The 57,671-nt window shown below is 40.4% G+C and carries 42 protein-coding genes and 1 pseudogene (1 of these 43 only partly in view); 14 read left to right on the forward strand and 29 right to left on the reverse strand.

Translation table 11 applies throughout. The features are described 5' to 3' along the window. Positions 1–961: the 5' end (the start) of an NAD-dependent epimerase/dehydratase family protein gene (locus QT711_RS07755; RefSeq protein ID WP_317943182.1), read on the reverse strand. Its footprint begins 1,214 nt before the window's first position; the window shows 961 of its 2,175 coding nt (coding positions 1–961); its start codon is at positions 959–961; its stop codon lies off the left edge, out of view. A 589-nt stretch (positions 962–1,550) separates the two neighbouring features. On the opposite strand from QT711_RS07755, the pseudogene QT711_RS07760 reads away from it, so the two are divergent. Continuing rightward, positions 1,551–1,757, forward strand: a pseudogene (locus tag QT711_RS07760) (IS5/IS1182 family transposase); the annotation flags it as partial. Between the two features lie 20 nt (positions 1,758–1,777). Here the strand turns inward: QT711_RS07760 and QT711_RS07765 are convergent. The 10 genes from QT711_RS07765 to QT711_RS07810 all read right to left on the reverse strand — a co-directional run bounded on the left by QT711_RS07765 (position 1,778) and on the right by QT711_RS07810 (position 16,724). Beyond that, a complete protein-coding gene (locus QT711_RS07765; protein ID WP_317943184.1) occupies positions 1,778–3,940 on the reverse strand; it encodes a right-handed parallel beta-helix repeat-containing protein in 2,163 nt (720 codons plus the stop codon). A gap of 236 nt (positions 3,941–4,176) precedes the next feature. Continuing rightward, positions 4,177–5,163 carry a DMT family transporter gene (locus QT711_RS07770; RefSeq protein WP_317943186.1) on the reverse strand — a complete coding sequence of 329 codons (987 nt, stop codon included), beginning with the start codon at positions 5,161–5,163 and terminating at the stop codon, positions 4,177–4,179. 166 nt (positions 5,164–5,329) lie between these two features. Continuing rightward, positions 5,330–6,913 (reverse strand): aminomethyl-transferring glycine dehydrogenase subunit GcvPB, encoded by a 1,584-nt coding sequence (gcvPB, locus tag QT711_RS07775; RefSeq protein ID WP_317943188.1) that lies wholly within the window; start codon positions 6,911–6,913, stop codon positions 5,330–5,332. 17 nt (positions 6,914–6,930) lie between these two features. Further along, positions 6,931–8,316: an aminomethyl-transferring glycine dehydrogenase subunit GcvPA gene (gcvPA, locus tag QT711_RS07780; RefSeq protein ID WP_317943190.1), complete on the reverse strand. Its 1,386-nt coding sequence runs from the start codon at positions 8,314–8,316 to the stop codon at positions 6,931–6,933. Positions 8,317–8,349: 33 nt separating this feature from the next. Then, a complete protein-coding gene (locus QT711_RS07785; RefSeq protein ID WP_317943192.1) occupies positions 8,350–9,135 on the reverse strand; it encodes an SDR family NAD(P)-dependent oxidoreductase in 786 nt (261 codons plus the stop codon). Between the two features lie 39 nt (positions 9,136–9,174). Beyond that, positions 9,175–10,002 carry a carbohydrate ABC transporter permease gene (locus QT711_RS07790; RefSeq protein ID WP_317943194.1) on the reverse strand — a complete coding sequence of 276 codons (828 nt, stop codon included), beginning with the start codon at positions 10,000–10,002 and terminating at the stop codon, positions 9,175–9,177. Next, a complete protein-coding gene (locus QT711_RS07795) occupies positions 10,002–10,889 on the reverse strand; it encodes a carbohydrate ABC transporter permease (RefSeq protein ID WP_398295783.1) in 888 nt (295 codons plus the stop codon). Before QT711_RS07795 ends, QT711_RS07790 begins: the two co-directional genes overlap by 1 nt. A gap of 64 nt (positions 10,890–10,953) precedes the next feature. Continuing rightward, positions 10,954–12,246, reverse strand: coding sequence for an ABC transporter substrate-binding protein (locus tag QT711_RS07800; RefSeq protein WP_317943197.1), 1,293 nt, complete (start codon positions 12,244–12,246; stop codon positions 10,954–10,956). A gap of 23 nt (positions 12,247–12,269) precedes the next feature. Continuing rightward, positions 12,270–15,347 carry a beta-galactosidase subunit alpha gene (gene ebgA / locus QT711_RS07805; protein WP_317943200.1) on the reverse strand — a complete coding sequence of 1,026 codons (3,078 nt, stop codon included), beginning with the start codon at positions 15,345–15,347 and terminating at the stop codon, positions 12,270–12,272. A 183-nt stretch (positions 15,348–15,530) separates the two neighbouring features. After that, positions 15,531–16,724, reverse strand: coding sequence for an ROK family transcriptional regulator (locus tag QT711_RS07810; RefSeq protein ID WP_317943202.1), 1,194 nt, complete (start codon positions 16,722–16,724; stop codon positions 15,531–15,533). 206 nt (positions 16,725–16,930) lie between these two features. Between QT711_RS07810 and QT711_RS07815 the strand changes: the two genes are divergently transcribed. The 5 genes from QT711_RS07815 to dgoD are packed head-to-tail and all read left to right on the forward strand — an operon-like array spanning position 16,931 to position 21,370. After that, entirely contained in the window at positions 16,931–17,713 is a 783-nt protein-coding gene (locus QT711_RS07815; RefSeq protein ID WP_317943204.1) for an SDR family NAD(P)-dependent oxidoreductase, read from the forward strand. Between the two features lie 16 nt (positions 17,714–17,729). Further along, the gene (locus QT711_RS07820; protein WP_317943206.1) at positions 17,730–18,680 is read left to right on the forward strand and encodes a sugar kinase; all 951 of its coding nucleotides are present in this window, start codon (positions 17,730–17,732) and stop codon (positions 18,678–18,680) included. A gap of 9 nt (positions 18,681–18,689) precedes the next feature. Then, a complete protein-coding gene (locus QT711_RS07825; RefSeq protein WP_317943207.1) occupies positions 18,690–19,337 on the forward strand; it encodes a bifunctional 4-hydroxy-2-oxoglutarate aldolase/2-dehydro-3-deoxy-phosphogluconate aldolase in 648 nt (215 codons plus the stop codon). Beyond that, positions 19,330–20,241 carry an SMP-30/gluconolactonase/LRE family protein gene (locus QT711_RS07830; protein WP_317943209.1) on the forward strand — a complete coding sequence of 304 codons (912 nt, stop codon included), beginning with the start codon at positions 19,330–19,332 and terminating at the stop codon, positions 20,239–20,241. Before QT711_RS07825 ends, QT711_RS07830 begins: the two co-directional genes overlap by 8 nt. Further along, on the forward strand, positions 20,222–21,370 hold the full coding sequence (dgoD, locus tag QT711_RS07835) for a galactonate dehydratase (protein ID WP_317943211.1): 1,149 nt from the start codon (positions 20,222–20,224) through the stop codon (positions 21,368–21,370). The genes QT711_RS07830 and dgoD overlap by 20 nt, the downstream gene beginning before the upstream one ends. A gap of 217 nt (positions 21,371–21,587) precedes the next feature. Here dgoD and QT711_RS07840 read toward each other — a convergent pair whose 3' ends face one another. The 4 genes from QT711_RS07840 to QT711_RS07855 form a co-directional block, all read right to left on the reverse strand. Further along, positions 21,588–22,787: an iron-containing alcohol dehydrogenase gene (locus QT711_RS07840; protein WP_317943213.1), complete on the reverse strand. Its 1,200-nt coding sequence runs from the start codon at positions 22,785–22,787 to the stop codon at positions 21,588–21,590. A 154-nt stretch (positions 22,788–22,941) separates the two neighbouring features. Beyond that, entirely contained in the window at positions 22,942–24,033 is a 1,092-nt protein-coding gene (locus QT711_RS07845; protein WP_317943214.1) for a type I restriction enzyme HsdR N-terminal domain-containing protein, read from the reverse strand. After that, a complete protein-coding gene (locus tag QT711_RS07850; RefSeq protein ID WP_317943216.1) occupies positions 24,030–25,115 on the reverse strand; it encodes a hypothetical protein in 1,086 nt (361 codons plus the stop codon). Before QT711_RS07850 ends, QT711_RS07845 begins: the two co-directional genes overlap by 4 nt. A gap of 266 nt (positions 25,116–25,381) precedes the next feature. After that, positions 25,382–26,002, reverse strand: coding sequence for a hypothetical protein (locus QT711_RS07855; protein ID WP_317943218.1), 621 nt, complete (start codon positions 26,000–26,002; stop codon positions 25,382–25,384). Positions 26,003–26,620: 618 nt separating this feature from the next. Between QT711_RS07855 and QT711_RS07860 the strand changes: the two genes are divergently transcribed. From QT711_RS07860 to QT711_RS07870, 3 genes are all read left to right on the forward strand, one after another. After that, a complete protein-coding gene (locus tag QT711_RS07860; RefSeq protein ID WP_317943220.1) occupies positions 26,621–27,142 on the forward strand; it encodes a hypothetical protein in 522 nt (173 codons plus the stop codon). 511 nt (positions 27,143–27,653) lie between these two features. After that, on the forward strand, positions 27,654–29,066 hold the full coding sequence (locus QT711_RS07865; RefSeq protein WP_317943222.1) for a purine-cytosine permease family protein: 1,413 nt from the start codon (positions 27,654–27,656) through the stop codon (positions 29,064–29,066). A 15-nt stretch (positions 29,067–29,081) separates the two neighbouring features. Beyond that, positions 29,082–29,831 (forward strand): creatininase family protein, encoded by a 750-nt coding sequence (locus QT711_RS07870; protein ID WP_317943224.1) that lies wholly within the window; start codon positions 29,082–29,084, stop codon positions 29,829–29,831. A 202-nt stretch (positions 29,832–30,033) separates the two neighbouring features. Here QT711_RS07870 and QT711_RS07875 read toward each other — a convergent pair whose 3' ends face one another. The 4 genes from QT711_RS07875 to QT711_RS07890 form a co-directional block, all read right to left on the reverse strand. Continuing rightward, positions 30,034–31,212 (reverse strand): metal-dependent hydrolase family protein, encoded by a 1,179-nt coding sequence (locus QT711_RS07875; protein ID WP_317943226.1) that lies wholly within the window; start codon positions 31,210–31,212, stop codon positions 30,034–30,036. 17 nt (positions 31,213–31,229) lie between these two features. Continuing rightward, a complete protein-coding gene (locus QT711_RS07880; RefSeq protein WP_317943228.1) occupies positions 31,230–32,441 on the reverse strand; it encodes a metal-dependent hydrolase family protein in 1,212 nt (403 codons plus the stop codon). An 11-nt stretch (positions 32,442–32,452) separates the two neighbouring features. Beyond that, on the reverse strand, positions 32,453–33,904 hold the full coding sequence (locus tag QT711_RS07885) for a sodium:solute symporter family protein (RefSeq protein WP_317943229.1): 1,452 nt from the start codon (positions 33,902–33,904) through the stop codon (positions 32,453–32,455). Positions 33,905–34,030: 126 nt separating this feature from the next. Then, complete coding sequence (locus QT711_RS07890) at positions 34,031–35,584, reverse strand: helix-turn-helix domain-containing protein (protein ID WP_317943230.1); 1,554 nt, start codon at positions 35,582–35,584, stop codon at positions 34,031–34,033. A 429-nt stretch (positions 35,585–36,013) separates the two neighbouring features. Between QT711_RS07890 and QT711_RS07895 the strand changes: the two genes are divergently transcribed. Next, positions 36,014–36,931, forward strand: a complete 918-nt coding sequence (locus tag QT711_RS07895; protein WP_317943232.1) for an LCP family glycopolymer transferase — start codon at positions 36,014–36,016, stop codon at positions 36,929–36,931. Between the two features lie 784 nt (positions 36,932–37,715). On the opposite strand, the gene QT711_RS07900 is transcribed toward QT711_RS07895, so the two are convergent. The 3 genes from QT711_RS07900 to QT711_RS07910 form a co-directional block, all read right to left on the reverse strand. Continuing rightward, positions 37,716–38,822, reverse strand: a complete 1,107-nt coding sequence (locus tag QT711_RS07900) for an NAD/NADP octopine/nopaline dehydrogenase family protein (RefSeq protein WP_317943233.1) — start codon at positions 38,820–38,822, stop codon at positions 37,716–37,718. Between the two features lie 81 nt (positions 38,823–38,903). Beyond that, on the reverse strand, positions 38,904–40,304 hold the full coding sequence (locus QT711_RS07905) for a YfcC family protein (protein ID WP_317943235.1): 1,401 nt from the start codon (positions 40,302–40,304) through the stop codon (positions 38,904–38,906). Between the two features lie 132 nt (positions 40,305–40,436). Beyond that, positions 40,437–41,159: a GntR family transcriptional regulator gene (locus QT711_RS07910; protein WP_317943237.1), complete on the reverse strand. Its 723-nt coding sequence runs from the start codon at positions 41,157–41,159 to the stop codon at positions 40,437–40,439. A gap of 298 nt (positions 41,160–41,457) precedes the next feature. Between QT711_RS07910 and QT711_RS07915 the strand changes: the two genes are divergently transcribed. Both QT711_RS07915 and QT711_RS07920 read left to right on the forward strand, forming a co-directional pair. Continuing rightward, positions 41,458–42,219 (forward strand): DNA-binding protein, encoded by a 762-nt coding sequence (locus QT711_RS07915; protein WP_317943239.1) that lies wholly within the window; start codon positions 41,458–41,460, stop codon positions 42,217–42,219. Beyond that, positions 42,191–42,697 (forward strand): DUF6516 family protein, encoded by a 507-nt coding sequence (locus tag QT711_RS07920; RefSeq protein ID WP_317943240.1) that lies wholly within the window; start codon positions 42,191–42,193, stop codon positions 42,695–42,697. The genes QT711_RS07915 and QT711_RS07920 overlap by 29 nt, the downstream gene beginning before the upstream one ends. A 1,395-nt stretch (positions 42,698–44,092) precedes the next feature. On the opposite strand, the gene QT711_RS07925 is transcribed toward QT711_RS07920, so the two are convergent. From QT711_RS07925 to QT711_RS07950, 6 genes are all read right to left on the reverse strand, one after another. Next, positions 44,093–45,340 carry a Zn-dependent hydrolase gene (locus tag QT711_RS07925; protein WP_317943242.1) on the reverse strand — a complete coding sequence of 416 codons (1,248 nt, stop codon included), beginning with the start codon at positions 45,338–45,340 and terminating at the stop codon, positions 44,093–44,095. Positions 45,341–45,406: 66 nt separating this feature from the next. Further along, entirely contained in the window at positions 45,407–46,444 is a 1,038-nt protein-coding gene (locus QT711_RS07930) for a C45 family peptidase (protein ID WP_317943244.1), read from the reverse strand. Next, positions 46,441–48,060: an amidohydrolase gene (locus QT711_RS07935; RefSeq protein WP_317943246.1), complete on the reverse strand. Its 1,620-nt coding sequence runs from the start codon at positions 48,058–48,060 to the stop codon at positions 46,441–46,443. The genes QT711_RS07930 and QT711_RS07935 overlap by 4 nt, the downstream gene beginning before the upstream one ends. A 25-nt stretch (positions 48,061–48,085) precedes the next feature. Continuing rightward, positions 48,086–49,591 (reverse strand): sodium:solute symporter family protein, encoded by a 1,506-nt coding sequence (locus tag QT711_RS07940; RefSeq protein ID WP_317943247.1) that lies wholly within the window; start codon positions 49,589–49,591, stop codon positions 48,086–48,088. Further along, positions 49,591–49,809, reverse strand: coding sequence for a hypothetical protein (locus QT711_RS07945; RefSeq protein WP_317943249.1), 219 nt, complete (start codon positions 49,807–49,809; stop codon positions 49,591–49,593). The genes QT711_RS07940 and QT711_RS07945 overlap by 1 nt, the downstream gene beginning before the upstream one ends. Before the next feature lie 379 nt (positions 49,810–50,188). After that, positions 50,189–52,195, reverse strand: a complete 2,007-nt coding sequence (locus QT711_RS07950; protein WP_317943251.1) for an acyltransferase family protein — start codon at positions 52,193–52,195, stop codon at positions 50,189–50,191. A gap of 748 nt (positions 52,196–52,943) precedes the next feature. Here QT711_RS07950 and QT711_RS07955 point away from each other — a divergent pair. Then, complete coding sequence (locus tag QT711_RS07955) at positions 52,944–53,756, forward strand: N-acetylmuramoyl-L-alanine amidase family protein (protein WP_317943253.1); 813 nt, start codon at positions 52,944–52,946, stop codon at positions 53,754–53,756. Between the two features lie 54 nt (positions 53,757–53,810). Here the strand turns inward: QT711_RS07955 and QT711_RS07960 are convergent, their stop codons facing one another. Further along, a complete protein-coding gene (locus QT711_RS07960) occupies positions 53,811–54,341 on the reverse strand; it encodes a hypothetical protein (RefSeq protein ID WP_317943255.1) in 531 nt (176 codons plus the stop codon). A 366-nt stretch (positions 54,342–54,707) separates the two neighbouring features. Between QT711_RS07960 and QT711_RS07965 the strand changes: the two genes are divergently transcribed. Next, a complete protein-coding gene (locus QT711_RS07965; protein WP_317943293.1) occupies positions 54,708–56,564 on the forward strand; it encodes a rhomboid family intramembrane serine protease in 1,857 nt (618 codons plus the stop codon). Positions 56,565–57,671: the final 1,107 nt, after the last annotated feature.

Genomic DNA, 57,671 nt, shown 5'->3' on the forward strand with positions numbered 1-57,671 from the left:
TTACGCGGGCTGGTGAAGGCGCACGTTTTTCAGCTTTCAGCGGTTTTTTAGACTCTTTTTTAAAATGGGCTACTGTTTTCGCAAGACCTTCCTCAATTGTATATAACGGCGACCAATCTAAATCTCGCATTACTTTTCGATTATCCAGCACGGAATGCTCAATATCCCCAGCCCTTTTTTCCTTATGAATGATTTCAGGAACTGGCTGGATTTCGTTGAGCACTTCGATAATCCGATTGACGGACGTTTGTTCATTGACCGACAAGTTATAAATGCCTGTTTGCGGGCTATTCGCTCCCCGATAAATTGCAAAAGCAACATCTTCAACATAGATGAAATCCCGCGTCTGGTCACCGTCTCCATGGAGTATAAGCGGTTGCTCCGTCAACAATCGGTTTGTGAAAATCGAAATGACGCCACCTTCTCCTATCGCGTCTTGACGTGGTCCATAAACATTTGAGAAACGAAAACCGAGCGTTTGCAGACCATATAATCGCTCCCACTTCTCACAATACATTTCACCACTCAGTTTGCTCATCCCGTACGGTGAAATGGGTGTACATTCCATCTCTTCGGTAATCGGAAGTTCCTTTTGGATGCCGTACACAGCCGCAGATGACGCATAGATAAATTTCTTAACACCATATGTAGTAGCGAGATTCAACATATTGACAAGTCCAACGATATTAGAGCCAGCATCCGCGATTGGATTAGAAACAGAATTGGCGACACTTACTTGTGCAGCAAGATGCACAACCACTTCAATTTTGTGCGACTTGAACACTTCTACACATTTCGGATCTTCAATGGATAATTGATAACTTTTGTGCTTAATCGTAACGTTCTCTTTCTTGCCCGTCGTCAAGTTATCGATAATGATTACGTCATAACCTTCTTGGTGAAAACGTTCTGCCACGTGCGAGCCGATAAAGCCATAGCCACCTGTAATTAAAACCTTCACTTGTATCTCACCTTCCTTTTCAACTCACAAACTGCTGAGACAGTAGTCATCTATAAAAGAGCTTTCATTTAATTAAAAGAGTCAGTAAATGTAAAAAGTAGTATAGACCATTATACTAATGGATTCTTAAAAAACTCTTACATTGGAATTTTCACTATACAATTAGTATATTATCTATCTATTATCATACTTTTGGCGCGTGTTAAATATGCTAGATGACAAAATAAAAGTCGCTAGGACAAATTGCTAAATAGACTGTCCCTCTGCACTCCACTCATGAAAATAAAAAAATGCAGTTGGCGAATTTGGAGTTCACTGAAAAATCCCACTTAAAGGAACTTATGCTAGAATTGTTGATTTACGTTCCGAGCGGACGCTTTCCGTGGGGCGGGCGGTGAGCCTCCTCGTCGCTTCGCTCCTGCGGGGTCTCACCTGTCCCGCTAATCCCACAGGAGTCGCCGCTCTCCACTCCAATCAACGGAACTCCCGTTAAATAAAAATATAAAAACAGCGATTCAGCCCTTTCATCAAGGAATGGATCGCTGTCTTTATTGCATAATTAACTTGTTAAATCCAGGTGGTGTTCCCTATGATCTCTAATATCAAGAAACCCTATATCTCAGTCCATATATGGCAATTTACGATATCGTCGTCAAGAGATGATATGTTACGTCAAATAAACGAACTTGTTGAATTCAGCTTCATTCTCGAAGATTTAAAGAGTAAATATTGCTTAGAAAACGGCCGTAAAGCTGTGCCGCCAATTCGCATGTTTAAGTATTTTCTGTTGAAATCTTTTATCCCAGTCTTCCTACCTTATTCAGTTGTAGTCTTGTTTACGTCAATCGTGACCATCTTACTTGTCATCGGTAGTTTATCGCTCGGTGAATCGTTCCACACATAACCAATTAAAACGGTTTGGTGGACACCGATTAAATCCGCTAGCGGGATCGCATATTCTACTGCCGTTGCACTGAAGGCATAGCGGTTCGTCTTCCGATAAGTTGTCACTTTCGACCAATTCCAGTTCGTACCACCCGTGCCGTTGTATTGATAAAGCGTTCCATTTTCGATTAGGAAACTTGATTGATTGGAAGACCAGTAAGGCGCTTCGAACGCTTTTACTCCGTTACCAATATCGATGAACAACTGGCCTTTCTCCGTCAGCCGATGACCTTCCACAAGTACATACAACGTATCCAACGTCCTAAACGCTTTAAGACTTCTTACATTCGATTCACTTGTGTGAAGAGCAGGGAACGATGACCAATCATTACCGATTCCATCAATTGTTACGTCCACTAGCTTGGCTCCTATTTCACCCTTTGACGGTTTCCCTTGTTCTGGTTGTAGTTCATCCGGCCACGGCTCCCCTTGTCCAGTCGGCGGATTGCTTGGGGCGTATACTGGTTTGTTCGGAATGTGACCATCACGATATTCCGCGGCTCCAACATCAATTCGCCCACCTTCAACGCGTGGCTTGTTGTAAAAATCATTTCGCATCGATCCGATCACATCCAGCGAGCCACGGTTGACCGCAGGCGATTGAGCAGACAAGTAAGGACCATATCGGTCTATTTCCATAAATAGTGGATCTGCGAAAAGAGAATGTTGGTCAAAACCAGTCGCATTTTTAAAAGCAGTCCATGTTTGATAGCGAATCCCGTTGTACCGCCAACTTTTCCCATCCACTCCGTCAGTCCGATAATAAACGTTATAGTCAATTAAATTTCCCTTGCCATTCGTTCCACTCATTTTAATGAAGCGCTTATTTGGGAACGTATAAATGATGTTGTTCAAGAATGCATTGTCCACATTGTAATTCTGCAACGTAATTTCTGCATATCCTTGTTGCATCGTATCGTTCATATAGAGCGTATTGTTAACGACGTGATTCTGACGAGCCCCGCCATTCGTGGAACTTGATCCGCCCATAATCATCCCTGCGCCATCGTTATGGTGCAAATAGTTATTGCGCACTGTCACATGGCTTGTGTCTTTTCCTGGAATTTCACTCGCCAGTTCGATGCCAAAATTACTGTTGTACACTTCGTTATTTTCGACAATGACATTTGTTCCCCCATCGATGTAAATACCGGCAGCAGCACGCACGCCTGTATTGCCATAGGCAGGATTCTGTGAAGTGTCTATATGATGAACGAGATTATTGGCAACAATACCGTTTCGCGCCTGGTCCACACAAGGAGCAGAACACGTTTGATAATGGCCGATAATATCAATGCCAATGTTGTTGTTATGATGTACGTGGTTAAAGGAAATGACAAAGTCTTTCACATTTCCGTCAAGCGTTAAGGATTCACTCGACCCGGAAGTTAAATGATGAATCTCATTCCCAGTTATCGTAATAGACGAAATCGGTGTCAATGAATCGCCGTAGACGAGTAAGCCATGGGCATTTCCCTTCGTCGCCAAGTTCGAAATGCTATGGATATCATTATTCGTAATAACAATATGCGATCCGCCTCCACTCACCTTCAAACCCGCCAAATAATCGTGCGGGCTGTCCGACGTGAGTCCGCGTATTTCAAACCCTTCAATTACTACATAACTCGCTTTGTGAATAAAAAATTGGGATTGGTTGCGACTTGTTGGCGTCAAGTTCTTCCCTTCAAGGATCGGCTGCTCTCCTGGATACGCTTGAAATGTAATATAACCGTCTTTCGCAGAACCCGACCGATGAATCCGAACGAACTCTTCGTAAACGCCTCCCCGCACGAATACCGCCTCACCCGCAATGAGCGTATCCGCCGCCTTCTGAATCGTACGCCAAGGCTCCTCGAACGTACCCGGATTATCGTCATTCCCATTGACCGACACGTAATAAGCATCTTTGGACGGCGCGTCACTTGAATAGACAGAAGGAGACAAATAGACAATCCCGATCATTACTGACAGAAGTGCCGTGAAACTTATTCTGGAGTACCTCAAGAAGCGTTCATCCATTCGGTTAAAGTCCATACGACGCACAACTCCCTTCTGCCCTTATTTGCCATTAACTTTAACATGAATATTTTGTAATTGACAAGGGGCTTGTGGGACAGGTAGGGTCGGGGATACGGGGTGATCGCTTAGGCCGAGGGGCTGCTGGGATAGAATTGTTTCAGCAGTCCCTCTATGCGACAAGAAAGCAGAGGTACGCCATGAAGCAGGTACGATAATCTTTTTAGAACATTATAGTAGTGCAAAATGAGCAGTTAGTAGTCCTCTGGATTAAGTAACTGAGCTTCGTCCTCAATTTCAGCGTCGGAAGCTTTTCGTCTTTTAATTTCCCAACGCTGGTGTAGGTTATTAAGTACAATCATTAAACAGACGATGGCAACTCCAATTAGCTCGAAATGAGAGATGGCGTGACCTTGAATAGCTTGAATAATAATTGTTGTGATAGGCGCAACGTTAATAAAGAGGATTGTATTAATGGGCTTTAAAAATACAACAGCTTGATTCCACAAGAGAATGGATAAAAGGCCTGGTATCAAAATCATATAAATAATATGGAATCTAATGTCATAGATTGCTTCTAATTTTGGTATAGGCACAAGTCCCATTGCGCTAATAACTAAAATGACGAGTGTTGAAATGATTGTCCCGTAAATCACACTTAATGTAGAGTAGCGCAGTACGGACCAGTCAGGAAATCGACTCCCCCCAATCGTGTAAAAAGCCCAGCCGCCTGCCGCAATTAGCAGAATGAGTAACGGGATCAGTCGATTAAAGGCAAGCAAAGAAGACATCTCCCCTTTTGTAATTACTAATAAGACACCAATAAAAGCACCTATTATTACGACTATGGTGAATTTATGTACTTTTTGACGATACACAATCCATATTACTAAAATCGATATAACAGGAGATAAGGACTCCATAACAGAAGCCAAAATGACACCTTCTCCACCTAGTAAGTGCTGCCCCCAAAATATAAACAAGTTATATACTGTGAAACCCATTATCCCAAAAAATATAATATGTACGAAATTTCCTTCAGAACGAAAAGCGGCTTTCCCTTCTACGATGAAGAGTACGACGCTAAAAATTATTGCAATCGGGATGTACCTTACTAATGCAAAATAAAAAGGATCTATATGTACTAAAGCAGATTCAGCAATCGGGTACATAGAACCCCAGGAAGCACTTGCTAGAATCGCAAGGATGGCCCCAATGATTAGTTTGCCTTTCATTTTCATTTAGCGACTCAACTCCATTTTGAAAATTAAAACTCTGTTTCGATTTTGACTTCAGCAATACAAAGACAAAAGACAGACGCCATCCATTTGGTTTCATGAGCTCTCGCCAGTCCGCCAAATGGTGTATCTGCCTAATGCCAATTCCTTTCATTATCAACAAGTCTTCTTATTCTTTATAAAATACTTCTATACCACCATGTTTCTTTTGCAACGCCCTCCAAGTGTTTGCCCATTTGCTTGGATTCTCAAAGTAATCTTCATCGATTATACGATGTATTGCGGCGTGATAAGGTGCATTCTTTACTTTTTCAGGGTTTTCATATGCTTCTTTTGCAATATAACGCAAAGAATTAATATACTCATCCAAATCCGCTTTAGAATAGGATTCTGTCGGCTCTAGCGTGAAAGGTTCCGGAACAACGTACGGATGATGACTTGTCCAGTATTGATGACCAAAGTCGGCCATCCTTCTCGAGATATCGTCTGTTGTCACACCCGTTTCTTCGGTCAGTTTCTCCCAACTATAACGCACTTGCTCAAGCCTCTTGCCTTCAATATACGGAGCACTGGCACCTGGTATTTCTAGTATCTTTTTGTATAAATAGTTGTTATTCAGTACTGCAATTTCCGCGACCGCCTTTATTCCTTCAGCTCCGAGTGCACGAATCCAAGCATATGCTCTTAATATGTTTTGAGGCACACCATGATAGGAACGGACCTTGCCGATTGAATGCTCAATGTGATTATTCAATACGTATTGATCCCCAACTTTCTCTACCAAAGGCGCTGGTAAATAAGCTGCTAATTTATCCGTTACCCCTAAAGCGCCTGCTGCAGGCCCACCAGATGCATGAGGTGTTGAGAATGTCTTGTGCAAGTTAAAGAAGCACATGTCAAAACCGGCTTCTTTCGCGCGTGTAATGCCTAATAATCCGTTTGCATTCGCTTGATCGTAATAACAAATCCCACCGGCATCATGTACAATCTGTGTGAATTCTTTAATTTTATCATTAAAGATTCCCGTGTCTTCTGGATTAGCGACTACAAAACCAGCGGTCCTATCAGAAACTACCTTTTTTAATTCTTCAATATCCGGGTAGCCATCCTTGTCAGGGTATAATGTAATAATTTTATACCCCTTTACAGCTGCTGTAGAAGCCTGTGATGGATGAGAGAAAATTGTTGTAATGATTTCATCTCGTTGGTCACCTTCTCCTCTGGATTCGTGATACGCCCGCACCATAGATGCCATGGCAAATAGCGCTTGTGTACCAGAACCAGACTGAAATGAAAACTTATCCATGCCTGAAATTTCTCGCATGTAAAGATCTAATTTATGCGTGACTTCCAAAATACCTTGTATTGTATCTACGTCTTGCTTCGGATGCAAAGCAGTCATTTTTGAATGTGCAGCAAATTCCTCATTCACTATGGGAGAATATTTCATTGTACAAGTTCCCTGACCCATTTCAACATTCATTGCCGCGCCAATAACTTCTTGCGATAAACGTAAATAATGTCTAAGAACACGATTTTGAGTAATTTCAGGTAACTCTTCAATTTTGCCACGTCGCAATTCAGCAGGTATTTCAGCCAGTGCATCTCCTGTTACCTCTTGAATTGCAGGATTTACTTTTGGCAATTGTACGCCTCTTTGCCCCGCTGTGTGTAGCTCAAATAGTAGCGGTTCATCCCATTTAGCTTGTTGAAATGCCCGCACTTCGCGGTTATCCAGTTTTTGTGGTTTCAACTTCATTCCTCCCTCTCTTATTCAACAATTTCCTTTAAAGCTGTAACTAATGTATCGATGTCCTCTTTGGAGTGAATTTCTGTTACGCAGAATAACGCACATTCTCCAAATCCCTCAAATTCTTTTGATAAGTCAATTCCACCAAAGATTCCTTTGTCCTTTAAGGCACGTGAAATTTCTTCCACTGTCTTACCTGTTGCATTAAAATCAACTACAAATTCCTTGAAATTCAAGCTTCCAAATTTCGAAGGATTAACACCTTTCACTTCTTTTAATTTCTCAATGGCATACCGTGAATTATGCATAATGAGTTCACCCACTTCTGCCATTCCGTGCGGTCCCATTAGTGCTAAATAGACACCTGCTGTCAAAGCCCACATGGATGTCTGAGTGCCAACCGACTCCTTTCCTTTTTCACGCTTTGCAAAGGAAGTACGATCGTATAAAATATCACCAAATCCGTATTCCCCTTTTTCAATGGTAGGTGCAATACCAAATAAGCGAGAAGGAAACTCCTGAACATATTCAATTTCATCCCGGGTGGAAATGAACCCCGATAAACCTCCGCCAAAACTCATATGAATGCCTAAAGACTGAAGTTCTCCACAAATAATATCAGCTCCATACTTGCTTGGTGTTTCAAGAATACCTAATGAAATCGGATCTACCCCGACAATCGACTCTGCTCCAACACTTCGTGCCAGACTAGTGATTGTTTTACCTTCTGTCTCGATAAAACCAAGATAGCTCGGATTTTCAAAGTACACCGCAGCAACAGCGTCATTGAGTTTGCTTTGTAGATGATCAATACGCATTCTTCCAGTAACTTTGTCATATTCAACCAATTCTATTGTGATAGCTGGTGAACAATAGTTTTTAACGACTTGGAGCCGTTCAGGAGAGATCGTTTCGGATACGAGAGCAATCGATCTTCCTGTCTTACGTGCCGCCATACGAATAGAAGTTGCGATGGCCTGCGCCCAGTCAAATGTAGGTATGTTGACGACATCCATCTCCAGCAAAGCTCCCATTAAACTTTGATATTCAAAAAGTGCTTGATAGCGACCATGATCTTCAAATTCATCTCCAGCATATGCAGTCAAAAATTCAGCACGGGAGTTTATTTCATCACACACAGCAGGAATGTAATGTTCCCAACATCCGCCTCCTAGAAAGCTAATTACATCTTGTGTGCTCGTATTATTAGTAATTGTCCCTATAACCTTTTTACGTAATTCCAGTTCAGATAGCCCTTCAGGTATGTTCAATTTCCCCTTGAATAGCAGATCGTCCGGAATCGAGTCAAATAGATCTTCAACACTGTCTACACCAATTTCTTTGAGCATTTGTTCCTTAATTTTCGGTTCCGTATTCGGTATATAAGGATGTGCAAATTTAGTCAATGTTAACGCCTCCTGTTTTATATGATGTAATTCTTAGGCCAATCCTCCACCATCGACCACTAGCGAACTGCCTGTCATCCATTCGGCTAAATCACTAGCTAAAAAGAGTACAGATTTAGCAATATCATCAGGTGTACCGATCCGTGCCAATGGCCGATCAACACCTGAAGACTTTAAAAATGCTTCTTCATCCACATTTAATTGCTTCGCTTCTCCACGCAATAAAGGCGTATCCGTGTCTCCTGGATTTATGCTATTTACTCGGATTTTTGAAGGCCCATGGTCAATTGCCATTGCACGTGTTAAGTTGACAACCCCTGCTTTGGCGGCACAATAGCTCGCTGAATGATCCCCGCCTTTAAGACCCCAGCCTGATCCTGTGTTAATAATGCTGCCGCCACCTGATTTTTCAATTACAGGAATCACATACTTGGACAATAGGAAAACCCCTTTCAAAGATACATTAATAACTCGGTCCCATTCTTCAGAAGTGTGATCCACTACTGTTTTGCGTGTGATAATTCCTGCATTATTAAACAGAACGTCAATGCGACCAAATCTGTCCACGATTTCAGAAGTGACCTTTTTGCAGTCTTCTTCACTAGTCACGTCACACTTATATCCAGCAACAGAATCACCGCCATTGCTTAACTCTTCAGCCTTTTCATATACAAGTGACTCATTAATATCTAGAATGGCAACTTTCATTCCGACTTTGGCAAACAACCTTGCTGTTGCCAGTCCGATTCCTGATGCACCACCTGTAATTACAGCCACCTTTCCTTGTACATTCAACAAATCATCCACAAAGTTTTTCATCTTGCAACAATCCCCCTCTAATTTCTATCATTTTGCGATTTACTCTTTAATCGAACCACCCATAATGCCAGAAACGAAGTTTTTCTGGAACACTAAGAAAAAGATTAATATGGGAATTATCGATAATGTAGTGCCAAGCATGACCTGGCCATAATCAATGCGTGCCAATCCTACCAAGCTGGAAAGCGCGACAGGTAATGTTGACATCTCGGTTGTCTTTAGTGTGATTAGCGGCCAAAGTAAACTGTTCCATTGAGACATGAAAAGAAAGATGGAAACGGCTGCAATCGCTGGACGCATTGTCGGCAACACCACTTTGAAGAATATTTTGAATTCTCCAGCCCCATCAATGCGTGCCGCTTCGATCATAGAGTCCGGTACAGAGCTCAAATTTTGTTTCATTAAAAAGATTGCAAATGGAGAAGCCAATGAAGGCAATATGATCGCCTGGTATGTATTCAACCAATTCAGATTCACCATGATTTCAAACAGCGGAATTAATGTGACTTGAAAAGGAATCATTAGCGTACATAAAATAATGAAAAAACTTATTGATTTCCCTTTGAATTGAAATTTCGAGAACGCATAGCCTGCCATCGAAGCTATGAGTACACTGAGAAACGTCGAAGTAAATGATACAAAGATTGAATTCCATACGACTCTTCCAAAATGCATGGACTCGTTTAATGACTTCAAATTCTCAAATAGATGATTACCAGGTAGTAACGAAGGTGGAATGCTCAAAATCTCTCCAGATGTTTTCGTAGCTCCTATGGCCATCCAGTAGAAAGGAAAGAGAGAAATCGCGACACCAATCAAGAGAAAGCTATACATTGCTATTTTTGGAAACATCACTGATTGTTTCATTATTTTTCATCTCCAATCAGTTTGATCTGCAGCCAAGATATAACAGCGATAATAAGAACCAAAACATAGGCCATCGCTGAAGCATAACCGAAATTAAAATACTTGAATCCAGTTTCATATAAATACAAAGTGATCGTCATCGTCGCATTATTCGGTCCGCCTCCCGTCAAAATATAGACCTCGTCAAACAATTGAAGGGTTCCGATGGTGGAGGTGACAATTGTAAAAATAAATACTGGTTTAAGCAGGGGCAACGTAATCGTAAAGAACTTTTTTAAAGGACCTGCTCCATCCATTTCTGCTGCTTCGTATAGTTCATCAGGTATGGTTTGTAATCCAGCTAAAAAAATTACCATGTTATATCCAACCCATCTCCATGTCATAACCGAAACAATTGCTACCTTTGACCAAAACGGATGACTTAACCAGCAAATTGGTTCCACTCCAAACAAGCCCAAGAAATAGTTTGCTAACCCATAGTTTTCATCCAAAATAATCATAAAAACGAGAGAAGCTGCTACCAAAGCTGTAATTGCTGGCAAAAAGAATGCGGTACGAAACAATCCCTTAAACCGTAAAGCGGCTGAATTTAGTAAAACCGCTATCACCACTGACAAAGAAATCATTATTGGCACTTGTATGAGCAATAACTGAAATGTATTGCCGAGTGACTTATAAAAGATCGGATCCTGGAAGAGCTTAGCGTAATTGGCCAAACCAACGAAATTTGTTATTCCGCCCTTGGTGCTTTGAAAACTTAAAATCAAGGATGAAAAGACAGGATATACCGTAAAGAGGAGCAGCAAAATTACAGAAGGGGCCAAGAAATAATATGGTGCTGTTTTTGGCGAAATCTGAAGTAGACTATTTTTCTTTTTGTTAATCAACACATTCACCCCAAATGTCCGAAGAGGAATGGGATCATTCCTCTTCAGGAACTTTTCTTGAAATTTATTTCATTTCATTTTCCAACTGTTTTTTTGCTTGTTCCAATGCTTCTTTAATCGGCTTCTTATCTAATAAAATTGTCGCTTGTGTATTTGCCATGATTTTACCAGCTTGAGCGGTATATTCAGTTACTGTTACTTTAGGGACTTCACTTACGATATCTGCAAACTTCTTGAAAATAGGGCTGTTATTAAAGTACTCACTTTCTGACGTGAAAATTGGAGCATCGTAAGTAGTCTTTAATGATGGAAATAACCCATACTTTTCAAAGCCTAATAATTGAATCTCTTTATTGGTCGTAAAATATTCGACAAATGCATAGGCTGCATCTTTGTTATTTGAGTACTCTGAAATCGTTATTGCTGATCCACCCACGTTTGCATATCTTGTACTGCCTTCCTTGAATTCAGGTAAATAGAACATATCCCATTTCCCTGAAAGGTCAGGAGCTTGATCCATGATAGTACCTGTATACCAGGCACCATATGGAATTGTGGCCACATCACCATTGACCGTAGCTGTGACAATGCCATTCCAGCCACTATTATTCAACACAATCCCTGCATCATAAAATTTCTGAACCATTTCCATGGATCGAATTGCTTCCTCTGATGTGATGTCGATATTGCCATCCTCATCAAAGTAAGATTTGCCTTGTTGCTGCATCATCATTTCAAAGACCCCAGCGTAATTCGCTATATCGATCGGCAGCATTTTAATTCCGGTTTTTTCTTTCAACTGAATGCCAGCTTCTAAAAAGTCATCCCAAGTTTTAATTTCATCAGCTTGGATTCCGGCTTCTTCAAAAAGATCTACCCGATAGAAGACACCTGCTGGTCCAATATCCCATGGCGCCGCACTCAGCTTTCCTTCAACAGTGACACTTTCTAATTTTGATTCGCTGAACAATTCCAGATGCTTGTCATAACCCATCGTAGACAAGTCTACAAAGCCATTAGGAAACTGTGTTAGATAGCCAGGTATTCGCTCGTCTTCCATTAGGATAACGTCCGGTAATCCTGCACCTTTTGAAACCAAACCTACTGTCAACTTCTCATACAAATCTCCACTGCTGAAGTCTTCAACCTTAACTTTGACATCCGGGTATTCCTCATTGAATTTCTCAATTGACGCCTTAAACGTTTCAGCAGCTACATCCCAACCCCAGACAGTTAGTTCCCCATCAATCTTGCCGTCGTCTCCAGCAGCATCTACCTCACTGCCAGAGTCACTATTAGAACACGCAGCCATCAAAAGCAAAACTCCCATTATTAACATAAAGAACGCTTTTCTCATCATACAACCCCTCAGCTTCCCTTTTAATTTATTTTTTCAAGGTAAATCAACTTCTCTTCTCTTTCTTTTTTCGAAAACAAGGAAATCTTTACTTCTAAACGAAACTCCTCAAATTTACAACGATACTTTTCCAGCTGGCTTTGGCCACAGGAATTCGAACCGAGCCCATTTTGTTTATAATCTACATGTAGAACAATGTAGTCTCTTTTTCTAAGGTCAATTGTATGCTTCGCCTGTTCCAGATCCACCTCTTCAAAATACGATGCACTAAAGTCAAAATCTGAATTTCTCTTTGTTACCATCATTCCTAGGCCATTGTAATCTGTAGCACTCATCCATCTCGTTTCTGTTCGGTTTCCATTCGCTTGTGGATGTACATAATTGGTAAATAGATCATCGACACTCTTTTCGTAATACCCGACAAGCTGCGCCTCTTTCGAATCAGAATAAGACTCTCCCGGCCCTTTCCCGAGCCATGCAATGTTGTTCATCGATTGAGCAATATTCATTTCAATACCAATCCGAGGGATCATCAAAGGAGCTTGGTCCAACTCTCCCGCCGGACGTCCAGCTACTTCATATAGAATGTCCCCATTCGGATAGATCTCGTATCGTTGCTGGCACTGGTAAAACCATGAGGCATTTGTCGTTCCATTTACAGTTTCTATGGAAATGACCACTTTGTTTTCTTCCTGTGTATAATGAAAATGCTCAACTCTTTCATGCCACAAGTGCATGAAATATTTTTCTTTATAATCTTTTACTAGATACATATCATTATCTATCGGAGCTCTCCAGAACTGTAATTTAGGTCCTGCCTCAATGAGCTTGACGTTATCCCTAGTCCCGTTAACCAACTGGCCCGTAATTTTGTCAAAAATCAACTCGAATTTCTCTGAATAGACCTTAAGCATCCATTGTGACTCTTCGACAAAAACCGATCCTTTAGGGACTAATTTAATTTCTTCTTTCTTCACCGGTATTTCAAACTGTGCCGTTGCTAGTACATGTCCTGCTGAACACCAGTTTGTAGAACTTTTAGTTGAATAATAGATTGTTAAAAAAACGTCTCCAAAATAGGCCTTTTCAAAATCAAACTGTAAGGGTAGTTCAATTTCTTTAGAAGAACGTGCTGGAATAAACGGCAACTGGAATTCGTTACTTTCAAGCACTTGGTCATTCAATTTAATTTCATAATGAAGCGTCAAATGCTCCAACGAGATGAAGTCATATTTATTTTCGATTTCCAGTTGACCCTTCTTCAAATCAATGGAGTATGTGTGAACGGGTTCAATAACCTTTTTGTATTCAATTAAAGCTGGTGACGGTGTACGATCGGGCATAAGCAGTCCGTCAATACAAAAGTTTCCATTGGTTGGATCATCGCCAAAATCACCACCATAACGATAATAGACCTCACCATTATCCCCAATCGTTTCGATCCCATGATCAAACCATTCCCATATGAAGCCACCTTGCAAATGCTCATGTGCGTATATTAGCTCTTGATATTCCTTCAAACCGCCAGGGCCATTCCCCATTGCATGGCCATATTCGCAATGAACATGCGGTTTTTCGCTCGTTTCAATAATATCGTTCATCGTCTTCCGGCCCTTTGGCTGATTTTCAATCCATGTATACATTGTTGAATAGACATCAGTGACTTCTGCTGTGGAGTCACCTTCATAGTGAATTAAGCGCGTAGAATCAATTTGTCTTGCTGCTTCTGCCATCTGTTTAAAGCAATGACCAAAACCTGATTCGTTGCCCAATGACCACATAATGATGGAAGGATGGTTTTTGTCTCGATGAACCATTCGCACCAATCGATCCACCATAACTTTCTCCCAATCAGCGCCATCCGCAATCCGGTGATAATTAGCAGTCAATTCAAAGCCATGTGTTTCGACATCCGCTTCATCAATTACATACATTCCATACTCATCACATAAGTCATAAAGAAATGGCGAGTTAGGATAATGCGCTGTTCGAATGGCGTTAATATTATGCTGTTTCATTAATTTAATATCCCGAATAACATCCTCTTTTGAAACGACTCTACCAGTCTTTGGATTGTAGTCATGACGATTCACACCTTTGAACTTAATCGCAACTCCGTTCACCGTAAACGTTTTGCCTTTTAGCTCGATCATTCTAAACCCAACGTTTTGTTTAACGACTTCTTGGACTTCATTCTCCCATTTAACAGTCATGAATAATTGATATAAATATGGGTTTTCTGCACTCCACAGGTTTGGTGCTTCTACTCGCTTTTCAAAATTCACCTCGTCATCGTCAATTGTTTTCTCTTCTTTAAAGACTTCCTTACCCCGTGCATCTAATAACTCGTATTGAATCGAAACTCCCTTTTTCACATTGCGAAAAGAGGATTTCACACTTAATACAGCGCTTTCATAACTTTCGTCTAAAATGGTTTCCACTTTATAATCTTGAATTCCTGTTGTTTTCTGCGTAAACAACTCAACATCTCTGAATATACCGCTCAACCACCACATGTCCTGATCTTCCAAATACGTTCCATCAGACCATTGATACACCCGAACCGTAATATCATTCGAACCTTCCTTGATGAAAGAAGTAATATCAAATTCCGTTGTCAAACGTGCTCCTTTCCCATAACCGACTTCCTTGCCATTAATCCAAACATGAAACGCAGAATCGACTCCATGAAATCGAAGAATTGTTTGTTCTTGTAACCATTCAGCAGAAATGAAAAACTCTCTCTTGTAAATTCCTGTTGGATTCTTTGTTGGCACATAGGGTGGATTAATCGGGAAGTTGTACCACAAATCCGAGTAATGCATGCTACCATATCCTTTTAATTGCCAGTTACTCGGCACTTCAATACTGTCCCAAGAAGATGTGTCAAAATGCGGTTTCTCAAATTCACTCGGTGAGTATTCCGGAGCATCCAAAAATAGAAACTTCCAATTTCCATTCAATAACTTGTAAGCAGTATCAGCAGACAAATGTTCATTCTCTGCGTTTTTTCTTGAATTGAAGGAATTGAAAAACGCCCGACTCTTCATAACGTTCTTACCTGTGATCGTATAATCTTCCCACACTTTATAATTTGCCATGATAATCCCCTCTCGAATTCCTAACATACTGTGTCACTAAAAATTTTCATGACATTCGAATTTATAAAACTAGATTGTGTTATTAGTTAATTAAATTAATTAACTTAGATTCTAGCATCACGAAATACCCTCTGTCAATTGTTTTTTAAAAGTTATAAATAATACTGCATTTCACAGAGATACTCAGTTATTGGTCGGATGAAACACTGAATCCAGAACGATTGCAATCGCTCCTTTAACTGTACTATCAGACCCTAGTTTAGCTAACACAACTTCTGTATCTTTTACTTGCTGCGTCAATCCTCTATCCTGAATCGACTTTTTAATACTCGGCATAATAAATTCACTCGCCATAGATACCCCGCCACCGATGACAATTCGATCGGGATTAAGAAGATGGATTAAGTTGATAATACCGATGCCTATAATCGTTCCGGTTCTTTCCAATACTTTAATTGCGATTTCATTGCCCTCTTTCGCCAATTTATAGACCGTCTCACCCGAAAGGGGCTCTTTCAATTGATTGATCATTTCAAGTGTCATCTCTTTTTTTGCTTGCCTAGCAATGGCATCTCCTGTTGCAAGGGTTTGTAAGCAACCTACATTCCCGCATTCGCACAATTCTCCATATAAATCGATTGTCATATGACCGATTTCTCCAGCTACACTTTGTGCTCCATAAAACAATTTCCCATTTAAAATGATTCCCGATCCAACCCCACTGCCAATATTCAGAGCAACCAGTGTCTCAAGCTCACCATGCTCATCGAACCAGTACTCTCCCATCGCCATAGCTCTTGCATCATTATCGACTTTTACCTCTATATCGAATTCTTTCTCTAAATGCTGCTTGATTTGCAAATTCCTAAAACCTAAGTTGGGTGCGAATAAGCTTGTCCCAGTTATCGCATCAACAGCTCCATGCATTGCAACCCCTATTCCGATTACTTTCTCCTTCGGTATATCTGCATGAAGAAGATAGGCAACGCCTTGTTTCATTTCCTGCAAGAACTGTTCTTCTGAAATTCCCTTTACAGATGGACTTATGTACTCTTTTTTCGTTTGTCCTTCTAAATTTGTCAGAATGCACTTAATGTACCCTGGCCCAGCATCTACTCCTATTACAAAAAGATGATTACTATTTAACATAAGGAGGGTTGGTTTACGGCCTCCCTGGGACTCTCCTAATTGAGTCTCTCTAATTATTTCTTTTTCGAGTAAGCTTTTTACAATATTGCTGACGGTCGGTGGTGTAAGTCCAGTTTCACTAGCAATCTGAGCTCTCGATATTGGTGCATTTTTACGTATTTTGTTTAAGACGATTGTACGATTTATAGACTTCATCCATTTAAATGTGCCATGTCCCACTTTTTTCATCCTTCCTACAATTAACTACTTTTAATATCGTTTCAATCTCATTATACATAGGATGCTAGTTGAATAACTATTATAACGATTGCCACATTAAGAAATATCATGTACAATTTTCTTATTCGAATTTATTTTTAGATTGTTATTAGGTTTACTTTGATAATTAATTTAATTAAGTAAGATACTTCTTAAACTTTAAAGTGGGTGATGATATGAACGTAGCAAACAAAGTCGTGATTGTCACAGGATCCGGGAAAGGCATTGGCCGGGCAATCGCTGAAGAATACGGAAAACGAAAAGCAATCGTAATTGTAGCGGAAATCGATGCGTCAGCAGGTCAGGAAGTTGAAGATACGATCCGCCATCATGGAGGTCAGGCACTCTTTATCCGAACGGATGTAACCAACGAAGACAGCATAAAACAAATGATTAAGAAGACAACAGAAACATACGGACCAGTCGATACACTTGTGAATAATGCAGGAATAACGATTTTCAAACCTATTGAGGATTGTACGCTGCAAGATTGGGAGCTTGTGATGAATACCGACTTAAGAAGCGTTTTCTTAACAAGTAAATATATCACCGGCATCATGAAGGAAAACGGTGGCGGATCAATTATTAATATCGCCTCCAATCATGTGCATGCTACGCTTCCAGATACTGAAATGTATGCTGCAGCTAAATCTGGCGTTGTCGGTTTTACGAAGAGCTTGGCGTTAAGCCTAGGGAAACACGGGATTCGTGTGAATGCTGTTTGTCCTGGCTTCATGGATACGTATCATTACCAAAACTGGCTTTCTAATTTTGACGATCAGGCGTTTATCCAAAAAGAGGTCGATGAATTACATGCCACGCAAAAGATGGGCAATCCACAAGAAGTTGCAAACGTATGCATTTTCCTCTCTTCAAATTTAGTAGATCAAATGACCGGTTCGTGTATTACGTTGGACGGTGGTTTAAGCACAAGACTTTATCATTCAAAATACGCCTAAACAAAGGATGATGATGATGGATGTTTTAACAATTGGAGAGAGCATGGTTGTTCTCTCACCTAAAAATCCAGGAGCCATGCGGTATAGTACAGATTTCACCCGTTTTTTTGCTGGAGCTGAATCGAATGTCGCAATAGCCCTTACCCGTCTCGGCCATTCTGTAAAGTGGGTTAGCCAGGTTGGTAATGACGAGTTTGGTACTGCCCTTCTATCCTTTATCCGTGGCGAAGGGGTGGATACATCACTTGTAAAAGTTAGTGATTCAGGACCTACCGGATTGCTCTTCAAGGAGATTAGGCATTCTAATGATATCCGCGTTCATTATTATCGTGATGGCTCTGCTGCCTCTCATATGCAGCCGGATAGTTTAAAAGAAGATCAGGTTACTGGATTAAAGGTATTTCACGTGACAGGGATTACACCTGGACTTAGCGACTCGGCATACCAACTCATTCTTCAAGTACTGGAATGGTGTAAAAAGCATGCTGTCACCGTAATTTTCGATCCTAATATACGTGCAAAATTTCTAAAGCAGCCTACTTATTTGGAAAAATTACAACGGATTCTTCATTACACTGACGTGTTTATCCCTAATACACAAGAAGCCGTACAATTACTGAATGTCCATGATATGAAGGAACAGGTAGATGCCGCTTTTTCGTACGGAATAGGTACCGTCATTATTAAAGACGGTCAAACAGGGGCTTATTATTTCACTGATGCACAAGAAGGTTTTGTACCTCATTTTGATGTGGAAATTGTCGATTCGGTCGGTGCTGGAGATGCTTTTGCAGCGGGGATTATTTCAGGAATACTCGATGACCTTTCATGGGATGAAATCGTACGACGTGCAAATGCTTTAGGAGCTTTGGCGATTACAGCTGTCGGAGATATTACAAACCTTCCAAATCGTAATGAACTCGACGAATTCATGAAAGGAAATCGTGCAGACAATGTACGAAGATGAGGTGACTGTATGAATCAAACACTAAAAAAAATTACGGACAATAAAATTATCGCAATTCTAAGACGTCTAAATGAAAAAGACATTTATAAAATCGTGGATGCACTGGTAGAAGGGGACATCCAAGTTATCGAGATTACGGCAGATACAGAAAATATATTACCTATTATTGAAAACCTCAAAAAGAAGTATGCGACACAATTAACAATAGGTGTAGGTACAGTACTCCATCCAGATCGAATCGCATCTTTTATTCAAGCGGGTGCAAGTTTTATCTTATCGCCCAATGTGAACGAAGCGGTTATTCAGCATACAAAAAAATTAGGAGCCATTTCAATACCCGGGGCATTTACACCTTCCGAGATTGTCTGCGCCTACGAATACGGAGCGGATATTGTAAAAGTATTTCCCGCTAATCGATTTGGTCCATCCTATATAAAGGATTTACAAGCTCCCCTGCCCCATATTCCACTCCTTCCAACCGGCGGGATTGATGAAACGAATATCGGACAATATTTACAGATGGATTGTGCAGGATTTGGAGTGAGCAGCGGCCTTCATACGAATTGTATGGATCCAAATTCCGATCAGTTAAAAACGATTACAGAAACAGCAAAGAAATTAGTTGAACAGGCTCAGGGAGTGAGAAGAAATGCGTGAAGCGGAATTGTTTTGTGAAATGCAAGCTGCACTCGGAGAAGGTCCTGTCTTTCATACCGAATCCAATAGTTTATATTGGACCGATATACTTAAGAAACAATTGCATTCCTTTTCTTTACATGAAAAGCGGTTAACAACGATTCAAACAGATAAGCACATTGGCGCATTTTCCTTCGTCGATGAAAAAACGTTAGTCGTTGCTGCGGATAATGGGTTCTCTTTCTTTGATCTGGAAGATGCAACATTTACATTTATTACAGATCCTGAAGAAGCGCTTCCCCAGAATCGTTTTAATGATGGAAAATGTGATGCCCGGGGACGTTTTTGGGCTGGCACAATGGAATTCAAGCCAACCTCTCCAAATGGTAGTTTGTATAGGTTAGATACTACTAGAAACGCTCTGAAGCTAGAATCTTCAATTATTATTTCAAACGGACTCGCTTGGAATAAAGATCATACGATAATGTATCATGTGGATAGTGGCCGAAATGCAATTTATGAATACAACTATGATCTAGAAACAGGAACCATTCATAACCGTAAGCTGCTCTATACATTTGAAAACGACTACGGAACGCCTGATGGTATTGCAATCGATTCCAATGATTGCCTTTATATTGCATTATGGGGTGGCGCAAAAGTCATCTATTTTAATCCTACAACTTGTGAAATCCTTGAAGAAATCGTTATTCCAGCTCCTCACGTAACATCTGTTACTTTCGGAGAAAAGGATTTTAAGACACTATACATTACAACGGCAAGAGATGGATTAAGCAGTGAGCAACTCGAGCAATATCCACTATCAGGCAGTGTCTTTAAAGTGGACGTTCCTGTTGCAGGCATTCCATTGCATCCATACCAATCATGTAAAGGAGTGATTCAAAGTGAAAATTGTAAGCTATGAACTTTTCAAAGTGCCGCCACGCTGGCTATTTTTAAAAATAACAACATCCGAAGGCATAGTAGGTTGGGGAGAGCCTGTTATTGAAGGAAAAGCAGATACTGTAAAAGCAGCAGTTATTGAAATGATGGAACAGCTTATTGGAAAAAATCCATTTCATATTGAAGACCATTGGAATATGATGTACCGCAGTGGATTTTATCGTGGCGGTCCTATACTAATGAGTGCAATTGCAGGTATCGATCAAGCCTTATGGGATATTAAAGGGAAGTATTACAATGCACCCATCTATGAATTAATGGGAGGCGCTTGCCGCGATAAGATTAAGACCTATGCATGGGTTGGCGGAGACCGCCCTTCAGACTTAATTGCCTCTACACAGGCAGTAATAAATACGGGATTCGATACCGTAAAGATGAACGCGTCAGAAGAACTGCAAATCATTGATTCGCATAAAAAAGTCGATGCGGTAATCGAACGCGTTGGTACATTGCGCGATCATTTTGGTGATTCCATCGACTTCGGAATTGACTTTCATGGCCGTGTTCATAAACCGATGGCCAAGGTGTTAATAAAAGAACTAGAACAATTCAGGCCACTGTTCATCGAAGAACCTATACTACCCGAACAGAATGATGCGTTAAAGGTATTGAGCCAGCTAAGCTCAACGCCGATTGCTATCGGTGAAAGAATGTTCTCTCGCTGGGACTTTAAAACCGCCCTGTCAGACGGGTATGTAGACATTATCCAACCAGATCTATCGCATGCAGGCGGAATTACAGAAGTGAAGAAAATCGCCTCGATGGCAGAAGCCTATGATGTCGGCCTTGCTCCACATTGTCCATTAGGTCCAATCGCCTTAGCCGCTTGTTTACAAGTTGATGCGACAAGCTATAATGCCTTTATTCAAGAGCAAAGCTTAGGAATTCACTACAATGAGCGAAACGACATGTTGGATTATGTGTCAGCAGACAAGTCTTTCACCTATGAAAATGGATTTCTACATATTCCAAAACTACCTGGCCTAGGTATTGAAATCAATGAAGCGTATGTCCAAGAAATGAGCAAAATTGGCCATCAATGGAAAAATCCAATTTGGCGCCATCCAGATGGCTCCATTGCCGAGTGGTAATTAATACACCATACATGAATCCCATGTTGAAAAGTTGGACGTGATTGCAGACTGTGAGAAAACTCCGGAAGATATTGAGTTTTCTTTCAGTCTTTTTTAACAGACTTGATTTCATTAACTTTGCACTTGTTTTATAGAACGTTTTGGCAAGAGACGACCGGATTTCGTCGCAGAAAACTCCTTTTCATTCAGGTAATTCTTGAACAGTAGCATCCTCCTACCTAACAATTCGCCGAATAATCCCCTCCATATCCTTCTTTCCAAATATCTTCGGTACCGGATAGAGTGGATTTGCTTCTTGGAGGGCACGTTTGACCATCATGGGGATATCACGCTCTACGATGCAGTCGATCGTTGAAGGGATGGCCATCTTCTCATTCAATGTTTTGATGGATTGGATGAAGGCCACTGCTTTTTGTTCGGTTGTGTCGAATGCATTTGAAACGCCTGCGGCATCGGCTAGATTTGCTAATGGTTCGTGGATTGCTTTTCCGTAATGCTCTAGGACATGCGGCATGATGACTGCGTTTGCGAGTCCGTGCGGTACGTTGTAAAATCCGCTGAGTGTATGCGCGATTGCATGAATATTGCCGACGTAGGCGCGGGTGAATGCCATACCAGCTAAGTAAGCGGCTTTTTGCATATTGTCTCTTGCCCGTAAATTATCGCCGTTTAAATAAGCTTCGTAAAGATTCTCATAAATGAGTTTCACCGCTTCAATGCTCCACTGCCTTGTCTGCTTCGTCGCACTTTTTCCGATGTATGCCTCAACTGCATGAGTGAGCGCGTCCATTCCGGTCGTTGCGGTAATATGCTTGGGCAGATTGACGGTAAGGACTGGATCGAGGACCGCCACATGCGGAATGAGTACCGGGTCCATCATTGCATATTTTTCATGCGTTTTGCTGTTGGATACGACGCAAGCCAGTGTCGCTTCACTTCCCGTGCCTGAGGTCGTTGGAACGGCGAACAGGGGAGGCATCTGTCCCCTCACTTTCAAAATCCCTTTCATATTAGGAATACTTTTTGTCGGTCTTGCTACGCGGGCTCCAACCCCTTTTGCACAATCAATCGGCGAACCCCCGCCGAACGCGATTATCCCACTGGCACCACTCTCATGATACAGCTGCAATGCCTCCTCAATCTGGTCGATTGTCGGATTCGGAACTGTCCGATCGTAAATCGCATAGCGGATTTTCTCACGTTGCAACCCTTCAAGTAACCCTTCCATAAGCCCCGTTGCAATAATACCTTGATCCGTAATGATTAAAACGGTGTCAATCCCGCGCTTGGCAATCAATCCTGGTAAGTCAGCGACACTATTTTCACCGGTTATCAGTTCCGGAACTCGCCATGGCAAAAAAGCAGCCGACACTTTCATCACTTGTTGGAAGCTGCGGCAATACAATTTGTACATACAAATCCTCCCATCTGAAGCCTAGCAGTCACATTCCATTTGTTGAATAACACTTCTTATCCGGTGTTCCAGGAAAATAAAAAAGCAACACACATTATCTATTGATCAGGTTCATTTGATTTCTGCTACACATGTTTATTCGACCAAATACAAACTACTTTACTCGATCCCTCGTCGCTGAATATACAATTAGATTTTCTATAAATATTGAAAATTCCTCTGTAGAAATGCGTCGATTTGTAGGTAACGTCCCTAGACATATACAGTTATCAGCAAAAAGGCTAGGCGCATAGTTTTCAACTTCTTTTATTACTTTCTCTTTCTTTGTCCTACTTTTTACTCCAGAATGCCAAATTTTATAAGTATCGTCGTTTTGGTCAACTGTAAATTTATCTAGATTCATCTGAAGGTTGTATGTACTATCTACTTTCTTTTGCATGGCAACATTTAAATAAGTTCCACCATTCCTATTTCCAAATACCGCATCGTTTTTCATAGTACCACTTGCCATTATCGTCACACGAAATGTAAAAGTTCCTTTGTGTTTCACTTTTACTCGAAAATTTCGATGCATGCCATTCCAACAGCCATTTGCAGCATTTTTGTATGCTACATAGCTTGTTCCAAAGTCACCTTCGATATCAATAGGTAATATCCGTTTTGTCGGAATGTATTGTTCCGTAAGGATTGCATTTTGCAGTTCCGAAAACCATCGCTTTTGGGCTTGTTCAGAGTGTTCACTAAGATAACTAGTATCTACTAGGTGATTAATATATCGTTCATAAGTCGTGAGATGGTACTCCAAGCGACGCATTGGAGTAAGTGTTGTATAGTTAATGCATTTATGTTCAAGAAACCCGATGATGTCGTTTTCGTCTAGCAAGCGAGGATTTCCATTGACCACATGATATATTCTCGTCACACGGCTATTATGAATAGCTACAAATGGAGACTTTAATGTTTCCCAATAACGCATAACTTGATTTAGAGTTAAATCATTGATTATTTCAGTGGCAGCTTTTAGTTCAATTGTTAAGAATGGTACGTGATTTTCATCATAAATAACTAAATCTGCCCGTCCGTCCATCGTATTGACTTCTACCAGAATAAATCTCTTTAGTCCTTCATTGAATTCAATTAGTTTCTGTAATAGCCTCTGTCTAACACGTTCTTCAGGATAGTTCAATACTGAATACTGTCTAATTGGACACCATACTTTTTTCGTAGAACGTACAAAATACGTCATACAGCTCCCTCCAGCAACCAAAACTTCATTGGAAATCTCTCTATATTTCCTAAGGAGATATGCTCGATATAACCTTCTTCCACCATATATTCTTTCACATCAATTGTAGAGCCTATATCATATTCAAGATCTTCCAAAAAGAGGACATGATCACTTTCATCATATCCAACATTGCATAATATTGTTGTTTCTTCATAAAGATCAGCAAATAATTGTCCGCTACGTGCCCAACGTATTGCATCTGAATAGGTTATTCGATCTATTCCTAAGTAATTCTGCCCATCAATAATGCGTTTACTTTCAAGAGGTATTGGCATTAATTCCATGCCTTTAATTTTCTCAATATGGTATATTATTTTATCATCTGCATTTCGTGCCGCACGTTTACGTGCAGCGTATTCTATCTTTCGAACGCTATACATTGCTTCAGCTGGAAGTTGCTCAATCGAGACATCATTCTCTCGAAGGATTTTGTTGAGCGTAACTTCAGAAGAGTAAAGATCTAAGTCTATTAATGAAGTACCCGTATTTTGATAACCTCTGATTTCAAATTTATAATAGCCAAAAGAACCTTCTATGTATTGGATATTTGTCCCCAATTCTTTTACATACGGATTCTTGTCTACATCATCTGTGTTCGGAATAAACTCTTTTGCAGCACCAGTTTGATAGTTTAAGGTTAGTGGTAATACTACTTTGTTAACTTTAGCGATGCCTATGATTAACTCCATTTTTATATCTTGGCTGACCACACAAAAACAATCGCTATTGCTTGGTCTCGCCCAGTCACTCCAGATCATTTTGTACGGATGACTATGATAAGAAGCAACTGCATTAGAAGTTGCAACAATTTTTCTAGCATTCCTTATAAGTGAACTGATTTCTGGATTCTCCGTAACACTTGTTTGAATGCGTCTTGTTACATTTCCAACTGGAAAAGTATACTCAGCAATACTGTTATTGTCTTCTTCAGTTCCTAGCAAAAGTCCGTAAGCCTCTTTAGCGTGCTCGTAATTAGGAAAATATTGAATTGCATCTAATAAAATGGTAGATAAAGCTTGATTTGTGAGCTCAATATACATTCTGCTAGCCCCAATCTAAAGTGTTTTCGTGACCTTATCTACGAGAGGTTTGTAACAAAACCAATGAAAATTAGGTCAAATCAAAAGTATACAACCTTGGTAGGCGCCTGCTCAAACGCGCCTATTTTTCCTTGTAATCCATTGTCGAACAGAACATGCAACTGACGATTGAACAGGCGAGCTGCTATAAGCAAATCCACTATTTCTGTACCTAGGTCTTTGGCAGTCTATGAAGCCACTTTCAATTTTCCATAAAAAAAGTACTTCTATATGGCCAGTTTTTTCTTAAGCAAATTAAATAATGATTCATGATTGCCCTCTAAAATAATGTAGTCATGTTGATATTCTTCATACTCTGAAAGAATATCAGCCATAACAGGTCTATCCTTATCCTTGATATTCTTAAAAATTATTGTTACAGACTTAAAACTACCATTGTCACCATTTTTAATGTTATCAAGGCGAAAAAGGTCTTGTACAAGCACAATTGGCTTTTGAAATCTATTAATTACCTTTGTATTTTTTTCATGGTCTTTTAATATCGCTGAATCACATGCTCTTTTTACAGATATTCCATATTTAATCTTTCTATCAGGAGATAAAAAAGCATAGTCAATCTGATTCTTTCTTTGATTGATTCCAACCTTTGAGACTCCATTCTCAAGCTCAAGTGGAATGTGTAATTCTTCTTTGAATGCTTTTAAAAACATCGACACTAATACTTCAGTAAATCCCGTTAAATCTTTTGTATCCCCTTTATATACCTCACATTTCTTATAAAAACGTTCTTTTAACGAATATAAGTCATTTCCAGTAATCGTACGGATATTATTTTTTATGTGATCGTAGATATCATCCAACAGTTTCTCAATGAAAATAGTATTCAATTTTATCTCCTCCATTGTAATGAGCTAGCACCGCCAATTTAAGTACCATTCTTATGTGCCATAGTTTGAATGGTAGACATTTCTAAGAAAAATTAGCAATTCATCCTAAAGAGAAAAACGCCATCTCTCCTTCCAGTATTTTTCCTCCAGCCTATTACCTATTTCGACATGTAAACATATTTTCCTTCTTAACTAAATAAAAATGTATAAGCTTCCATGGCTATACAAAATCTTTAATAGACAATGATATTATTTAAATTTAAAGATACACTTAATTATCTAAAAATAGCAACTCACCGCGTTTTCTAATGGAGTAACCTATCCCACTCATTAGGTAGTTAATAAGTACTTTTTATATATACAAAAATTAAGAATAAATCCTCAAACATCGCTTATTAAAATGTAATCGTAGTGAGTTGACAGAAATACACCATTAACAGGAACCTGTCTATTTTCAATTGTTTTACGAGATTGATAGCAATAAACGATACAATGGAGTTTTATTATAGAGGGTAAATTCCCATTCTCCTTTCTAGTCACTTTCATCTCCATTGTTAAAAAACGAACCAACTTGTGCAATAAACATCAAATGTGTCTAAAAAGAATGGGGGCTTTTAGATGACAGAACAAAAGCGTAATAAAACCTTAAACACAAGTGTAATCAGCTTCACACTACTCATTGGACTCTTTTTATTTAAATTCATGATTTGGGATGAATTTATCATAAATAATTCAGCAAGTGCCGCATTAGATGTTGTAGAAGGGCAGCCGGCTGTGGTACATGTTATAAATGATAAACAGGAGATTGCCATAAAACCTTATGCTGAAGGGCTTACCAAAGGTTTTTGGGGTTGGTCGGTCACAGATGAGCTGTCCATAACGGATAAGAATAAACCCTTCAAAATAATGGAAGAGACTTTACAATTTGCAAAGAAAAAGAGTCTACATCTAGTTTTGGTCATGGATCCAGACAAGTATTTTGATACAGTCGTATCCCATTCTTCTAACAACGAACCGATTCATTTGAATAGACTCGTATCCGAAAATGGATTTCTTTACTACGATTATAGTGTCGATCCTTATGGAGAATTGATATTCGAAGGTACTACCTCTGACGGGAAAGTGAAGAGGATAAAGTAAGAACAAAAATAGCCTTTTGCGTTCTGACAATGCCAGGAACAATAATTCCTCACCCAATCAATGCACTATTCCATCCTCTTCAAATTCATACCATACCTCATTGTTAAGCCGGTCTGTTGGTCATACGTACGTGTATTTAACGACGGAGAAATAGTACACGTTGCCTTCCATACACTGGATTTCTACCAATCTAATCCACCAAAACAGACTCGCACCAAATCGTTTCCCTTCCAATAATGTGCGAGCGTTTATCCCCCACCATACAAATTAGCGAACAAACGGCCAACAAAGCGATAAGCACAAGCTGCATGACTAATTAATTTGCAATGGTTTGTATGTATAATTGTAATTTTAATTTATTCACTGTATTCGACAGTGCAGAGCCAACTCATTTAACTGTATCAAAGTTCTTCCAATTGCATATAGCGAAAATAAGTAATTATAGGACATTCGCAACATATTTAGCCTTCCAATCGAATATGGTTAATTAACAAAATCGGAGGAGGATTAAATGACTAGAGAAGTGAATTCCAACTTGAATTTCGCACATGAAGACAGTGAGTTTATGCTATCTCCTGTGCCACATTCTGAGCGACGGCCTACTTGGAAACAGGTTATGGTTTGGGTGGGTTTTGGGTATGTAGTGACTGGATTATTTGTTGGTGGAGTTCTTGCAGGATTCGGAGGACAGCCAGGAGTCTCTCCTGGTAAAGCCATATGGGCAATTGGGATCGGAATGGGCGTGTTACTTGTACTGACGACATTGCTAGGAATCATGGCACAGAAGACAGGATTGAATTTGGCTTTAATCAGTAGATATTCTTATGGCTCAATCGGGAGTAATTTACCCTTGTTTGTCATGGCTTTATTAACTTTAGGCTGGTTTGCTAGCATTACTGGTATGGTTGGACAAATCTGGAGTTCATTAATTGGTAATCCAACAGGAATAACGGTATTCAATCCTGCATCATTAGGCTACACAGATATCCCTTCAATTACACTTGAAAATTTTTTAGCATGCGCAGTTTTTGGATTAATTTTCACCTATACTGCCTATAAAGGAATGAAAGCTATTGAAGCGGTTGCTATCCCAGTTGCTCCAGTCATCCTAATCATCGCAATCATCGTCGGAATCGGAATGTTAAACGAAGGTGGCGGAATAGGAAGTTTTATGACGAAGGCCAATCAAATTGAAGGGCTAGGTATAGGAACTGCAATTACAATTGTTATGGGAAGTTGGATTGCAGGAGTTGTAATGGGTGTTGACCTATTTAGATTTAACAAATCCGTAAAAGCAGTGTTCGCAGGTGCAATCGCTTGTTTCGTCCTCACAAATCCATTACTTAACTTTGTAGGCTATATCGGTGCTGTTTCAGTTGGCCAATTCAACTATGTTGAATGGATGATTGATAAAGGTATCTTTTTTGCCCTAATTGGAGTTGTGGCATGGACAACATCTTTATGGACGACCAATAACGCCGAGTTATATTGCAACTCGCTCTATGTAGGGCCAGTTATTTCATCCTACAAGAAAAAAGTAAATCGCCAGAAAATCGTATTAGTCACAGGAATAGTTGGTACAATCATCGGTTCTTTAGCTTTCTACCAAATCTTTTTTGCGGATTTCATTACTATCTTAGGTGCCGCATTCCTTCCATTGGCTGGTCCTCTAATTGCAGACTATTTTATCGTCAAAAAAGGTTCCTATAAAGTTGAGGAAATTAATACGCAAGCAAAATATAAAATGGCAGGTATTCTCTCTTTTTTAATCGGGGCAACCTTAGGACTGGTATTCGAGTATGGTATTGTATTGCCATTTGGATTACCATCAGGACTAGTCGCATTACTTATCACAATTATACTATATCCAATTATTTATCGTTTCACAGCCGACTCAAAAACGCATACGTTAGAAATAGATTGAATGGAGGATATTCAAATGACAAAAATCGGAACAAATATGACCTATCACCAATTTCAACAATTGAAAATTGACAAAGTGGTTTTCGGTGTCGGGGCATTTGAAACGCATGGGAGTCATATGCCATTTGGAACTGATGCTCTCATCTCTAACATTCTCTCAGAGAAACTAGCGCAGCGTGTAGAAGGCATGATGGTTCTACCACCAATCAATTATGGACTAAGCGAGCATTATAACGATCTTCCCTTCACAATAAGTCTTAAACCGGAAACAATCATAAATGTCATAAAAGAAGTTTTACAAGAAATCATAAGAAATGGAATCACTAAAATCTTAATCATAAATGGACATGATGGAAATATTGCTCCAATTGAATTAGCTGCACGGGCTGTCAAAGTCGAACATCCGCATGTAACTATTGCATCCTTTAATGACTGGTGGGTGGCTGCAGGTAAAATGGTTCCCGAAAATTTCTTCGAAAAATGGAATGGACTTGGCCATGCTGGAGAATGTGAAACATCGATGGGCTTAGCTCTTTTTGAGGATTACATTCAAATGGAATATGCCAAAGGGAATATTCCAGACCTACCAGAACACGTTGAAATTAAATGGAGATTTGAAGAATTGACTCCGACCGGCGCGTCAGGAGATCCAAGTGTTGCGACATTGGAAAAAGGTAAGAAGCTGGAGGAAGTTGTCTTGCAGGTTTTAGAAGATTTTGTGAGAAAAATGGATGAAAGCAATTGGGCTTATGCATTAAAGGTTTAATTGCAATTCTTAAAACAGTTTACGATGTGTTCAATTATTAAGAGGAAGCCGATTAATTGTCTCCAAACCGACTTCCTCTCGTTTTGTTAATGTTTGAGTGGATTGTATTAGATACTTTCATTCAAGATTTCCTGCAACTAGTTGTATTTTTCACTTGAAAACTATTTATCTGAATTCATTGGAACACTAGCCCCTTTTTCATTCACCTAACCCGCACACCTTCCACATAAACCGCCTGAACATCGCGGAGCCAGTGGATATCCTCAGCTGGATTATTTTCCAAAACAATAAAATCAGCTTTAAACCCTTCCCTAATCTGCCCTACATTCATTTTCAAAATCTTTCCTGCATGAACCGTGGCTGTCTTCAGTGATTCTTTTATCTCGCCCGTCAGGTCTGCCATGAGTGTGATTTCCTCGATTACTGAAGGATGCGGTGTATCACAGGAACCTGCATCAGAGCCTGCGCCGATGAGCACTCCACTTTTAAAATAACGCTTGAATGCTGATTGATGAATTTCTGTAATTCTCTTTGCTTTCTCATGTGCATAGGCAGGAATTCCATCTGCTTGAGCAATGACTTGATATACATATAATGTAGGAATCCAGGCGACTTCCCGATCAATCATCAGGTCAATGAGAGGGTCATCTAGGTAATGTCCGTGTTCAATTGTATTCACGCCTGCCTTTATCGAATTCTCGATTCCTTCCCTGCCAATCGCATGGGAAGCGACTTGTAGTCCAAATCGATGAGCTTCTGAACAAATAACAGTCAATTCTTCTAAGTTCAGTTCTGCGTTTTCTGCTAGCTCTCCCTTCGATCGACCGTAGACCCCGCCTGTCGCACTCACTTTGATGACTTGAGCATTTTTATAGATTTGCTCTCTCGTCGCCTTTAAGGCTTCAATTGGGCCATCTGCGAACCTTGCCCAAAACGGGTCATGGCCTCCTGTCATTGTAATTGTCTTGCCTGAAGCAATAATTCTGGGTCCTGATATGACCGAAGATTCGACGGCGTCCGCCAACTCCAATGCAATGTCATCAACGGAACCTAGGTCTCTTACAGTCGTAACACCGTTGTAGACTTGTTGATGGCAGTTAGCGACAGATCGGATGATCGTTTGTTCAATACTCTCCTTTTCCAAGTCACCAACCGGATCTTTGCCACCTGACCATATTAAATGAACATGTAGATCAATCAAACCCGGAAACAGGTAACCACCCTCAAACTGAATAACTGGCACCCCTTCCGGTAGCTCATTCTCGGGAAGAATTGCATGGATTTCTCCATTCTTTACCCATATTGCACAGCCGTGGACTTCATCGAAATCCTCACCCACTAACAGCGTCAATCCAGAAATAATCTCTTCTCTTTGTGACAAATGAGCTTCTCCCTTCTTTACGAAAACGTCTCAACTTTCGGATTTGACTGCTTCACAGTTCCAAACACAAATTCACCATTTTTCATGACCTGCTTCTTTTCCTTCAGAACAGCTAAGTTTGCTAATGGGTTTTTATCAACTACAATCAGATCGGCTTTCTTCCCAGAGGCTATTACTCCCCGGTCTTCTAATCCGATACATTCAGCTGCAATTCGAGTAGAAGCGTGGATAACATCAATCGCCTTCATTCCAGCGTCTTCCATAATGAGCAATTCATCGAAATAATACTTTGGAGGGGTTACGGGTGATCCACAATCCGTACCGGTAGCAATCTTTACCCCTAGCTGAATTGCATTCTCCAGCATCCACTGATGAGGGCCTACGACTTCTTTTGCCTTTTCCAATGCCCAACCTGGTATTTTTTCATCGACAGCCAACCGTTTCATAACAATCATTGTTGGAACTAAATACGTTCCCTGTTCTCTCATTTGAATTAACGACGCTTCGTCAGCAAAAATTCCATGTTCAATTGTATCAATGCCGACTTCAAGGCAATTCCTTATCCCATCCAGCCCTTCAGCATGGGCAGCGACTTTTTTATTCTTCTTTCGCGCCTCTTCAACAGCTGCCCTTAATTCATCCACTGTAAGCTGCGCAGAACCGGGCTCCTCTCCGAATGTGTAAATACCTCCAGTCGCCATCACTTTAATAAGGTCTGCGCCTTCTTTCATCAGTTCCCTAGTCGCTTTTCGCACCTCGTCCGCTCCATCAGCCTCTCGACCAAGATAGTGGACATGCCCACCTGTCATACAAATTGCACGGCCTGAGGCAACAATTGTCGGGCCAGGCAGAACTCCTTTATTAATGTAATTCCGCAAATGAATGACACTTTTGCCTGGAGAAGCAACATCTCTGACAGTCGTAATGCCGAGCTCCAACGTATCCTTTGCATTCCGATAGGCGAGCAAAGTCACTTCAGCCTCGTCAAGATGATGAATCTCACTTTGCGGGTCATCACTTCCATCCCAAACTAAATGGACATGACAATCAATTAGCCCGGGTAGAACAAATTTCCCGTCGAGATTAATTACTTCATCATTTGGACCTACATTTGGAATCCCAGTGCCTACGTCAACAATATTCTGATCCTCAATTATGATATATGAATTCGACTGCACATCGTCTTTAATTCCATCCAGCAATGAACAATTTACAAGTACTTTCCTCATAATCCCATCTCCTACTCCACTAAACTTCCTGGAATGATTGTTGTCTTCTCCTCAATTGTTTCTTCTACATCTTCTTTTGCATCACGGATAAACAAGTCTATATCTTCGCTTGCTGCATGTTTTGTTACTAAAGACACCGCAATTAGCAAGACTAACGAAGTCGTTCCTCCGATATAGATTGTCGGAATCGTGGAAGTAATAAAGAACTCCCATACGATTGTTGAAATCGTGCCCCCGATTATTGCAGAAACAGCACCTGCATTTGTTGCTCCTTTCCAAAAGAAAGACGTAACAATTGGGAAAAATACGCCTGCTCCGTAAATCGTATAAGCAACCATCGCATATTGAAGGACCGTTTCAAACCACAATGCGCCAGATAATGCCAATACACCAAGAATGACAACCCATATACGGGTTTGCAGAAGAATTGATCGGTCTGATGCTTCAGGTTTCATAAAACGGACGTATATGTCTTTAACAATATTCGTCGCAGGAGACAGCAAATACGAATCGGATGTTGACATGATAATGGATAGAACTGCAATGAGCAGCACCGTTCCTAGAACCGGATTTAGTAAGTCGGTTGCTACGGTGTAGACAGCTAAATCTCCTTTGATATTAGGGAATAATGATCTGGACGATAAGGAAATAAAGAACACCATTACCATAACGAAGGAAGCACTGATCAAAGCAATAATGGCACCTTTTTTAGCCGTCTTTGCACTTTCTGCTGAAAACATCCTTTGATACAAGTTCTGATCAACCGTCGCCAGCATAAAAAACGGAAGTAACACCGCTAATGCCCCTATTATTCCTAGTCCACCGGTTGGCTCAAAATGAGTGACAGGCAATGTTTCATTCCATCCCGCAAATCCACCAGCCGCCTTGAAAGCGATCGGCGTCGCGATAATTAATCCAACGATAAGCAACACATATTGAGCAACATCCGTATAAGCAACTGAAATCATTCCACCAGCCACCGTGTAAGCAATGACAACAAATGCTCCAATGATTAAACCTGTTCGAGCATCAATATTCATAATTACTTCTAGGACATACCCCACCGCCTTCATCTGATAGCCAACAATTGCTGTAAATGCTAAGATGATCGGAATCGCACCTAAAATCCTTGCTAGCGGACTGAATCGAAGCTCAAGCAAATCAGGCACTGTATACTTGGCAATGGCTCTCAATTTCTTAGCCATAATCACAATTATGAGAGCACCTGACAAACCACCAACCGCCCACCAAAGGGCACCAAACCCATTGTTGTAGCCAATAGAAGCGTAACCTACAACCGTTCCTGCGCCAAGCCAACCAGCAGTAAGCGTTCCCACAAGCACCGGCAGTGATAGACCTCGCCCTGCAACCAAATAGTCATCAGAGCTTTTTACTTTACGTGAAGCAAAATAGCCAATGACAACCATCAAAAATAAATAAGCAATTAGGCCAAACAAATACATGTTATCATCTCCCTCTCATAGTTTACAATTATTTTAGATTATTCTCACTGTTAAATCATTGTTTAAGAGCAACAAAAAAACAGAGAAATATTGTCTACTATGAACAACATCCTCCGTTCATTATTCCTAAATCATTTCATAAACCTTGACGGCCATTAAGAAATACAAAAAGGTATCTGTGTCATCGAAACTAATACCGCCATACAGTTCCTCAATTTTTTTAATTCGGTATTTCACTGTGTTTCGATGAATGAACAATTTCTCTGCACTTTCTTTTAGATTTAAAAACGAGCTCAAATACACCTTTAACGTCTTTAGCAGCTCGCTGTTTTCCTGTTGGTCATACTCTATTAATGGCTGCAGAAGGCTCTCTGCTCGTTCTTTCCCAATCTCGTCGTCTGCTAGTCTTCTCAATAATCCATCAATTCCTACGTCCTCCCATGATATGACCTGAAAACCTCTCTTCATCCCGTGTCGCACACTTATGAGCGCCTGGTTATATTTCTTTGCAATATCTTCAGATGTGTCATTTATCGACCATTCACTTTGCCCCCATAGTAGTTGCACATGCTTACGAATTATTTTATTTATCAAGGTTGATGGAATGGGCTCAAATGCTAAATAGATGATTTTTTGTTCATACAGCCAGACGAGCGGATGTGGATCAATACTGTTAAGTAATCGGTGTACATCTTCAAATACAGCACCTAATTTTTCTCGTTGTTCAGTAGCAAGAATATGAATTTGGCTTTCCTTTTGTAAAGCAGGCAACAATTCTACTTTGTTATCAGTTTGCTTACTATTGTTTAAAATCGTTTCAAGCATAATAATCTTCTCGTTCTTTAAATACTTATCCATCGTTTTATTCTTCACTGCCACTAATAGAAGTGCTGTTTTCCCATGCTTAATAATCGAATGCTCAAGCAGATTAAATCGCTCTTTCATCCCTATCAACAAATACCCATATGATTCTTGTCCATTTATAATCGGATAAGCAATAAATTCATGAGTCATTTCTGCATAGTCTACCTGAAATGGAATACTTGCCAAGCTGTCAGTTTCCAACTCAGCATATTGGAATTCACTTACTGCAGCCTGGACAATCAACTCTGGATCCATTTCTCGCTTGCCCCAGACTCCTTCGATTCCAAACAATTGATTGACATAGACAATGGGTGCCTTCATGTACTTACCCATCGTATTGATTAGCAGCGCTATACTTTTTTCATATGGAATTTCTAGTGCTACTACATTCATTAAGGAAAGATTAATATCCTCGATCTTTCTGCTAATTTCATTGGATTCTTCTAAGAGTAATCCATGATACGCTTGATATACCTCACTATAAGGAACTGGTCCAGGAATAATGAGAAGAGGAAATTCGTGTCGTTCGCAAAACTTTATCACCTCTTCTGGTACTTGCCCAATCAGAATTTCACTAATTCCGATACCACGGACGCCACGCGCTATGAACCATGAGAGATGTTCAAAAATATTATCGATACTCTCAAAGGATGCCAGCGTCGTTAATATTAATCCCCCTGATCGAATCCGTTCACTCTTCAAGGGAAACTCTTGGACATTTATGTATGTAAAAGTTGAATCGACTTTTGTTACTCCAGCTGCTAACCTAATACCTTGGGGAGCTAGTTTACCTAGCAGTGCTTTGAATGTAATCATTCTCTTCTTCACCTCATTACAATAATTCGGTAAAAGTTAAGAAAACCCTTCAATGACTGATACTACCTTTGTTTGTAGAAAAACAGATATCCAAGCGTCCACCTATTATCAGACGGGCACTATCTGATTTCATCAATTGCAGAGTATTCAACTTTTCGCATGCAACATCTTAGAACAGATAAATGTATTTTTCATCATTTCTCAATTGCCGTTCCTCGCACGCACCCACACAGCAGGCACAACGAATTAGAACTGCATGTCGTGTAGGTAACTACTAAGCATCCTATATCGGAATTTTGCCTATAATCGTTTTTATCAATATACTATTTAATATTGGAAGTAATTCCCGAATGTCGGGCTTGTCGACTCTATCTTCATCTAGAATCACCTACATTTGCTATTTTACCTATTGTACATGGAGGTTTAATTATGAAAAAACGCAAGTTCAAAAAGTGGCAGTGGATTGTCGCGACCTTAGGGCTAATCTTTATCGGTATTCTTATTTTTGGAATATCCGTGTATATGAAATTCACAGACACAGTAAAGGAAATACATAAACCACTTGATCGAACTGTATCGGAAAAACGAGAGGAACCGGTATCTGTTCAAAAGCAAGAACCTTTTTCCGTTCTACTACTAGGAGTCGACGAGCGCGAAGGGGACAAAGGCCGTTCAGATACCATCATTGTGTTGACGGTGAATCCAACGACCCAATCTACAAAGATGCTCAGTATACCCCGTGATACGTATACAGAAATTGTCGGCAAAGGCTTTTCAGATAAAATTAACCACGCGTACGCTTTCGGCGGAATTGATATGTCCTTACGTACTGTCGAACAACTACTCGATATTCCTATTGATTATACGGTTCAAGTTAATATGGACAGTTTCAAAGAGATTGTAGATGCCGTTGGTGGAATTACAATAGAAAACCCGCTGGAATTTAAATCGAGCGGCTCAACGTTTAAGAAAGGTCAAATTTCATTGAGTGGCGAAGAGGCATTGACGTATATTCGCATGCGCTATGAAGACCCCCGTGGAGATTTTGGACGCCAAGACCGGCAAAAACTCGTCGTCCAAGCGATTTTACGAGAAGGTGCATCCCTCAACAGTCTGTTAAATTATCGGTCAATCTTCAACGCTGTCGGCAAAAATGTACGAACGAATATGGATTTTGACGAAATAATGGATGTGCAGAAGAATTACAATAGCGCTGTCGGAACGATTAATCAACTGTTTTTCGAACAAGGTACAGGTAAGACAATGAATGGCATCTGGTACTATATCGCAGACGAAGAGGAGCTGGAAGCAATTCAAAATGAGTTAAGAACCCATTTGGCGTTGTGAAGTTTTTCCCCGTTTGATGTTTCCTAGAAGAAAATGTCCTTTAGCACAATACGCTGCATTTGCAGGTCGTATTAGGTGGTTCTGTGATTGGGAACATCCTAAAAATCTTGTTTCCATAATTATCTTAAAAGCTCCACCCTTCCTATATTAGAAAAAGAAGGAGCATTTTATAGAACGTAAACCGGTATACTCCCTGCGGGTCGACTTACCCCATTGATACTGTGAACCCACGCACTGTTCACCATCCATTAGTACGTGGGTCGTCGCAGCATTCCTTATGAAATCGGCTCATCTTCTTTCAAAATAAGCATAATCTATAGGTACTCCCACGTAAATTCACTCGCAACTACAATATCTTTAAAAAAACCCTTAATTTGTAAAAAGCATTAAGCGCGATTGGAAATACTCCCTCAAATATTCACCCGCGTAAAAAGAACTCCTCATAAAAAGGCAGTACGCGGCATAAATCCAGAAAACGGGGCATATTCGGATCAAACTCCGCATACTTGTCTCAATCGCCGCATAATCCAGGCGTTCGCCGCATACTCACTCAACGACAATATCCCTCTAAACAAACCCATTAATTTGTCAAAAGCATTAAGCGCGAATGGAATTACACCCTCAAAAATCCACCCGCGCCAAAAGAACTCCTCATAAAAAAGCAGTACGCGGCATAAATCCAGAAAACGGGGCATATTCTGCTCAAACGCCGCATAATTGTCTCAATCTCCGCATATTCCCGGCAAACGCCGCATAAACCTGTCGTTCGCCGCATAACCGCCAACTAAATCTCCCCGCAAGCCTTCCTCCCCGTCCGTACAAACTCCAAAAATGCATCCTTCCCCATCCCTTCAAGCCCTAATGACGCCAACGTTCTCGCCTCCGCCATCAAGTCTTTTCCAAGCAACAACTGACCCATTGCGACGACACTCTCCATATGCGTCGTTGGCAAGCCGAGCATTTTTCCAAGTTCAATAAATGGCACGAGCCCCATTGGAATATCTTCCGTCAAATAACGGGTGTCTAACGTCTTTTGCCCTTTAATGTCCTGGTACACTGGGTTTTTACTTACTGCATTTGCAAGTGTGTCTTCAAAAACGTTGTATTCCACTTCCATTTGTTCACGGCACGACAACAAATTGAGTCCGAACATCCGACCGATCGCCATGCGCTCTTCATCCATCTGTTCGACATATCGCCCAATGCTTGGCGTGAACCCATCGACGTAAAAGCGCCATTCATCCGCAGATTCGATTTTACCAGCATTGAAGATCGTCGTTGCCGGATGCAAAATAGGATTCGTGTTATCAAAACTTGTAACGAGAACACTTTCACATGGTTCAAATTGTGGGAAAGCCGTTTGTAACACTCCAACGACTCGTTCCGTTTCCGTCGCAGGCAGAATCGCAGTCAAAATCCGGTTCTTTAATCCAAACACTTGGGTCCTACCCGGTTCAATGATGCGACAGCCATACAATAACGTGTTCGTTTCCCCAAGCACGACATTCGCCGTACAGCCTTCATCTTCTAACGTCTTCAAAAACGCAAGCGAGCCGAATGTCGCCGCCGGATTCAAGATGACGATTTGTCCGTCCTTTAAATATGGCGCACATGCTTTTGCGACATTCACATGTGCAGTCGCAGGCACTGTGACAAAAATCACGTCAGCACCTGTCACCGCTTTTCCCATATCCGTTGTCGCACAAGTCACTTTCCCAAAACCGTTCAACGCATCCTCCAGATGAATGCCGCCTTGCGCATTAATGCGATCTACCGTCTGTTCAAATATATCGTACAGCGTCACGTCAAATCCCATCATGCCCAGATGCCCTGCTGTTGTTTGACCGCCGTTTCCTCCACCAATAATCGTCCACTTTAACGTATTTTCCATAGCTGCTCACTCCTAGTTCATCTATCCAATTAATTGTTTATAATATTATAATGTTTCATTCCATCAATAAACGCTTGCCTCTCAATAAGGACCCCAGTCAATCATGACCCCTACCGCTAAAATAATCATTGTCCAAATTGTCCATTTAAGCACAAGTGGACCAGCAAAGCGAAGCCACTTGCCAAACGGAACAGCTGCAATGCCAAGAGCCGCCATCAGTACCGGATGCGTCGGCGTAATCATATTCCAATAGCCGTCCCCCGATTGGAAAGCTTGCACAGCAATTTGCCGGTTAATGCCGATAACGTCACTAATTGAAGACATAATCGGCATGACGACGGCCGCCTGACCTGTCGAAGAAGGGATGATGAAATTAATTAACCCTTGAGAAAGATACATTCCCCACGCTGCAAATACACTATGAAGACTACCGAGCGGAACCGACACAGCATAGACAAGCGTATCAATAATATGCCCCTCTTCCATAACAACAAGAATCGCTCGGGACAAACCTATGATCAGCGCAGCAGCCGTCATATCCGCAGCACCTTTCATGAATTCATCCGTGAACTGATTGAAACTGCCTTTAAATGCGATCATTCCGACAATTATTCCCATGAGTAACATGAGCGCAGAAATTTCTCCAAGATACCAGCCGTACTTCAACACACCAAACACAAGCGCAACAAGCGACAAACCGAGCACTGCCATGATCCACTTATGTTGCGACGTCATCTCGGTATTTACCAAAACAATTGCATCCGTTTCGATAGCTGCCTCGCCAAAGAGCAACCCACTCTTCGGATCAGCCTTCACTTTTTTTGCATAGCGCAATGTGTGGTGAATCGCGATTACGAGTCCGCCAATCATCAGGACTGTCCGTAGGCCTATCCCTGAAAATAGCGGCAGTTCCGCAATCCCTTGCGCAATCCCAACGTTAAACGGATTGAGTGGCCCAGCGGAATAACCCGCATACACACCGACGACGACAATCGACACCGCAATAATCCGGTCATACCCCATCGCAATTGTTGCTGCTAACACAATCGCCACAAATGGCAACGTTTCTTCCGCCATACCGAATGTCGCCCCACCTATTGCAAACGCTGTCATTGCAATGATGATGAATAGCGATTCCCTACCCTTCAGACGGGCGATTAATTTGGCCAACGCCGCGTTAATGGCACCACTCTTCACAACAACGCCAAATACGCCTCCAACAATAAAAACAAACGCAATAATCTCAGCCGCACCAACAATCCCACCGAAAACCGAAGACAAAATGCCCCCGATTCCTACAGGCGTTTGCTCCGTGTAACTAAAACTATCCGCCACAATCAACTCTCGCCCAGTCTTTTCATCCATCACCCGGTCATACTGCCCAGCCGGCACAATGTACGTCAACAAACCAACAAGCACAATCATGAACATCAGCAACGCTGTTGTCGTCGGTGGCTTCAATTTCCATTTCTTTTTCTCCATATTCCCATCCTCCTCTATTTCCACTTTCACCTACATTGCAAATCGACCCCAAACCACTCCTTTGTCTAATTAAGTATAATGTTATAACTTTATAGTGTGTGGAAAAGCATGCAACTGCATGGCTTCCACGACTTACACAAGTTCAATTTCCATATAATATTTCTCTTTGTCCTGTTTCATGACAAACTTCGAATACTCAACAGCTTCCCCAGTGTCGGCATATGTGATCCGCTCCCAAACGAAAAGCGGTGTATTCGGGCGGACACCAAGCAACTTCACTTCTTTTTCATTTGCCACGGCACCCGAAAAATAGTTCTTGGACCTTTTCAACGTAATCCCACAATCCATCTTCAACACATCATAGATAAATGCATCCTTATTAATGGAAAATTCATCACCTGGCCAGAGATTTTGCGGAATAAACGTATACTCAATCGATACCTTCTTCTCGTCTTCATAACCGAGCCGTTCCAAGTAGACAAATTCAGCATCCGCTTCTCTCCCAAGCTTTTTAGCAATGTTCGGATTCGTCACTCGGACACGACTCGCCAGCAAATCATGCATACTACTCACTTGCTCATCCATCTTAATAAACTCGGATTTGTGGATATTCTTTTCAATATGCCTGCCCGTCACAAACGTTCCCTTGCCCCGTTGCCTCACAAGCATTCCCTTATCCACAAGGTTCATAATGGCCCGTTTCACCGTAATATTACTCACTTCAAGCTTCAAAGCAAGCTCCGTCTCCGTTGGAATCTGATAGCCCTCCTCCCAAACACCAGAGGAAATCCGATTTTCAAGCACCGCCTCCACCTGAGCATACAGCGGAACCGTCGCCATCTTATCAATCTTCAACAGCTTCACCTTCCATTCAGGTTATAATATTATAACTATTTGAATTATACGAGGTGTTTTTTGAGTTGTAAAGTGTTTTTTGAAAACGGTTGCAAGGGATCTCGCTCCGTCAAGGTGCTTTCAAGTTCCTTCAACTAAACGATATCTACTGAAAGAAAGGGACAATCTGATAAAACGTTTAAGTACTAATCGTATTGGCAATGAATAGAATAGATTAACGAAAACACCGAATTGCAAATTAACTAAATTGACTTTTCGATAAATTGTGATTAGGATGGAGGTAAGGAGGATGATATGTATGAGCACAGCTTTATATGAAGAGACTAAAAATGCTATCTCAGAAGCCTACTGTAACCAAGATAAAACAAAAATTGAAAAAGAAACAAGTTTAATATTTAATCAATTATTTGTCACAATGCTTAGTAGCTTTACCGATCGTCTCATAGGCATCCATTTAAAACCGTTAGATTACAAAAATGACTACTTTTTAACAGCCAAGAACCGTGAAAATCTCTCTGATTGGTTAAATCGATTTCATTCAATGGAGCTTCCTCTTACAAATTTGGAATTCGGAAAACTGAAAGTCGACTTTGAGGATTGGTATTACCAATTAGGTGGAGTAGAAATGGAATTCCTATATCGTGAAGATTATCTACTAAAACCCAAGCAAGCATCAAAACAATTAGGTATTTCGACTGTTACGTTAAATAAATATATAAAACACGGGTTAGAATGTGTAGATACAACAAGTCATCATAAAATCCCAAAACATGCAGTAGACATTTGGAAAGATCCTGTCTATTCAATAAAAACGCAAATGGTATTCCAAGCAAAGATACACCAAAAACAAACAACTCAAGAACGAATCCAAGAAATTAATCAAGAATTGCTCGAGTTTCAAATTAAATTTAAGGCAGTGAATTGTCTTGAAGTTTTCAAAAACATCAACATACATTCGTTAGATGACCCAAGTCCCTATTATGAATGGCGAGATTTAGAAGAAGAGAAAGAAATACTAGTATCCAAATTAATTGAAGAAGCGAAAGCTGGTGGCAAATAATATTGATACTGAAATCCTTCTTCCAGCAGATATACATGAAATTTTGAACAAGTATCACCACTTACTTCAGAACTATACGAACTTAAGAGAACCAAATTCAATTTTCACCACTTTCAAACGAACATCCAACAAATTATCTGTTCTATTCCCACTAAAAGAACACCCAATCCATGGAATAACAGGTTTACATGCTACTGAAAAATATGATGAAAGTGGTCATGTGATCGAATACCATTATTCATGGGAAATAATTTCCCCAAAACAAGGAGTCATTTATAGTCACATTTCTGCATGGGAAAATGAACCTCATGCAGAACCAGATACACTTGAAAAATTTATAGTACATTCAGAACCACATCATCATCATCACCATGTACCTGGGGACAGACGACAACGAAAAGAGAACTTTGACGTTCATACTTTAGATGCTGCTTTTGCATTTGTTGAAAAGTATATTGAAAGTGGAGATGAATATTAGCCTTAGTCATTTTCCATTTGAGACTTTTAACACATTCGTTTGTCAGAAACAACATGAATTCATGCTGGCACAGGCACCCTACTTAATTTTAGTTTATGATTAAAATGAAGTCTAATTTTGGTGTAGTAAGTCATTAGCAGAATCCTTTCTATTGGTTGGTTCTTGGTCGGTTTACCTTATCTAAAACAGATTCTTGTTTTATCTTTTAATTGAAAAAGAGAATCCCATTCAAAAGCCAACAAATCAGCTTTTGAATGGGATTTTGTGTTGATTAGTAAATAATCTAGGATTAAAATTTAAAATAGGCTAGAATTTATTGGTTACAACTCACATTGAAAAGATAATAAGTATTGATAAATTTCAGCCTCATCTTGAGACGCATCAATTAAACTCGACAAACTAATTATTTACATTTTCTAGAATTTAATATTTTTGCTGCATTAGCAATTTTTTCTGATTTAGTAAGCTTTATATTGTTAAAAGTGTTTGTGTGTCTGATTTTGAGTACGTGGGGGCGTAATAATTTTTCTTGAGGCTTCTTCATCAAGAGTGAACCGTTGAAAGTTTGTCTCTGTAGCCATTTCAACATCCTCCTCATCACACATACTAATCACCTCACATAAAAAGGAGTATTTAGTATACGCACTTCTTTTCCAAATTATAATATTAATTCACCCTTTATTCTACCGTAGTGTTAGGTTATTTGTCGGACATCAACTACAACAATTCAGTAGGATGTATAGGCAATTGTAGTGAATTAACTGAATTCAAACGTGCGTGCGTACTGATTTCAAAGGAAAAGGGTTGCAAGCTTGCCCCCTTACTCAGTCCTGACTTTGACGGTGCCTGTGCCAAAAACATTCATGTTAATTCGAACAATTTTAATGGTTATATGAGAAAAAATTAAAAACGTATCTACTACAACACGTTTTGTGTATGTGTATGTAATTGTAGTGAATTGACTGAATTCAACCACGCACAGGCATCCGAAAAAAATCACTCAACGACAATATCCCTCTAAACAAACCCTTAATTTGTAAAAAGTATTAAGCGCGAATAGAAATACTCCCTCAAAAAATCCACCCGCGCAAAGAGAAAATCTCATAAAAAGGCAGTACGTCGCATAACTATCTCTAACACGGCAAATAACCTCTAAACGCTGCATGCTTGAGTCAAACACCGCATAATCCTGTCGTTCGCCGCATACGCGCGGGACAGCGTTTCTTGAACGCAAAAATGCCTTTCTTCACAAGCACCCGAAAAAGCGAAAAAAATCCGCCTCCCAATGAATAGGTCGGCGGTACATATGGTAAGCGCATTCTTCTTTACACAACACAACAACTATCATCCAAACGGAACAACTTCCGTTCATCCAACGATAGCCTATTTTCAAACTCACTTTACAAATTCACTTTCGTAAGCATTAGACAGCTTCTTATCCAATTGCACGAGTGTCTGCAAAAGGACATCTGCTCCTTTTGCACATGCTTCGTAGGCTGTATACTCGTCTTCGCGATGGCTATAGCCTTTTGTGCTTGGAACAAAGATCATTGCTGACGGAATGTATGTTGCGATGAATTGGGCATCGTGACCAGCTCCGCTATACATTCGACGCGTTTTGTAGCCGAGCGCAACCGCAGAATCACTTACAGCGTTGACAACCGTAGTGTCAAACTCGACAGTATCACGGTCCCAAAGCTTTCGATACGACATCACACATTGCTCCACTTCACTCGGCAATCGTGCGATAATCTTTTCAACTTCCCGAATAACTGCACAATCCGCATGGCGTGCTTCGAGTGTAAAACGCACTTCATTCGGAATGACAGTATGGATATTCGGTGTTACGTGCATGCGACCGATTGTATAGACAAGATTTTCAGGCATCTTCTTCAATTCACGCTGCAAGTGCATCATTACATTTGCTGATGCGAACATTGCATCTTTTCGCATGGAAATTGGTGTCGTTCCTGCATGGTTGGACTCTCCATTGAGCGTAATCTCGTAACAAACCATTCCCATGACACCTTCAACTACTGCAATATCCTCGCCATACGTATCCAACACGGGCCCTTGCTCAATATGAAGTTCAAGATAGGCGGCCGCATCTGTTAACCTGTCGCATTCAGCACCTTCAAAACCGCTCTGCTTCAATGCTTCTTCGAACGTCACCCCTTCGGAATCCCTAGATCGTAGCATCTCTTCTTTGTTAAATTTACCTGATAGAACGCCCGAGGACATCATCGCTGGATCAAAACGGGCCCCTTCCTCATTCGTAAAGTTAACAACCATCACCGGATGATTGAGCTCGATTTTACGTTCAACTAGCGTATGCACCACTTCAAGTCCGGCAAGTACGCCAAGCGTTCCATCAAACCGTCCACCCTTTAGGACGGAGTCAAGATGGGAGCCCATCACAATCGGCGGAACGTCTTTTTTCCCTGGCAAAATTGCATACATATTCCCCATATCATCCACTTTCATGGTCAGTCCAATGGCTTCACAATGACTATGGAATTGATGCCGCGCATCGATATCTGCTTGTGACAAAGCTAGACGCGAAACCCCATTCCCCGGAGTGGCTCCAAACGCGCTGAATTGTTTCAGTAACTGTTCTAGTCGATCGCGATTCACTTGTTCCACAACGCAACCCTCACATTTATCTTATTTATTCAACCAAATAGCCTCTGTAATTTTTTGTCTGTGCACTTAAAGCACGCCCGCATGACACGGATGCCCAACCTTGTATTCAAATGTTCCTTCCGTCAAGCACATGACGATGCTAAATACTGTTTCCATTTGGGTATGCGCAGGATTCCTTTCATTGACATGCCTACAAATGGAATCAGGGTATCCGTGATGATCTGCTAAGATGTGGAACAAATTTTCCTGTTCCACATCCTCCTTCATCTCTCGCAGTAGTGTTTGCATCCGCTGTAAGCGCGGAACAGAATCGTCAATTGGAAAGTCTGCCACTACTTCTTGTAATTGCGTTTGACATATATGATTTGTATGCACCACCATTCCGTCCACGGGTTCAATCATCGCTGTTCGAATTGGCGACACTTCCATACCAGCCATTCCACCTTCCCTTGAAGCGATGAGGAAATGGGCAGGTGAAGCTACATTTCCATTCACTACAGCGACTGCCTCCTCAAACGAGTGCGATTCAAGAACAGCTCGTAAACTAAGATGGAGCGGTATTTTGGGCTGCCACGTACGGGTTAATAGAGCATTCAAACAGACACCAATACCGGCTGCGTTCATTCCAATTTTCCCGATAATCCCACCTTCCGTGATCATCCGGATGTTCGGTTTTCCTTCCAGTTCGATATGCACGTCAAGCAACGCGTCAATTTGACTTCCTTTCCAATCCCAATTCTGACCGAGCCACGTATTCGCGCCACGTTGTATGGCGAACGATGTGCACCCATCCGGAGTAGACGTAAGGGCAATTTCACTTCTTGCATTTAACGTCAAGATGTCTTCGAATTGGACACCTGCTGCATCCGCAATCCCTTGCATCTCTTCAAGATAGGCAGGACGAAAAGCTGCAATCGCGTCATGATGCGTCATCGCTTTCTCGCGCACTTCTTTCCACTTCATACCCGTGTATCCTTTAAACAGCGCTTCATACGTTTCAAGACTTCGATGGATTTCCTTTTTTCCTTGCTCCCCATGACCGCGACCAACTGCATAAGGAGAACCCGTTAGCGTAATGTGCTGAATGCTTTTTATTGCTTTCATACGTTTACCGGCTCCTTACTTCGCAAATAGACCGTCTCTCCGCCGATAATCGTCCGATCTGTTTTAATTCCCAAGATTTCATCTACTTCAGCTGACAAGATTGACCGGTCAAGTATGACGAGATCTGCAAACTTCCCTACTTCTATTGAGCCTGTCTCTTTTTCACTAAAACTCGCATTTGCAGCATGGAGCGTATAGCCACGAATAGCTTGTAACAAACGAATCTGTTCGTCTTCACCGATGACTTGCCCTGAAGGTGCTTTCCGTGTCATAGCACTATGGATTCCTCGCATCGGGTTAAAGTCGGCAACCGGGCAGTCTGCCGTAATCGTTGCCGGAATCCCATTTCTGTAGTAGCTCGCAAGCGGATACATGCGCTGCGCTCGATCGCCATAATTTGTTACATAGCCATCTCCATATTCACTAAAAAATGTAGGGTTCGGCGTAGGAATAACACCTAACGCTTTCATTCGTTGTAGTTGATCTTCTCGGACGAGACCTGCATGTTCGATACGATGACGGGCGTCTTCTCGTGGATGCAGTTGAAGCGCCTTCTCAATTGTATTGAGCAGTTGGTCAATTGCCGCATCCCCTTGTGCATGCGCAGTAACTTGCCATCCTTTTTCATGTGCTGGTATGAACAGCGCATCTAGCTCTTCTTGCGCTAAATAGTGAATCCCGTAATTTCCAGAATCACTCGTATAAGGCGCTGTCGTCCATACCGTCGGCCCACTACTTGAGCCGTCCAGGAACATCTTAACCGGACCATATTTAAAATGCTCGTCCCCCTCACCTGTGCAAATGTCTAGTTGCATATAATGGCGAACGACTTCTTCCGGTTTATTCAACGCACCGACCATTGCATATACGCGCTGTGCAATGACACCCGACATCGCATCTTCCCGAAGTGCTTCAATGTTTTGTAGGCCATAGCCGGTTGCATCATGGATTGACGTAATGCCTTTCTCAGCAAAGTGAGCGGATGCGACACGATGGGCTTCACGCATTTCATCCCGTGTATGGGCTGCCAACTGATACAACTCCATATGGGCAGTTTCAATTAGACGACCGTCTGGCTCACCGTCTGCTCTCCGTCCAATTTCTCCACCTTCGGGATTTTGGGTGTTGCGCGTTATGCCTCCGATTGCTAGCCCTTCACTATTCACTGCGGATAAATGCCCGCATGCACGAATGACCATTACGGGATGCTGATCGGTCACAAGATCTAGCTCTTCACGTGTCGGAAATCGCCCCTCTTCAATTGACGTTTCATTAAATCCCCATGCGCGTACCCACTGCCCTGCTGGAATAGTGGAAGCATGTTGCTTCAACTTCTGCAAAAGCGCTGCCAACGTACGTATTTCAGGATCCTTACACGACACAGCAAGTACATTCGCCCCGTACATCGTTGTATGAATATGCGATTCAATGATACCTGGCATAAGTGTCCGCTCCGCAAGGTCCGTCACTCTTGTTTCTTCATCTTGGAGTTGCAATATTTCTTTCGTCGTTCCCACTGCCGTAATCTTTCCGTTTTCGATTGCAACGGCTTCTACAATCTCATCATTGGCATTCACCGTAATGACTTCACCGTTAATCAATAATTCCTTTGCCACTTCCGAAAACCCCTTTCTAATGGTGTCAAATGGAAACTGGTTTTGAAACGCTTTTCGGTACTTCTTCATACAGTTCCTCAACCATATCAGGGAAGAAATCCTCAACAGTTTCCTTTGAAACTTCCTTGGTTAATAAAGATACGACAAAGAAAATTGGCAAGTTGATAAAGAGTCCCCATATTCCAGCGTGGATGCCTAATGGATGTGGGAACCATACCGAAAACAGTAGCGTAACAACGAAACCGGCTGCCAAGCCCCATAATGCACCTTGCTTTGTCGCACGCGGCCAAAAGAACATACCGACGAGTGCGGGAAACGCTTGCCCAATGAAGCCATACCCAATTAGTAAAATGTACACAAGACTTGCCGGTTGCATAATGGAAATAGGTGCAACAATAAGCCCCATAATCGGGAAGATGAGCCAGCGCGTCATTTTACCTGCTTTTTCGTCAGATAGTTTAAAAATTGGTTGAATGACATCTTTACTATAGCTCAGCGCCGTTGAATGGATACAAGGTTCACTCGAAGACATTGCAGCTGCAAGTGTCCCCGCACCTAACAAACCGGCAAGGAACACCGGCATGTTGTCCATCGCCATTTGGATTGCGACCGTATCCGCCTTTGCCAACGACGGGTAGACAAAAATCCCGATGAAACCAACAACGAGCATAGGTATGCAGACGATATAATAGGTTGGGAGCATCGTGGCTGCATTGCGAATCGATTTCCTGCTATCAGCACCCATCCATTGAATCCAGTGCGTTTGCCAAACAGAAACCATTGAAATTAGAATGGAAGTTGTCCAAAATGCAAAGCCCATGTCACCTAAATTGCCTGGTAGTGTAAGGAATTGAGGGGCTTCCTCTCGAACCCGTTCAAAAACAGGGCCGAACGAATAACCTCCCGTGAACTGTTTGACAACCCATAGTCCAAATGCCCAAGATACGATGAACATGAGCCCACCTTGGAAAGCATTTGTAATCCCAATTGCACGTAAGCCACTTCGGAAAAGATAAATTGAAATAACGGCAAGCGAAAGAATAACTCCGAGCCAAACTGGAATCTTTCCATGACTCATTACGTTCAAAATGTAAGCAGAACCCGTTGTTTGAAGTACAGCATAAGCAAGCACGCCGATAGACGTAACGAATGACGCCAAAGCACCTAATGCTGGGCTTTCGTAGCGATGTGTAATGGCCGCCCCTTGCGTCACATGGTTAAATTTCACACCGAGACTCCAAACTTTCGGCCCGAGGTACCAAGCAGTGATTCCCATGAACGTTAAGTAAATCACAACATACAGAACCGGCACACCTTTGGAATAAGCCCATCCGGGTGCACCCATAAACGTATAAGCACTAATTCCACCCGCACCGACAAGTAAATACATAACGAGCGGCCCCAAACTTCTTCCACCTACGCCCCATTCTTCCACTTTGTTCATGTTGCGCCCTTTGCCCGCCCCAAAACCAAGCCAAACTGCAATGACCATATAGGAAACTGTAATGATTAAAGGAATCCACTGTGCCATCAGTCATTCACCCCTATCTTATTCAGGACGACAAGCGTGGTGGTCGTTAAAATAATTAAAAAAACTGACCAAACCATTAGTAGCGGCATGCCAAAGAGTATCGTTTCATTATTCAAGAGTGGAATAACAGGCCAACTCCCTAGCAGAACAATGAATAGAATGGCTAGTAGACCAAACCTTCCTTTTTTCGTTTTTGGCGTTCTAAACGTCGCTTTCATTCAATCTCCCCCTCGTTTGAATGGTATCCGTGATTCTTAACTGCTTTCCTTCATACAAACCCCAACTTTGTAAACGCTTCCAAAACACCTCCGATTATTTCGGTATTTCTATCATCATATTGTAGAAACACTTTTTATTCATCTATTATTCTGTCTACTTTGCATAAATCTCATTAGACACTTTGTCCAATTGGGATTTTCTTTAGGGAATTCCTGGTCGTGCTGAATACCTTTGACAGATTAGCATTTTAATACTTTGCGCCAAAGCTGTCGGACATGAAGCACTTTTGCATTCCACATGTACGTATATTTCGATAAAGTCAAAACAGAGCCTTGAAACTTTACATGAGTAAAATTCCAAGGCTCTTGGGTAAGAACATTATTTTCTGTCCTTTTTTTGTAACCGCTCAATCAATGGATTCATTTCAGCCTCTAATGCTTTAGAAAGAGTTTTTGCATAGGTTGCAGTAAGATGGTGAGCATCTCGATATACAAACACATTTCCTATTACAGGTGAACATTTCTTTCCAACACAAAAATAATCAGACAAATCGCCAAATGTTACATTCGGTGGTTTATTATCAAGTGACGACCACGGAATATTACTGGAGAGCGCTTTATCTCTGGTCTTACCACACTTAGAAGGATTCTTTACATTTTTCTCTAAACATGAACGTACATCTTTAGGCATCCGTGGATTGTCACGAATTGCAAAAATCTCACTAATACCTTCAAACTCTTTCCACTTTTCTAAATATCCTTCAGGCACATGGTCTCCTGCTCCAACAGTTGATGTGGTGAAAATGATGTCAACTGGATCCTCTTTTAAATACTTTGTTACATTTTCATTCCATTCTTCGCATGATTCTCTTCCCCCGAAATCATCCGTCGAGAATCGACAAGCATCTTTGTTGAGTACTTTTAACTGGATACGACGATTATCCGCTATTTCTTCAAGAGCTGGGAACCAATGTCCGGAATGAGAACCGCCGACAAGTGCAATCGTTAAATCTGGATTTTCCAGCTCTCCAAATATACACTCTTTCACTCTTCCACCTTCCGACATCGCAGAATAGCAATTAGGATCTTCATAAAAATGTGGTAAGTCCTTGTCAAGAGTAAGTAAATTAGGGTATGGTTCAATTCCTTTTGTCGCTTTGACCGCATCCGAAATAACAAGAGCGCCTGGATAGTCACTCATTTCATATTTCATGTCTTTCTCTAGTAAATGTAAATAACTACTCCACGACACTGTCAAAAGCAGGACTGTCCCAGTAAAGGAAGCAACATATTTCACTACTATCTTTTTGTGCTGATGAATAGATAACGCACGTATTGGTTTTTCAATAAAATGGATTGTGATGGTTGCTAAAATAAATGAAATGAGTAATAAGATCAAACCATGGAAAAATGGAACTACTTCCTTATCAAACACTTCAAAATAGAATATTAATATCGGCCAATGCCATAAGTAAAATCCATATGAAATCCCACCAAAGTAAAGTAATGGTCTTGAACTAAGTAGACGTGCAACGCCGAAACTAGTTGTATTTTCCGCTGAAATAATAATAAATATTACCCCAGTAAGTGGCAATAACGCTACATAACCAGGAAACATGGAAGATACTGAAAAAATGATACCGGTAAGTAAAATAATTAACAACCCGAGCCATCCGATTACCACACTAATTACCTTTATTGGTTTTATGTAAGGAAGTAATAACGCTAAAATCCCCCCCAAACTAAACTCCCATACTCTGGCAAAAGTATTAAAATACGCATATGGCTGATTAACATTCGTTAGGTAAATCGAGTATGTAAGCGAAACTGCAAACATCAATATTAAGACGACAAGCAATGTTTTTCGAACAGGCGTACGAAATATTTTTTTAGCAATAATATAGACAATAGTTATTAATAATGGCCATGTCAGATAGAATTGCCCTTGTAAAGAGAGTGCCCAAAAATGCTGAAATGGACTCGCTTCGTTATTTTGAGCTAAATAATCTACAGAATTCCACGCTAGCTGCCAATTCTCCATATAAAAGATTGAAGCAAAAACTTGTGCTATTGTTTCTGACCAAACCGTTTTAGGTAAGATGAAGATGGATAGTAATGTGGATATGAAGATTACTGTAAACGCTAGTGGAAATAACCTGCGCGCCAACCCTAAGTAAAAGTCCGAAAATTGAATGCGCTGATCGCGTAATATTCTAGATATTAATGATGTAGTAATTAAATAGCCGGATACAACAAAGAATATATCCACGCCTCCAGAAACTCGACCAAGCCAAATATGATACACAGCTACTAACAATGCTGCAACTGCTCTAACACCTTCTAGTTCTGGTCTGAACTTTTTAGGAGTCACTCTCAAATCAGACATAAAACCCCTCTTTCTACTAGTCCAACGACAGTAAATGATAAATAAATTTATTTTATCATATCATATTTCATTACCATTTTTCCTTTAAGTATCACCATATTTGTTATTCATCTATACTGATTATTCATAATTAAATTTATTAGAAAAAACAAAGTACAACCTTCAAATACTTAGTATTCAGAACGAACTAATCCTCTAATTTGGTTTTAAATTTCCTTTAGAAAACAAGTAAATAAAACCAATATTAGTAAAGACAATAATAAATATTTCATTTGAAAATTAACAATCCCGCTAAAATTATCAAGTGCATAGTAGTTAGATTTTGCAGATTTATTAAAGTCTAGTTTATAAAGCATTTATCCTTTTCACGCTTGCACAGTCTGAGTATTAAGTAGCAATAAAAAATTACGGACAAATGTTTCGAGGATTATTTAATTAAAAATTTGAATTGTTATGAATAATAAATAAGTACCTCTTTATTGCAATAAGGTAAGCATTTAACCAAATACATATCTTTGTCTTTTGTATCCAATTAAACTGGCCAGCGCTATATAGTGAGTGACGGGACAATTGCATTACCTTTATGCCTAATAATTGCGGATAACAAAGCTATTTTTGCTTCCTACCTATTACTAAGAGACCTATCTTACTCATGTAAACTTCTGTTTTTCATATTTACGCCTGTCTATAGCCTGTACATCGAATCTTATACTTTCATAGAAATAAAAAGAGGAGGGAGGTTAGAATAATGGTTAGAATTGCACTGGATGCTGGGCACGGTAAAAATACACCCGGGAAACGCTCACCAGATGGAGAGCGAGAATGGTCGTTTAATAATGCGGTATTGCTTGCTTGTGTAGAGCGATTAAGCACGTATCAAGATGTGCAAATCCTTCGATTGGACGATCCTACTGGGGAGATAGATGTGTCTTTGAGTGATCGGGTGAAAAAAGCCAATGATTGGAACGCTGATGTATTAGTGTCCTTTCATCACAACGCGCTTAGAGGCGTTTGGAACAACCATGGAGGAATAGAAACTTACGTAGCAAACAACGCAAGTAAAACTTCCGTTGAATTAGCTCAAATCATTAATCCAAAAATCGTAAAGGCGATGAGCTTACGGAATCGAGGCGTAAAACGTGCGAACTGGTATATTGTTCGCTATTCAAAAATGCCTGCGCTCTTGACAGAGGGAGGATTTATGGACAGCACAACAGATATTATAGCTTTGCGCAATCAGGATAAATTACAGGCACAAGGGTATGCAGTAGCAGACGGCCTGGCGGAATATTTCGGGATAAAGTCCAAGCCAAACAATAAGCCCTCCGATATTACAGTGGAGCCACCTAGTAATCGTGGTATAGGTATTGTCGAAGTACTAGATCATACAGTATTACGGAAAGAACCGTCATACTTGAGTGAGATCGTTCGAAATTTAAACGTTGGTGAAAAGTACGTAGTATATGCTTTAGAAAATGGCTGGTTTAACGGTGGAGGCAATCAATGGATCCTCGCAAAGCATACGCGTTTCATCCCGAACGCAGACACAAAAATTGGATGAAACAAATGCGCCCTATCTGTAACGGATAAGGGCGTTTTTAAGGTAGAGTTAGCTTTAACAACTCCACACATCTTTAAAGTATACTGATAACAATCCTTCTCCTCGAAATCTATCTTCTACAATAACTTGAAGCTTTCGGAACTCTTCTTTTACTAATTTGCCATCCGGATTCGAGTGAGCGGCAAGGTACGTATATGTATACACCTGTTCTCTAGGAGAAAGTTCAACAGCACTTTTCAACATAGAATCGCCTTTTGCTTGCCAACACGCATACTCTCCAAAGTAATACGGAAAAAGTGAAATCATATAACCGAAACACCACAGGAATTCCTCATTTGTCATAAAATTAGTTAAGCCAAAGTCTGTAATTTGATTTAGCAAGGTCGCCAATTCCTCGACATTCAAATCTTCAACTTCCAACGGCTCCTCTTCAGTTAGAAAATACCAACAGAAGAACCCAAGTCGAATAGTAGTTTTCAAATCATAAGGATTTTGATTCCATTGATTCATCATGAGTGATTTTGCTTCTATCCACTTACCATCGTTTTCAAGTGCGTCGATTTCAGGCCATTGCCAATCTATCATAGTAAGCTGCTCCTAACTGAGTGGTCATTGTATAATTTGTGGTGATGTACACTTTATTTTACACAACACGCACATCTATTTCATTTATTGGAACAATTAATTTGTGAACATTCGAGGTTGCCAAGTTGAAACAACTCAGAATTTCCAGCAAACCACACAGTAAAAAATTGTTTCTTAATTACTTTGCACACGATTCTAGAAGTCCATTCTACAATCAAAATACAAGAAAAGTTGACTTGTTTTATACAAATAAGTTAAGTAGTATTCTAAACTGATTTCATGATAATATAGTTGTGGTTATTATTAACTAAAATTTCGTGCTAAAATTATTTTTCACATAGCTTTTAGCATAGAAACTTGAAGAGAGTGAATGACAAAATGTTTGATATGCAAGGAATTAAGGATGCGATAAATAACCTTGATCTCGAAACGGTTAAAGAAATTTTTAGAAAAGCACCGGCAACAACTCTTCTAACAGTATTATTAGTTGCATCATTCTTAGCGTCATATATTTACGGGGACGGACCGACAGATTATAAAACGGCTCGACTATTTGGAGCAATTAGTCCTCAAGATGCGACAACTGATGATCTCTACAGATTAATTAGCTACACATTTCTCCAAATTGGTGGACCAATACATCTGTTAATGAATCTAAGTATGATAGTTGTGGCAGGACCATTCCTTGAAAGAGTATATGGTCCATTCAAATACACCTTCTTGTTTATTGTAACAGGCATGGTTGGTGGTTTGTTTGTTTTGATGTTTTCTGGGACAGATGTTTTTGTTGGAGGAGCATCTGGATCGGGTTATGGTTTAATAGGGTTGTATGTAGGATTACTATTAAAAAGACACCCACACATTGATGAAGATTTAAAAAGTTGGATATGGAATCTATTGTGGATCAATATATTATTCACGGCCTTTGTTCCTGGAATATCAATTGCAGGTCACTTAGGAGGCTTAGCCGGTGGTTTATTATTATCCATATTTGTTCGTTACCAATCGGACAAGTATTATTACAACGGTAATTGGCTTACTTCGTTAGTAAAATCTGTTTTAGGATTTACTGCTGCGTTGAGTCTAATCTATATTCCGAAACTGATATGGCCATCCAAAGTGATTCCCTATATCCAAGAAGTCAGGATGAAATTTGGTGAATCAGTAGCATTAGATTCTTTTACAGGACAGATAGTTGAAGATTCACTCGGAAAAGAATTTCTCTTGGAAAACCTTGCAGGTAAAGCCGGCCCTCTTTACTACTATGGTAGATTACTGATTGATATAGTGAAAACTAGTTTTATTGAAATAACTGTTTGTATTGTAATACTAATCCTGATGTACAACTTACTGAAGCACATGCGAAAAGGTTGGAGAATTAGACAAGTAGTAAAAACCCATTATCTTTACCATGTAGCGAAAGAAAATAGGCAGGAACATATAATTTACCGCATAGGTAATAGTACAGTGAACACTTATACAAACCAATATCCAAATGTAAATTATCGTAAAGCGGAAAAAAAAGTTCAATCTGAGATAAAGTTAATGTTTGGAAATCCACTCATGAAGGTACTAGATCTTCTTATTGGGACTGGTAAATTAAGTCTTCTATTGTTGATGTCAGGATGTATAATGATTTTCATATCGCTGATAAATGACAATAAGAAACTAAATATGGCAGCGTTTGAAGAAAATTTATTCATTGATGCAGTAGCTTATTTTGACAGTGGAAACTATGAAGCAGCTTTAAACATATTGAAAATGATTTCTTCAGAATCTAACATTTCAAATGAAGTTCAACAAATGATTCCGGTTTATCAGCAAGCTTATGACATGTTTCAAAATGAAGAAGATAGTGATTATTATTCAGAATGGGAGTATGAAGATGATATAGAAATAATTGAGTATGAAAGTATGGGTTCTTGGGCAGTAGATGTTGTAAATGGTAGGCTAAATGAAATACCGGAGTTTACCATTGGGCAAATCTTTAGTGAAAATCTGTTTGATGATCTGATCTGGGAAAATCACGACCAGTTTGTTAGTGTAGGGGGATACTATGCAGGAGAAATAAGGCCTGGTCATCCATCCCTTGTTACGCTACATTTGTATCCAACTGGACAAGGTTACTACACGATTGGTCAAGTGTATCTTAATGGTGATTTAGTAGATGATGTGAGAGGAATGTATGGTATTTTGGATATAATAACAACCCCACTCAGGTAAGAGAGCTTCGGATGGGTTGAAGAAAATTTCACCCACTCTGTTTAGCCATAGATAGCTCTTGTCATTTTCTAATCCTAGTATTACATCACTTGGCGGCATATTTGCTTCATTCCTAAAAGCTAATCATTGGATTTGAGTCGGACATCTTTACATCAATGTCTTCCCCTCTCGACGTTAATGTTTTATGCCTTCAATCGAAATACACGCTTTGGTATATCCGTGATTCTCTGCAAGTAATGTTTTGTTTCATTTTCAAGTTGGCTATGTTTTTATCTCGCATAAAAAAAGTCATTTGTACGTTTATTTGTAGCGATGCAGAAATAGTGAAATGAGCAGGCGTTTGTTAAAGCAGTTCACCTTTTCGCCTATTAGACTAACGCTTCATACGTCAAACAATTTTCGGACTTTCTTGTGAAAGCTTATCGCGAACAGGTAAGTACTTCAGAAGCGTTATTGGACCTACATGCGGACAAGGTGAAGAATTTCCTTTTCTCAACCTTTTTAATAGGTCGCTCACTCGCTAAGTACTTGTCGTAATTGAATACAACCGATATTAATTAAGTCGGCATTTCCAAACACAAATGTACAACCCTTTGAAAATCACTATTAAAATGAAAAAACCCCAAGAGAAACAATACCTATCTAGGCATTGTTATAACTCTTGGGGTACTTCCATTGGTTTGCTATATGATTGATTGCAGATGATCATTTATTTTTTAGGGACTGATAGTGCCGCTTTTCCCAACGACACTATCAGGTTCTTTCCTAAAGCAAAACCTTAGGAAAGGGTGTTATAAGAAGAGAATACCATTTGACATAAACACTGTCAACCTAGCAAACTCGTTAATTTTTTCCTCGTATCCTGTGGATTCCTTCTTTTGATACTTGAGCAAAGTCGGATTCTAAACCTGTCAATTCCTAATTGAAATTTACCTAAATAACCAAAAGTATACCATAGGGATTACTCGATAGTGGAATATTAAAATACAGAAAAATATCCGATAGAGGGAGGATGTACTATTCTCCTCTGTATATACTAAATATAGTTCAACTTTCATAGTTAATCGTGAGGTGTCAAGAGAAGAACTTATGCTTATTGCACTGATG

The organism is Sporosarcina saromensis, assembly GCF_033253735.1.
GTDB classification, from domain to species: Bacteria; Bacillota; Bacilli; order Bacillales_A; family Planococcaceae; genus Sporosarcina; species Sporosarcina saromensis.

Coding starts and splice junctions, on each gene's coding strand:
- QT711_RS07765 (WP_317943184.1), bottom strand. CDS start 3,940: ATGGACTTTAACCGAATGGATGAACGCTTCTTGAGGTACTCCAGAATA.
- QT711_RS07770 (WP_317943186.1), bottom strand. CDS start 5,163: ATGAAAATGAAAGGCAAACTAATCATTGGGGCCATCCTTGCGATTCTA.
- QT711_RS07785 (WP_317943192.1), bottom strand. CDS start 9,135: ATGAAAAACTTTGTGGATGATTTGTTGAATGTACAAGGAAAGGTGGCT.
- QT711_RS07790 (WP_317943194.1), bottom strand. CDS start 10,002: ATGAAACAATCAGTGATGTTTCCAAAAATAGCAATGTATAGCTTTCTC.
- QT711_RS07800 (WP_317943197.1), bottom strand. CDS start 12,246: ATGAGAAAAGCGTTCTTTATGTTAATAATGGGAGTTTTGCTTTTGATG.
- ebgA (WP_317943200.1), bottom strand. CDS start 15,347: ATGGCAAATTATAAAGTGTGGGAAGATTATACGATCACAGGTAAGAAC.
- QT711_RS07810 (WP_317943202.1), bottom strand. CDS start 16,724: ATGAAAAAAGTGGGACATGGCACATTTAAATGGATGAAGTCTATAAAT.
- QT711_RS07815 (WP_317943204.1), top strand. CDS start 16,931: ATGAACGTAGCAAACAAAGTCGTGATTGTCACAGGATCCGGGAAAGGC.
- QT711_RS07820 (WP_317943206.1), top strand. CDS start 17,730: ATGGATGTTTTAACAATTGGAGAGAGCATGGTTGTTCTCTCACCTAAA.
- QT711_RS07825 (WP_317943207.1), top strand. CDS start 18,690: ATGAATCAAACACTAAAAAAAATTACGGACAATAAAATTATCGCAATT.
- QT711_RS07830 (WP_317943209.1), top strand. CDS start 19,330: ATGCGTGAAGCGGAATTGTTTTGTGAAATGCAAGCTGCACTCGGAGAA.
- QT711_RS07840 (WP_317943213.1), bottom strand. CDS start 22,787: ATGTACAAATTGTATTGCCGCAGCTTCCAACAAGTGATGAAAGTGTCG.
- QT711_RS07845 (WP_317943214.1), bottom strand. CDS start 24,033: ATGACGTATTTTGTACGTTCTACGAAAAAAGTATGGTGTCCAATTAGA.
- QT711_RS07850 (WP_317943216.1), bottom strand. CDS start 25,115: ATGTATATTGAGCTCACAAATCAAGCTTTATCTACCATTTTATTAGAT.
- QT711_RS07860 (WP_317943220.1), top strand. CDS start 26,621: ATGACAGAACAAAAGCGTAATAAAACCTTAAACACAAGTGTAATCAGC.
- QT711_RS07865 (WP_317943222.1), top strand. CDS start 27,654: ATGACTAGAGAAGTGAATTCCAACTTGAATTTCGCACATGAAGACAGT.
- QT711_RS07870 (WP_317943224.1), top strand. CDS start 29,082: ATGACAAAAATCGGAACAAATATGACCTATCACCAATTTCAACAATTG.
- QT711_RS07880 (WP_317943228.1), bottom strand. CDS start 32,441: ATGAGGAAAGTACTTGTAAATTGTTCATTGCTGGATGGAATTAAAGAC.
- QT711_RS07885 (WP_317943229.1), bottom strand. CDS start 33,904: ATGTATTTGTTTGGCCTAATTGCTTATTTATTTTTGATGGTTGTCATT.
- QT711_RS07890 (WP_317943230.1), bottom strand. CDS start 35,584: ATGATTACATTCAAAGCACTGCTAGGTAAACTAGCTCCCCAAGGTATT.
- QT711_RS07895 (WP_317943232.1), top strand. CDS start 36,014: ATGAAAAAACGCAAGTTCAAAAAGTGGCAGTGGATTGTCGCGACCTTA.
- QT711_RS07900 (WP_317943233.1), bottom strand. CDS start 38,822: ATGGAAAATACGTTAAAGTGGACGATTATTGGTGGAGGAAACGGCGGT.
- QT711_RS07905 (WP_317943235.1), bottom strand. CDS start 40,304: ATGGAGAAAAAGAAATGGAAATTGAAGCCACCGACGACAACAGCGTTG.
- QT711_RS07915 (WP_317943239.1), top strand. CDS start 41,458: ATGAGCACAGCTTTATATGAAGAGACTAAAAATGCTATCTCAGAAGCC.
- QT711_RS07930 (WP_317943244.1), bottom strand. CDS start 46,444: ATGAAAGCAATAAAAAGCATTCAGCACATTACGCTAACGGGTTCTCCT.
- QT711_RS07940 (WP_317943247.1), bottom strand. CDS start 49,591: ATGGCACAGTGGATTCCTTTAATCATTACAGTTTCCTATATGGTCATT.
- QT711_RS07945 (WP_317943249.1), bottom strand. CDS start 49,809: ATGAAAGCGACGTTTAGAACGCCAAAAACGAAAAAAGGAAGGTTTGGT.
- QT711_RS07950 (WP_317943251.1), bottom strand. CDS start 52,195: ATGTCTGATTTGAGAGTGACTCCTAAAAAGTTCAGACCAGAACTAGAA.
- QT711_RS07955 (WP_317943253.1), top strand. CDS start 52,944: ATGGTTAGAATTGCACTGGATGCTGGGCACGGTAAAAATACACCCGGG.
- QT711_RS07960 (WP_317943255.1), bottom strand. CDS start 54,341: ATGATAGATTGGCAATGGCCTGAAATCGACGCACTTGAAAACGATGGT.